The organism is Chryseobacterium sp. TQ-BC-N36, from assembly GCF_058382295.1.
The window spans coordinates 4,177,547-4,227,500 of record NZ_CM178175.1 but is presented as its reverse complement, the minus strand read 5'-3'; the positions used below and the strand labels follow the sequence as shown (position 1 = coordinate 4,227,500).

The window sequence follows — 49,954 nt, the reverse complement described above, 5'->3', positions numbered from 1 at the left end:
ATATCTGCGGATCAATTCGTGTGTGCCAATCCCCGCAGCTTTTCGCAGCTTACCACGTCCTTCGTCGCCTCTGAAAGCCTAGGCATCCGCCATACGCCCTTAACGATTTCTTTCCTATTGGTTACTCAAGCGCTTTATGCGCTCGGTTTTCTCTTTGTGATGTCTTTACCGTTAATGTCAATGATCTTAATGTCTTCTTTTCCTACTGATGAACAAATGTTGTTGTTGGCTCCATTCGTAACTTTTAAATCAGTATTCCAAAACTGTGGAGAATAAGGGAGTCGAACCCTTGACCTCCTGCGTGCAAGGCAGGCGCTCTAGCCAGCTGAGCTAATTCCCCCTCTAGGTTGATTTGAGATTTCAGGTTTGTGATTTGATATTCATACATAACGAATTTCAAATTTCAAATATCTAATTTCAAATCACTTAATTAGTAGTCTCGGGCAGGCTCGAACTGCCGACCTCTACATTATCAGTGTAGCGCTCTAACCAGCTGAGCTACGAGACTCTGTTAGATTTGAGATTCATTATTTGATATTTGATATCCTAAACTTTAAATCTCGAACTTCAAATTTCAAATTCTATAATCTCTTGTCTCTCTATCCCTTTACTAATTTCTAGTGGGTGTTTTATTTTTATATAACCAACCAAACAAAAAACTAAAGCTATACTTTAAGTAAGTATTATGTATCTTACGATACTGATTTTGTTTAACGTCCAAAGACGCTCTAAAATGAGATGTTCCAGCCGCACCTTCCGGTACGGCTACCTTGTTACGACTTAGCCCTAGTTACCTGTTTTACCCTAGGCAGCTCCTGTTACGGTCACCGACTTCAGGTACCCCAGACTTCCATGGCTTGACGGGCGGTGTGTACAAGGCCCGGGAACGTATTCACCGCGCCATGGCTGATGCGCGATTACTAGCGATTCCAGCTTCATAGAGTCGAGTTGCAGACTCCAATCCGAACTGAGACCGGCTTTCGAGATTTGCATCACTTCGCAGTGTAGCTGCCCTCTGTACCGGCCATTGTATTACGTGTGTGGCCCAAGGCGTAAGGGCCGTGATGATTTGACGTCATCCCCACCTTCCTCTCTACTTGCGTAGGCAGTCTCACTAGAGTCCCCAACTTAATGATGGCAACTAGTGACAGGGGTTGCGCTCGTTGCAGGACTTAACCTAACACCTCACGGCACGAGCTGACGACAACCATGCAGCACCTTGAAAAATGTCCGAAGAAAAGTCTATTTCTAAACCTGTCATTTCCCATTTAAGCCTTGGTAAGGTTCCTCGCGTATCATCGAATTAAACCACATAATCCACCGCTTGTGCGGGCCCCCGTCAATTCCTTTGAGTTTCAAACTTGCGTTCGTACTCCCCAGGTGGCTAACTTATCACTTTCGCTTAGTCTCTGAAGCTTGCGCTCCAAAAACGAGTTAGCATCGTTTACGGCGTGGACTACCAGGGTATCTAATCCTGTTCGCTCCCCACGCTTTCGTCCATCAGCGTCAGTTGTTGCTTAGTAACCTGCCTTCGCAATTGGTGTTCTAAGTAATATCTATGCATTTCACCGCTACACTACTTATTCCAGCTACTTCAACAACACTCAAGACCTGCAGTATCAATGGCAGTTTCACAGTTAAGCTGTGAGATTTCACCACTGACTTACAGATCCGCCTACGGACCCTTTAAACCCAATAAATCCGGATAACGCTTGCACCCTCCGTATTACCGCGGCTGCTGGCACGGAGTTAGCCGGTGCTTATTCGTATAGTACCTTCAGCTAGATACACGTATCTAGGTTTATCCCTATACAAAAGAAGTTTACAACCCATAGGGCCGTCGTCCTTCACGCGGGATGGCTGGATCAGGCTCGCACCCATTGTCCAATATTCCTCACTGCTGCCTCCCGTAGGAGTCTGGTCCGTGTCTCAGTACCAGTGTGGGGGATCACCCTCTCAGGCCCCCTAAAGATCGCAGACTTGGTGAGCCGTTACCTCACCAACTATCTAATCTTGCGCGTGCCCATCTCTATCCACCGGAGTTTTCAATATCCATCGATGCCGACAAATATATTATGGGGTATTAATCTTCCTTTCGAAAGGCTATCCCCCTGATAAAGGCAGGTTGCACACGTGTTCCGCACCCGTACGCCGCTCTCAAGATCCCGAAAGATCTCTACCGCTCGGCTTGCATGTGTTAGGCCTCCCGCTAGCGTTCATCCTGAGCCAGGATCAAACTCTCCATTGTATGTTTGTCTGACTCACTCAAAGTTTTTAACGCTTTAGTTTTTCCTTACTTGGTTGTTATATTGTATGTCAATGATCTTTATATCTTTCGCTTTTTACGAGGCAATCTATCTGTCAGTGTCGCTCCGTATTTGCGAGTGCAAAAGTAAAACTTTATTTCTTAATGACCAAATGTTTCTAAAGAAAATTTTAAAGTTTTTTAAGTAACCTTAATTCCTTTACTAACCCTTAATCATCCTACTCCTGCGCTCCCTTAATTGGGACTGCAAAGATACAAACTCTTTTTTATCTCGCAACTCTTTTTTTAAAAAAAGTTTAAAGTTTTTTTTCGCCTGTCTCTTGTGAAGTAAATAATGTTTTTGCCCATCTAAAGGCTCTCCTGCGCTACTGATCTACTCTCGTTTTCAGTGGGGCAAAGATAGTAACTTCTCATAACGCAAAACAAGTTTATTGAACTTAAATTTTACATTACGGTGATATTTGTTCCTAAAGGACTGGGTAGCAGGGGGAAAAATTTTAAACATTTGTTTAGGGTATTGGGTGGGAGGGTATGAGAGTTTGAGCGTGGGAGGGTTTGAGGGTGGGAGAAAGAGAGAATGGTGATGCGGGATGCGGGGGTACGGGGTGTGGGGTTGACCATTGATCAAAATAGTGTATATATTATATAATAGAGAACAGACTATATAAGAAAACAGGATTTCTTCGAAAAATTAAGAATTATGCCTGATTCCTATTGAATTGATGATACACCATATTATATATCAAACACAGCATTCTCACTCCGCAGAAGTCCGGACAAAACTTTTCCGTAGCATGACACGGTTAATACCAACTGTTAAAAAGATTTTGGACATTATCCTGCCAACTTACATCCTTTAAGAACTCTGGTCTAAAAGTTTGGATTCCTGCAGAATGACACAAGGGGAATAAAGGCTTGTACCCACTAACCCGAAGCTCGCAACACAATAACCCGAACACTATATTCTCCTACCACGAAATTCATCATTCATCATTAACGACTCCTTCCCTAGCCCTGATAGAAATGGTTACCCCGCAGCAGGAGCTGGAGCGCAGGAGGGTTTGAGCGTGGAATAGCGCTGGCGCGAGGAGTATGAATGGATAGCAGGATTAAGCTCCGAAATAAAGTGGGAATGTGGGAGTGTTGGAGAGTGAGAGAGTTTGAGTGTGAAAAAGGTTTAAGAATATTGGTGAAGAGAGATATAAAAAAGAGGAATATGAAATTCTTATGGATTTTCTGCAGTATCTAAAAAAACATTCCGTAAGAATCTTAGTAATAGTAATTCTTACGGAATGGGGATAAAACGAAGTTATATTTTTATTAGTTCAAGACGTATGATGTACCATCTCTTCCATCTTTTAATTCTATTCCTTCTGCAAGCAGTTTATCTCTGATTTGATCTGAAAGCTCGAAGTTTTTGGATTTTCTTGCCTGATTTCTCAATTCGATCAAAACTTTCAGGGTCTGATCCAGTTTTTCATTGTTATTCTCTTCTACGGTTTGCAATCCCAGAACGTCAAAGATAAAAGCATTGAGTGTAGTTTTCAAATCTTCAAGGTCATCTGTTGAGATCGTTTCCTTACCATCATTTAAAGCAAAGATGTATTTCACCGCTTCAAACAGGTGAGCGATCAGGATTGGAGAATTGAAGTCATCAGTTAAAGCTTCATATGCTTTATTTTTCCATTCCTGCAGATTGAATCCGGATTGTTTTGTATCATCCGGAGTAATAGAATTCAATACTTTCACTGCTTCCATTAATCTGATGAATCCTTTTTCACTGGCTATCATGGCATCGTTTGAAATATCCAGAACGCTTCTGTAGTGCGCCTGCAGGAAGCAGAAACGTACAATTGAAGGGTGGAAAGGTTTTTCAAAGAAGTCATTATCTCCTGTAACCAGCTGCATCGGCAGGATATAGTTTCCTGTAGATTTGCTCATACGCTGAGAATTCATCGTCAGCATATTGGCATGCATCCAGTAATTCACCGGCGCAGCATCATTGCAGGCTTTTCCTTGTGCAATTTCACATTCGTGGTGTGGGAATTTAAGATCCATTCCTCCTCCATGGATATCGAATGTTTCACCTAAATATTTAGTACTCATTGCAGTACATTCAAGATGCCATCCAGGAAAACCTTCTCCCCAAGGGGAATTCCATCTCATGATGTGAGCTGGGGATGCTTTTTTCCACAAGGCAAAATCCTGTGGATTTTTCTTTTCCCCCTGCCCGTCAAGGTCTCTGGTATTGGCAAAAAGTTCTTCTATATTACGTTTTGAAAGTTCGCCATAATTCAAACCTCTCCTATTGTATTCCAATACATCAAAGTACACTGACCCGTTGCTTTCATAAGCAAAACCTCTTTCAATCAGTTTTTGAGTCAATTCGATCTGTTCTACAATATGTCCTGTTGCTGTAGGTTCGATATTCGGTGGTAAAAGATTGAACATATCCAATACCTTGTGGAAATCTACGGTATATTTCTGTACAATTTCCATAGGTTCCAGTTTCTCAAGTCTGGTCTGTTTCACGAACCTGTCGTTATCTACATTCCCATCATCGGTAAGGTGACCCGCATCAGTAATATTTCTTACATATCTTACTTTATACCCCAAATGCATCAGGGTACGATAAATAAAATCGAAAGAAAGAAAAGTCCTTACATTTCCTAAATGCACATTACTGTACACTGTAGGTCCGCATACATACATACCGACATTTCCTTCTAAGATAGGTTTGAATATTTCTTTTTCCGCAGTAAGGGAGTTATATATTTTTAATTGCATTTATTTTAAGTTAAAAAGATTTAATGATTTTAAAGATTCAAAAATGAGTTAAATTACTTCTGTCACAACAGATAATTGTTGTGATAAAAATTTTATCTGAAACTTTTTTAAATTTTATCATAATTAAATCGCTTTTAAATGATGCTGCAGATGATCTACATAATCATTGATAATAAACTCCAATGTAAAAACCTGAGGTTTTGTTTTGGTAGTATCACAGGTTCTTTGTAGTGCTTCATCCGGAATATTTTCAACTACATGAACGATCTGATAGTTCAAAGATTTCCACAGATCGATAAGGTCTGTAGTAGGAACATTCTGATAGTTCTGAGCTTTCACCCAAAAGTTCTGATCATAAACAATATTCTCGTTCTCTTTGTATTGGGTAACAACAAATCTACGGATATTTGTTAAAGCACTGTCACAAAGATGGCCAATAATTTCTTTTTTGGACCATTTTTCCGGAGAACTTTTATACGACCATTCCTGTTCAGAGATATTTTGGAATCTCTGAAGCTCGGCATCAATAATATTTTTAAGGAATTGGTAGTTCATTTTTTATTAATCTAGTTTTGCATGGCTTCCAACATAATGTAAGAACTCCTGTCTTGTAATAGGGTTTGTTCTGAAAATACCACTTAATTCTGCTGTAATTGTAGAACTTGCCGTATCTTTTATTCCTCTGCAGTTGACACAAAGATGCTTGGCATCAATGATACAGGCTACATCTTTTGTTCCTAAAGCTTCTTTCAAAGCGTCTACAATCTGCATGGTAAGCCTCTCCTGAACCTGAGGCCTTTTTGCATAGTAATCAACAATTCTGTTAATTTTTGAAAGACCGATTACTTCTCCATTGGATATATAAGCAACATGAGCTCTTCCTATAATGGGCAAAAAGTGGTGTTCACAGAAAGAATATACGGTGATATCTTTTTCCACCAACATCTGGCGGTATTTATATTTATTGGAGAAAGTGGAGATTCCTGGTTTATTTTCGGGAAGAAGTCCTCCGAAAATCTCATTTACATACATTTTAGCAACACGTCTTGGAGAGTCTTTCAGAGAATCATCTGTCATATCTAACCCTAACGTTTCCATAATTTCGCCAAAAAGCTCAGTAATTTTTTCAACTTTTTCCTGTGGCGATTTATCAAAAGCATCTTTCCTTATAGGCGTATGTTCTTTTCCAGTGAAAATATCATCGTCGTTATCAGTAAAATCAACCATTTTTATTTAATTTGCAGCAAAAATACGGATAATATCGGTTCATCTATATTCAATTGAGATGAAAAACATTATCTTTTGTAACCCGTCCTTATTAACAACCTATGATTATTGTCGAAGAAGTACAAAACCGACTCCATAAAAGGGAATTTCTTGAATTCCCGGCCCGTCTTTATCGGGATGACAAAAATTATATCCGCCCTTTAGACAAGCACATTGAAGAAATTTTTGATCCTGAGAAAAATAAATTCTTTAAAAACGGAGAATGCAAAAGATTTCTGTTCAAAAAGAATAACAAAACGGTTGGTAAAGTAGCTGTTTTTATCAATGGCTGCTATGAGCAAAAACAGTCTACCGGAGGAATCGGTTTTTTCGACTGTATTAATGATCAGGAAACGGCCAATTTTATTTTTGACCATTGTAAAAACTGGCTTCACAAAAAGAGAATGGAGGCAATGGACGGACCTATCAATTTTGGAGAAAGAGACAAATTTTGGGGTCTTTTAACTGAAGGTTTTATTGAACCCCTGTTTGGGATGAATTACAATTTCCCTTATTATAAAGATCTTTTTGAGAATTATGGTTTTCAGATTTATTTTGAGCAGCTTTGTTTTACCCGACCTGTGTTTGCAGAAGTATCCCGGATTTTCAAGATTGCTCATGAAAAAAACAGAAGAAATCCTGCTATTTCTGCCCAACCTATGAAGAAGAATAACCTGCCCAAGTTTGCCAAAGACTTTACAGAGATTTATAATAAAGCATGGGCTTCGCATGGGGAAGGAAAGCATCTGGAAGAAGCAAAAGTTCTGAAAATGTTCAACACCATGAAACCTATCATCAATGAGCATATTTCATGGTTTGTCTATGAAAACGAGACACCTATTGCTATGTGGATCAATATTCCGGACCTCAACCAGTGGTTTAAATATCTGAACGGGAAATTCGGATTTTTTGAAAAACTTAAATTTTTGCTGTTGAAACACCTTAAAAAGAATGAAAAAATGGTGGGACTTGTTTTTGGGGTAGTCCCTGACTGGCAGAAGAAAGGCATTGACGGGTATATGATATGGGAAGGAACCCAGCATTTGAGGAAGCATACAGATTTTACAATTACAGAACTACAGTGGATTGGTGATTTTAATCCGAAAATGATTAAGATTGCAGAAACGCTTGATACGACTGTGACTAGAAAACTGGCTACTTATCGGTATTTATTTGACAGAAATAAGGAATTTGAGAGGCATCCGAAATTATAATTACGAATATTTCAGATTTATTTCAGCATTGCAACAAAATTCATGAACCATTAGTTTTTTATTTGTAAATTTGAATGCTAAAATTTAAAAACTATAAACAAAACATGAAGAAGATTATTATTTGTGCTTTATTTACATCTTCAATATTGGCACATGCTCAGTTTTCCTTATCTAACAACGGGTTGGGGCTCCCTCAAGATAATACCATTTTCAATAAAGTGAATTCTCCAAATGGAGGAAAAACTCTTTCTTATGATGATATCATCGGTACACCATACTATGGAAAAGAGTTTTCACCTGCTAAATTCTCAGGTACAGACGAAACAGCTCCGGCCAGATATAACTCTTTTAAAGATGAAGTAGAGTTTCAAAAAGATGATAAAATTTTTGTTCTTCCTAAAAATGATACTTTCTCAAAGATTACATTTACAAACTCGAAAGATATTTTAGTAAGGTTAGATTCAGGAGATGATCTATCAGGATATTTTTTTGAATTAGTTGATGGTAAATACAGTCTTTATAAAAAGGTTAAAACAAAATTTATTGATGCTGCTCCTGCTGTAAATTCATACGCTACGGACAGACCTGCTTCATTTAAAAGTTTAGATCCTGTATATTATATCAAAACACCTAATGGTTTTGTAAAAAAGACCAAAACAGCAAAGGATATCATTAAAGAACTTCCAGATAGAAAAGATGATTTGGAATCTTACTTCAAATCAAACAAAACAAAATTTGATAAACAAGAAGACTTAGTCAAACTAGTTAATTTCTTAGATGGAAAATTATAGCCTAAAATTCAGGCTTAAAAAATAAAAAGAGGCTGTCTCAAAAGTGAGGCAGTCTTTTTTGTTTGGATAAAAAAAGGAAAGCTTTTGCTTTCCTAATAGTTGCAAATTGATTAATTTGTTGTGTGTTAAGTAATTCAAAGGTAGTCTTTAAAGATTATAATCCCAAGCAAAATTTTCTTTTTCCTCCTAATTTGTCAGAGCTGATAGAAAATAATCACCCTGTACGAACTGTCTCAGCTGTTATAGATGGTTTGGACATCAGTAATTTACTTCGTAATTATAAACCCGGGGGCACATCCGCTATTTGTGTAATATTTATTCGAGTAGAAAGCTGGAACAGGCACTCAAAGAGAATGTTCATTTTATGTGGCTAAGCGCCATAAACCGTCCTGATCATAATACTTTGAGCCGTTTCAGAAGTGAGAGGTTAAAAGGAGAACTCAAAGAGATCTTCGCGCAAATTGTATTATATCTGGAGAAAGAAGGTCTGGTAAGCCTGCAAACCATCTTTACAGACGGGACTAAAATAGAAGCCAATGCCAATCGTTACACATTTGTATGGGGAAAGGTTATCAAAAGAATAAAGAACGTATAGAGTCCCAACTTGAAGATTTGTGGAACTACACTCAGGATAAAGTCGAAATAGAAACCGGCTTGATTACTATTGCGCATAATCTTAGAAAATTGGATCTGACAGGATAAAAAAATCCTTCCTTTGCTTTATTCTGCAATAATAACTCAAAAATATGATCTAAAAAAAATAAATTCATTGAAAAATATGAGTTATAAAAAAATACGGCCATAAAAAAGGCTGTCATTTTGAGACAGCCTCATTTCATTTTTGGTACTTTTATTAGAATAGCTCACCGGCTACTTTTTTAATATTGTCACTTTTCCCCATGGAGTAAAAGTGCAAAACCGGAACTCCGAAGTCCAGCAATTCTTTACATTGAGCAATGGCCCATTCTATTCCGATTTGTTTTACTGCTTCATTATTTTTTGCATTTTCCACTTCATTGATCAGTTCTTCGGGAAGGTCTATTTTAAACACTTGTGGCAGAATTTTCAAATGCTTCTTGGTGGCAATAGGTTTGATGCCCGGAATAATCGGAACGGTAATTCCCATTTCTCTTGCTTTCTGAACGAATTCTATATACTTTTTATTGTCAAAGAACATCTGGGTAACAATATAATCTGCTCCGGCATCTACTTTTTGCTTCAGCCATTTGAGATCATAATTCATGGAAGGAGCTTCCATATGTTTTTCCGGGTAGCCGGCAACACCAATGCAGAATTTATTTAATTCATCACTAACCTGCTCTTCATTATGAAGATATTTTCCTCTTCCGAGGTCATTAATCTGATTGACCAGATCCATTGCACTTGCATGTCCTCCCTGAGTAGGTTCGAAATACTGATGTCCTTTCATAGCATCTCCTCTTAAAGCCATCACATTATCTATCCCCAGATACATACAGTCTACCAATAAATATTCTGTTTCTTCTTTCGTGAATCCTCCACAAAGAAGATGTGGAACCGTATCTACATTGTATTTATGCTGAATGGCCGCACAAATTCCTAAGGTTCCCGGGCGCATTCTTGTAATACGGCGTTCCATAAGGCCATTTCCTTTATCGATGTAAATATACTCCTCTCTGGATGTTGTAACATCAATAAAAGGTGGTTTGAATTCCATTAACGGATCGATATTCGTGTAAAGGTCTTCAATCCCGATTCCTTTCTGTGGCGGAACAACTTCTAAAGAGAATAAAGTTTTTCCATTTGCATTTTTAATGTGTTCTGTTATCTTCATGTCAATGTTAATCTGCTAAATTTGGTGACAACCATTTTTTTGCTTCCTGGATGCTACAGCCTCTTCTTGCTGCATAATCTTCAAGCTGGTCTTCTGTAATTTTTCCTAATCCGAAATATTTGGCATGTGGACTTCCAAAATAGTATCCGGAAACAGATGCTGTTGGGAACATGGCAAGGCTTTCTGTAAGGAAAACCCCAGTATTCTCTTCTACTTTTAAAAGATCCCAGATAGTTTTCTTTTCCAGATGGTCCGGACAAGCCGGATATCCCGGTGCCGGACGGATTCCTTTATATTTTTCGGCAATAAGCTCTTCGTTGCTTAAGTTTTCCTGATTGGCATATCCCCAGTATTCTGTTCGGACTTTTTTATGTAAGAATTCGGCATATGCCTCTGCAAAACGGTCAGCTAAAGCTTTTACCATAATGGAATTGTAATCATCATTTGCTTTTTCATATTCGGCAGACAGTTCATCAGTTCCAAAACCTGTTGTTACACAGAATGCTCCCATATAATCAGTTTTTCCTGAGCTTTGAGGAGCAATGAAATCACTCAAGGCCAGATATTCTTTTCCTTTTGATCTTTGAGCCTGCTGTCTGAGAGTTAAAAACCTGGCTTTTTCATTATTATTTTCATCAAAAATCAGGATATCATCAGATTCATTGGAGTTGGCTTTAAAGATTCCGAAGATGGCTTTTGCCGTCAACAATTTCTCATCCAGAATTCTTTTCAGAATCACCTGAGCATCTTTAAATAATTCTTTTGCCTGAACGCCCACAACCTCATCTTCCAGAATATTCGGATACTTCCCATGGAGATCCCAGCTCCTGAAAAACGGAGACCAGTCGATAAAAGGAACCAACTCATTCAGATCCTGGTTTTCGATCACTTTTATTCCTAAATTATTCGGGGTGAAGATTTCTTCGTTTTCCCAGTCGATCTTAAAATGATTTTCTCTGGCTTCTTTGATGGAAACATAATCTTTGTCTACCTGTCTGTTCAGAAATTTTTCCCTGAAATCGGAATAGTCATTCTTTAAATCCGAAACGTATTCTTTATTTCTATCTCCCAACAAAGCGCTTACCACATTTACAGCTCTTGAGGCATCATTTACGTGAACAACAGCATTTTTATATTTTAAATCGATTTTCACTGCGGTATGTGCTTTTGAAGTGGTAGCACCACCGATCAATAAAGGAAAATCTAAATTCTGTCTTTCCAATTCTGATGCGATATACACCATTTCATCCAGACTTGGGGTAATCAGTCCACTTAATCCTATAACATCTACTTTTTCTTCAATAGCAGTCTGTATAATTTTTTCCGCAGGCACCATTACTCCAAGGTCGACAATTTCATAGTTGTTACAGCCAAGAACAACACTTACGATATTTTTACCGATATCATGAACGTCACCTTTTACGGTTGCCATTAATATTTTTCCATTGGCGGGTTTTGTTCCGTCTTTTTCTGCTTCAATAAAAGGCTGTAAATAAGCCACCGCTTTTTTCATTACTCTTGCTGACTTTACCACCTGTGGAAGAAACATTTTTCCGCTTCCGAATAAATCTCCTACCACTCCCATTCCTGTCATCAGATTCACTTCAATAACATGAAGGGGTCTTTCTGCCAATAGTCTTGCTTCTTCTACATCTTCTTCAATAAAACGGTCGATTCCTTTGACCAAGGCATGGGTAATTCTTTCCTGCAAAGGATTATTTCTCCATTCCAGGTCCTCAGTTTTTTCTTTTTTTACGGATTTATGCTTCTCAGAATAGTCCAGAAGTCTTTCTGTTGCATCATCTCTTCTATCCAGAATCACATCTTCAACGAGTTCCAGCAATTCTTTATTGATTTCATCATATACTTCCAGCATAGCCGGGTTTACAATACCGATGTTCATTCCCGCCTGAATGGCGTGATAAAGGAACACAGAGTGCATTGCTTCTCTTACGGTATCATTTCCACGGAAAGAGAAAGAAACATTGCTCACTCCCCCGCTTACAGAAGCATAAGGAAGGTTTTGCCTTACCCAGCGTGTGGCTTCAATAAAGTCGATAGCGTTTCGTCTGTGTTCTTCCATTCCGGTTGCCACCGGAAATATATTTAGGTCAAAAATGATATCTTCAGCAGGAAAACCAATCTGATTTACCAGAATATCATAGGATCTTTTTGAAATTTCAATTCTCCGTTCAAGATTGTCGGCTTGCCCCACCTCATCAAATGCCATTACAATAACTGCCGCTCCATACCTTTTAATGGCTTTGGCATGTTTGATAAATTCTTCTTCTCCTTCTTTCAAACTGATAGAATTTACTACACATTTTCCCTGAGCAACCTGAAGACCTGCTTCAAGAATTTCCCATTTGGAGGAATCTACCATAATCGGAATTCTTGCGATATCCGGTTCAGAGGCTATTAAGTTCAGGAATTTGATCATGGAAGCTTTTCCATCAATCAATCCATCATCAAAGTTCACGTCCAGAATCTGGGCGCCTCCTTCTACCTGATGGCGGGCAATATCTAATGCTTCGGAGAATTTCTCCTCTTTGATCAGTCGTAAAAACTTTTTGGATCCGGCAACATTCGTCCTTTCACCAACATTGATGAAATTACTCTCCGGTGTTATGATAAGAGGCTCAAGGCCTGATAATCTTAAATACTTCATTTTATTCTTCTAAAATATAGTAGGCATTATTGGCATTCTGCCTCAATAAATCCCTATGCTTACTTAAAGCTGTAATCAACGGAAATCTTTTGTAAGCTAAATTGTGCTCTTTAGCAAATTCTTCGATTTCCTCAGTAATTTCGTTGTAATACATATAACTGTAGTTTGGAAACAGATGATGGGCTACATGAAAATTAAAGTTTCCCAATACATTTCTTACAAACCAGTTATTTTCTGTTAAATCATTGGTCACCTCCAATTGGTGACGAAGCCAGCTGAACGGAAGGCCGTTCTCTTTATTTAACCTTGGAAAGGCATTATCAGGAAGCGGATGCAAAGGCAGTAACACAAACAATGCAAAAATACTTGCTGAAATTACCTGTAAAAACCACGCTCCTAAAGCTAATCCTATTGATACTTTAAAGAACACAACGGGAACCACAATCTGATAAAAGAAATAGAACAGCTTATAACTCACCATTTTCACTTTTTCAACAACAGGTATTCTTCCCTGGGTTTTTAAAATCACTCTTTCCTTATCAAAGAAATCCCGAAAGTCTCTTATAAACATCCAGTTGAACAAATACAGCGGATATACTAAGAAAAAGAACTTATGCTGATACTTCTGAATTCCTTTCGCTTTAATCCATGGAACGATCAGGAGTAATCCGCTCTGTTCGATATCTGTATCCCATCCATCTACATTTGGGTAAGCATGGTGACTTGCGATATGTCTTTTTTTCCAGATATAGGAATTGGCTCCTATAAAATCAAAAATGTGGAGAACCAGAGCATTCAGCTTTTTACTTTTATAGATGTTGTTATGGGCTGCTTCATGGATTAAGTTTAAATAAATTAAAACCAGAGAAATTCCCATTAAAACAAAACTCAGAATATAGGCCCAATGCTTTTCAGCATTCAAAACAGCCAGAAAATATAAGCCAATATAAACCAGTGGGAGTATTACCGCTTTGATCTGAATATAGATATCCCTGTTTTCAGAAATGGCTTCTACTCTTTTGTTCACTTTCTTTCTAAGCTCATTAAATAATCTGACATCTTCCGAATCTTTTAAATAAATTGGCTTTTCCATATATTTAACTTTGTGGTTTACTTAAAGTTAACATTTATAATCCAGCCTTCATTCTTGATTTTAATTAAAAAAATCTATCAAATCACACAAATTCCTTCAATTTCCTCGGTGGGTAATCTTTCACCAGCTCCGCAATTGCTTTAATATGTTCGGGCGTTGTTCCGCAGCATCCTCCGATAATATTGATCAAGCCTTTTTCCACATATTCTCTGATCTGTCTTGCCATATCTTCGGGTGTTTCATCATATTTTCCGAAAGCATTCGGTAAGCCGGCATTCGGATATGCTGAAACATAGAATTCTGAATTATGGGCCAGTGTTTCAAGATAAGGAGTAAGCTGATCTGCTCCCAATGCACAGTTAAAACCTACGCTTAGTAAATTCAGGTGTGAGACAGAAATCAGAAAAGCTTCTGCCGTCTGTCCGCTCAATGTTCTTCCTGAAGCATCGGTAATGGTTCCTGAAACCATGATCGGAATTTTAATTCCTCTTTCATCCTGCAATTCATCAATGGCAAACAAAGCTGCTTTTGCATTTAAGGTATCAAAGATGGTTTCTACCAGAAGGATATCTGAACCTCCATCCAGTAACGCTTCACATTGCTGCTTGTATGCTACTCTTAATTCTTCAAAAGTAATAGCTCTGTATCCGGGATCATTAACATCAGGACTCAAACTTGCCGTTCTGTTCGTAGGGCCGATAGATCCTGCCACAAATCTCGGTTTGTCCGGATTTTTTGCTGTGTATTCATCACAGGCCTTTCTGGCAATTTTTGCCGATTCATAGTTCAGTTCATATACCAGATCTTCCATATGATAATCTGCCATGGCAATGGTAGTTCCTGAAAACGTATTGGTCTCAATAATGTCTGCCCCTGCTTCAAGATATTTCTTGTGAACTTCTTCAATGGCCTGAGGCTGTGTCAGAGAAAGCAGGTCATTGTTTCCTTTTACCGGATGTTCCCAATCCTTGAAACGCTCTCCGCGGTAATCTTCTTCTTCAAACTTATACCTCTGAAGCATCGTTCCCATGGCACCGTCAAGAATTAAAATTCTTTCGGATAGAGCTTTATATAATTGTTCTGAATTTTTCATTTTTAAATGTTTGATTAAATTCTGTTTCTATTGAATTAATCCAACGCCTGCTTAAGGTCCGCAATGATATCCTCTACATTTTCCAAACCTACTGAGCAGCGCACCAATCCTGCTGTAATCCCTACTTCATTTCTTTCTTCGTCTGAAAGCTTGGAGTGTGTAGTGGATGCCGGATGCGTAACGATCGTTCTTGTATCACCTAAGTTGGCAGACAGTGAACACATCTGTATCTTATCTAAAAAGGCTCTTCCGCCTTCTATTCCGCCTTTTATTTCAAAGGCTACGATATTTCCTCCAAGCTTCATCTGCTTTTTGGCGACTTCATAACTTGGGTGGGATTTAAGAAATGGATATTTTACGAGCTCTACATTCGGATGACTTTCTAAGAACTCAGCTACCTTCAATGCATTTTCGCAGTGTTTTTCTACACGGATAGCCAGTGTTTCAAAACTTTTTGATAATACCCATGCATTAAAAGGAGACAATGCAGGTCCTGTATTTCTTGCAAAAAGATAAATTTCTCTGATCAGATCTTCTTTTCCTACAGCTATTCCTCCTAATACCCTTCCCTGACCGTCAATCAGCTTTGTTGCTGAGTGTACAACAATATCTGCACCATATTTGATTGGCTGCTGAAGATAAGGTGTTGCAAAACAGTTATCTACAACAAATATAAGATTATGTTTTTTGGCGATCTGACCGAAAAACTCAAGATCCAGAATTTCAATAGCCGGATTGGTAGGGGTTTCAAGGTATAAGATCTTTGTATTAGGTTTGATATATTGTTCAACATTCGCTGCATCTTCTGCTTTGAAATAAGAAGTTTCAATATTCCATTTTGGGAAATATTTGGTGAACAAGGTGTGTGTCGACCCGAATACAGACTGACAGCTTACGATATGATCACCCGCATTTAACAAAGCTGCAAATGTAGAATAGATGGCTGCCATTCCTGTCGCAAAGGCATATCCTGCTTCTGCCCCTTCCATTTTAGCGATCTTATCTGTAAATTCTGTTACATTTGGATTGGAGAAACGGCTGTATAAATTTTTAGGTTTTTCTTCTGCAAAGCTTGCTCTCATATCTTCCGCATCCTGAAATATAAAACTGGAGGTAAGATATAGCGGCGTAGAATGCTCGTCAAACTGAGTTCTTTCAGTCTGGGTTCTTATTGCTGATGTTTCAAAATTTTCCATATAGTTTTAATTTGTCAATTTACCAATGTATCAATCTAACAGTTTAACAATAATATTCTTTCCATGCCAAGAATGACAATTACAGTAATTGTTACGCTGCTAAATTGGTAGATTGTTACATTAAATATTATTTCGTTTCACTTACTCTTAAAATATCCCCAAATACTCCTCTGGCCGTTACCTTTGCTCCGGCTCCGGCTCCCATAATCACGATCGGATTTTCTCCGTAGCTTTCTGTATAGATTTCAAAGATTGAATCTGAACCTTTCAGCTGTCCTAATGCAGAAGTTGCAGGAACAGAAACCAATTTTACATCCAGTTCCCCTTTATCCTTCTGCAGATCACCATGTAAATCACCCACGTATCTCAATACATGGTCAGGTTCCTGATTTTCTTTTATTTTCTGGTATTCTTCGTCCAGTTCTTCCAGTCTGGAAAGGAATTCTGATTTTGAAACCTCCAATAAGGTTTCCGGAACCAGATTCTGAATATTGATATCTCCGAACTCGTTGATCAAGTCTAATTCTCTCGCCAGGATCAGTAATTTTCTTGCAACATCATTTCCTGATAAATCTTCTCTCGGATCTGGTTCTGTGTATCCTTTTTCCAGAGCTTCATTAATGATGGTTGAAAATTTATCGTTCCTTAAAGAAAAATTATTGAAAACATAACTTAGCGTTCCGGAGAATACGCCTTTAATTCTGGTTATATTTTCTCCTGAAAGATGTAATAATTTGATGGTGTCAATTAATGGTAATCCTGCACCTACATTGGTTTCATACAGATAACGTCTGTTATTTTTGTTCAACGTATATCTTAGTTTTCTGTACTCCTCTATCGGAAGAGTATTGAAAATCTTGTTGGAAGAAACAAGATCGAATCCGTTTTCTGCTAAAGCATGATAGTTTTTTACAAAATCCTTGCTTGCCGTATTATCCACAACGATTAGATTCTCAAGTTGGTTTTCGTTGGAGAAATTGATTAATTCTTCAACGTTGGACGGATGTTGCGCTGTCAAAACCTCATCCCCCCAATTGGCATCAAACCCCTTTTTGTTGAAGGCAATTTTCTTTGAATTGGCTACCGCAACTACTTTAAGGTCTATTTTTTTACGTTTTTTAATTTCTTCAGCAGATTCAAGTACTTGCTCTATCAGGGTTTTTCCTACATTTCCGTGACCAATGATGGCCAGATGAACCGTCTTGGGCTTTTTGAAAATTTCAGATTCTATAATATTTCTTGTTTTCTCATCCTGCGAAGAAGTCACTACGATATTAACTCTGTTTTCGCCTGCTATCTGGTTTAACAGCAACGGAAAAACATTATTTCTTGCCAGTTCAGCAAAGACTTTATTAAAATCTTCTGCTACAAAACCGATCACAGAAACATTATTGATACTATAGATCTGGGAAACTTTTCCTGACTTTCTTTCTGCTTCAAATTCATCAATAAGACAAGCCACTGCCTTTTCGGCATCGTTTTCGTGAACCAGAATAGAAATTCCGTTTTCGATGGCCTGTTGAGAAATTACTCCTACACTGATACGCGCTAAGGTAAGCGCTTTAAAAATTCGTCCGTCAATCCCTATTTCTCCCAGGAAATCTTCTCCTTCAAATTTGACGATTGATCTGTTCTTCAAAAATTTTATTTCGTTAGCATTTTTCATTTTTCCTGTAAAATGTTTTTTATGATATTATTTAATTGTTGATATTCCATTAGGAAGGCATCATGCCCGTGTATAGATTGGATCTCGTGATAAGAAACATCCTTATTTTTCTCTTTTAAGTTTTCAAAACACATCCGGATTTCAGAAGCCGGGAAAAATAAGTCTGAATCTACGGAGATCATGCGCATTCGTGCCTGTATGTTCTCCAGTGCTGTTTCATCAGCATTTATATTCATCAGGAGATGATTCATCAGTTTATAAGCTTTTAAACTAAACCTTTCGTTTAGAGCATTACCATGATAAATCAGCCAGTCTTCTGATTCCAGGCGCTGTTTTTCCTGGTTATATTGGTTTTGAAATCTGTCATTGAGTGACTGCGGTGTTCTGTAACACAACATGGCATGAATTCTCGCTTTCTGTAATGGTTCTTCTTTATCATTTAATAAGAATTTCTGAACCAGACATTGTGAGTGAAGCCAATCGTGCGTTCTGTAATCGCAGGCAATGGGAATAAATATCTCTGCGAGATCCGGCTGCTGGGCAAGCATTTCCCAGGCAATTCCTCCTCCCAGAGAGCCTCCGATAATGGCATATAGTTTTTTGATCTGTAAAGCTTCAAGCCCTTTCAGGAATATCGCAGCGATATCTGAAGGGGTAAAGTCTTCATAGTCTTCAATTAAAAAATTGTCATAACCGTTTCCGGGTATGTTGAAACACAGAACAGTATATTGATCGGTATCAACAATCTGATTTTCTCCTACCAGCTGCTTCCACCAGCCTTTTTCTCCGGACACATTTGAGTTTCCGGTAAGAGCATGATTGATTAAAATGACGGGCGCTGTAAACAGATCTTTCCCAAAAAGCTGATAGCTTAATGAGATATTGTATTCCTTTTGGGAATAAGTTTGATACGTAAGATTAATATAGTTTAGTTCTGTTTTCAATTCTATTATGTTTAATACAATTGAAAATGCCACAGGAAATGGCTGAAAAGAACTTCAGTGAGTTATCTGTCCAAAATTATTTTTGGTAGAACGTAGCACCTTCTTTGCTTGCGCAAAGGGTTGCTAAGGTTTCATAGGGTCTAATCCCTCAACCTTTCTTGATAACATTTTCAATATTTGAATGAACGAATGGTGCAAAGGTAATTCTTTTCTTTCAATTTCAAAAAAAAATTATTTTAATATTTAAAAAAGCCCTTAAATACAAGTATTTCAAGCCCATATTAATAATTATTCAGATGAAAAAAATTGGAATTACCTGTCAAAAAAACTAACTTCGTATGGAAAAATGATGAGATATGACCGCCGAAAAAGAAAGATTACAAGATACCAAATGGAAAAACTGGGGACCTTATGTAAGCAACCGGCAGTGGGGAAATGTACGCGAAGATTATAGCCCGAACGGGAATGCCTGGAATTTTACCAATCATAATAATGCTGAAAGCTATGCTTACCGCTGGGGTGAAGAAGGTATTGCCGGAATTTCTGATGTAAAGCAGCTTTTATGTTTTGCCTTTTCGTTCTGGAACAAGAAAGATAAAATGGTAAAAGAACGATTCTTTGGTTTGAGCAATCCTCAGGGAAATCATGGGGAAGACATCAAAGAAATCTTTTATTATCTGGATAATACACCTACTCATAGCTATATGAAGATGGTTTACAAATATCCGATCAATGAGTTTCCGTATGATGATATTCTTATTGAGAATGGAAAACGCGGCAAAAAAGAACCTGAATATGAGCTTTTCGATACCGGTATTTTTGATAATGATGAGTATTTCGATATTTTCATTGAATACTGTAAGGCCGATCACAATGATATTCTGGCCAGAGTAACGATCTGCAACCGAAGCCAGCATGATGCCCCTATAGTGGTGGCTCCTACTGTATGGTTCAGAAATAACTGGAAATGGGGATATAATACCTACAAGGCAGAGCTGAGTGCTTCCCATGACGGAAGCATTACTATAGTCCATGACAGTATTTCAATCAAAAAGCTTTATTCCAGAAATACAAATGCAGAAACTGCATTTTGTGATAATGAGACGAATACTTCAAAGCTTTATGGAGCTCCCGTTGTTGAAAACACCTATTTCAAAGATGGGATAAATAATTTTATTACCCATCAAACGAACACCATAAATCCTGAAAAAAAAGGAACAAAAGCCTCTTTCCTTATAGATGAAACTGTGGGTTCAGGGGAATCAAAAGTTTTTGAATTCAGACTATGTCCTGAGGAAAAAGATGAACCTTTTGAAAATTTTGATACTATTTTTAGTGTAAGGCAAGCCGAAGCTGAAGAGTTTTATAGCGAAATTCAGAATGATACCGTCAGTGAAGATGAAAGAAATGTTCAGAGACAGGCTTTTGCCGGGCTTCTCTGGAATAAACAATTCTATCATTACAATATTGGAAAATGGCTAAAAGGAGATCCTAACTTTGAAGCTCCAAGAAACTTCAACGAATATGTAAGAAATACGGAATGGAATCATCTCCACAACAAGGATATTATTTCCATGCCTGACAAATGGGAATATCCATGGTATGCGACGTGGGATCTGGCATTTCACTGTGTTCCTTTTTCTATCATTGATGCTGAATTTGCTAAGGGACAGCTTTTATTGCTTACCAAAGAATGGTATATGCATCCTAACGGACAGCTTCCTGCCTATGAGTGGAATATGAGTGATGTAAATCCGCCTGTGCATGCCTGGTCATGCTTCCGTGTTTTTAAAATTGATGAAAAAAATAATGGAAAACCGGATTTATTATTCTTAGAGAAAGTATTCCAGAAACTGCTTCTTAATTTCACATGGTGGGTAAACCGAAAAGACAAAAACGGCAAAAATATCTTTGGCGGGGGCTTCCTTGGCCTTGATAATATCGGTGCTTTTGACCGAAATATAGAATTAAAGGATGGCCAACATCTTGAACAGGCTGACGGAACAAGCTGGATGGCCATGTATGCATTGAATATGATGCGCATTGCAATGGAACTTGCTCAATATTATCAGGTATATGAAGATATGGCGATCAAGTTTTTTGAGCATTATCTTTACATCGCTGAAGCTATGGAAAATCTCGGTGAAGGAACAAAGGGTCTTTGGAATGAGGAGGACGGATTTTTCTATGATGTGCTTCAGCTTGGAAACGGAGACAGCGTTTCTTTGAGATTAAGAAGTATTGTAGGTTTGATCCCCATGTTTGCCGTTGAGATTGTAGACCACCGTTTATTGGAAAAGATGCCTAATTTCAGAAGCAGAATGGAATGGATCTTAAAAAATAAACCGGAGCTCACGAAACTTGTTTCCCACTGGGATGAGGAAGGCCACGGAAGAAAACATCTGATGAGTATCCTCCGCAAAAACAGGCTTACTAAAGTTCTGACCAGAATGCTTGACGAAAAAGAATTTTTAAGTACTTACGGAATCCGGGCCATGTCTAAGGTATATGAGGAAAATCCCTTTATATTCTCAGTACATGGAACTGAAAATATAGTGTACTATACGCCAGCAGAAAGTGACAGCCGGATGTTTGGCGGAAACAGCAACTGGCGAGGCCCTATCTGGTTTCCTATTAACTTTCTGATTGTAGAAAGCTTGCAGCGTTTCCACTATTATTATGGAAACAGCCTGAAAGTAGAACTTCCAACGGGAAGCGGTGATAAAAAAAATCTTGATGAAGTGGCTCAGAATATCAGCAAAAGACTCTGTTCGATATTCTTAAAAGATGAGCATGGGCAGCGGGCCTTCAATGGAGGTAATCCGAAGTTCAATTATGATAAACATTTCAGGGATTATATCACATTCTTTGAATATTTTCATGGAGATAACGGCCGGGGTGTAGGGGCTTCTCACCAGACAGGATGGACTGCCACTGTGGCGAAACTTATAAAACCAAGACTTACCTTCTAGATGAGAATGAGTAATTAGTAATAGGCAATAGAAAAGCCGGATGAATCATCCGGCTTTTCTATTTTTTTTAATGAGAGATTAAATTTTTTCTCCGTTCACATATACCTCATATCCGATTTCTACATTCGGTTCTAAAGTTTTTGATACAGAACAGTATTTTTCAAAAGAAAGCTCCGCAGCTTTTAGTGCCTTTTTAGGATCAATTTCTCCTTCCAAAAGAAATTTAACATTAATGGATTTAAAAGGTTTCGCATCTTCTACCTGTACTCTTTCTCCTTCTACCTCTGCCTGAAAACTTTTGATTTCCTGACGCTGCTTCTTTAAAATAGAAACTACATCAATTCCGCTGCATCCAGCCACTGCCATCAGTACACTTTCCATTGGAGAAACTCCTTTTGCTCCCGGCTGGGAAGTATTATCCAAAAGAATTGAATTTCCTTGAGCATTGGTACATTCAAATAAAAAATCGTCGTTTATTCTGTTAAGTGTAATTTTCATTTTGTATTGCTTATTGCTTCTGCAAAGTTATAAAATTCCTCTCGCTTTTATCTCCAGATATTTATTGATAACATCGATATTCAAATTCTCAGGAAGTGTATATACGGTATAGATCCCATATTTACGAAGTTCCTGGATGATCAGTTTCTTTTCAAATTCGAATTTTTCACTAATAATCTCATCATAGATTTCCTGCATATTTTCAGGATTTTTGTTGATCAGCGTCTGCAGTTCAGAATTTTTGAAGAATACAACTACCAGCAAATGGTTTTTCGCAATTCCGCGAAGATACTTCAGCTGGCGGTTCAGTCCGTCCAGGGTTTCAAAATTCGTGAAAAGCAAAATTAAACTTCTTTGATTGATAGAATATTTTACATCCTGGTACAAGCGGTTGAAGTCGCTTTCAAAGAAATCAGTTTTAATATTATAGAGTGCTTCTGAGATTTTTTTCAATTGTCCGGATTTATTATCAGCAGCAATTTTATTTTCAGCTTTTTTAGAAAAAGTCATCATTCCGGCTCTGTCTCCTTTTCTCAAAATGATATGAGACAATGCCATGGTTGCATTAATGGAATAATCCAGCAGGCTTAATCCATTGAAAGGCATTTTCATCGTCCTTCCTTTGTCTATCAGCATAAAGATGCGCTGTGATTTTTCATCCTGAAACTGATTAACCATCAGGCGGTTTGTTTTTGATGTTGCTTTCCAGTTGATCGTTCTGATATCATCTCCGGGAACATATTCTTTGATCTGCTCAAACTCCATGGTGTGTCCCAGTTTTCTGACTCTCTTGATTCCACCTAATAAAAACTCACTCTGAATGGCCATCAGCTCATATTTTCTGAGATGAATGAAAGACGGATAAGAAGGCAGCATGGCATCTTTCTGGAAAATAAATCTTTTTGAGATGAATCCCAATGGTGATGATGCGTAAACATTCAAACCTCCAAAATGATATTCTCCCCTTTCTTTAGGCTCTAATGAATACTGAAAAAATGTATTTGCTCCTGAAGCAATCTGTTTTTTAATCAGAAAATCTCTTTTCTGAAACTGGAACGGAATTTCATCAATAATCCTAGTAGATAGGGTAAAGCTGTAATTATTTTTGATGTCAATTTTTACAAAATTCTCATCCCCATTGGACAATTTTTCCGGCAAAATTCTTTGCACCTGTAAGGCATTCTTTTGATTAAAAAGCAACAGAAAATCTACCATTGCTGCCAGAAAAGAAATCAACAGCGCAATATGGGCTACCCACATCAGCACCGGAAAGAAAAATGCCAGAACATACAGTATCCCTACTCCGATGAGCGTAAAAAAGAAACGGGTATTGATGTATAAGTTTTTCATTGGTTAGGTTGCAGGTTGCAGATGAAAGGTTTTAGGTGGTCGTTTATTAGCTTTTTTATATTCATTATTATTGTAGAGAATAAATGAGTCCATTCAACATTTTAGATATATCTATAATCTCCTGATTTAGTTTCAAATAATCATCTTCATTAAAAAACCGAGATTTTTTGAAATAATTAATTGTGTTTCTACTTCTGCACAACTACCTCTTGATATTTTTAAAAATTGCAGATAATCAGGTTTACTTCTTCTTGAGTTTTCTTCTGCAATATTGGAGGGTATAGAAATGGCGGCTCGTTTGATTTGTGATATTAATCCATAGATTTCGGTTTTGGGAAATGCTTCAGTAATTCTATAGATTTCAGTAACAAAGTCAATCGATTTCTGCCAAACTAAAAGCTCTTTAAAATTTGCCATATATGATAATTTTGTAACTATTAAACATTCACCACTATCACCTGCTACCTGCCAACTATTATCTACCTGGGAATCTCTATTCCTTCTAAAATCTGACGGATAATTTCATCTGCAGTAAGACCTTCCATTTCTCTTTCAGGAGATACAATTACTCTGTGTCTCAACACAGCATAACTTGCCTCTTTAATATCTTCAGGAGTCACAAAATCTCTTCCTCTGATAGCTGCAAATGCCTTTGCGGCAGTAAGAAGTGCCAGGGAAGCCCGCGGGGAAGCTCCCAAATATAAAAACTGGTTTTCTCTTGTATTGATGATAATTTTAGCAATATATTCCATCAGCTGGGCTTCCACTATAATCTCTTTAACCAGATGTTGATAGTTTTTCAATTGTTCAGCTGTGATAACGCGGCTGATCCCTTCCGTTTTATCTTCTTTTTTACTTTCATGCTGATTTTTAATAATCTCTATTTCCTGTTCAAGATTAGGATATCCTACATTGATCTTAAATAGAAAACGGTCTAGCTGTGCCTCCGGAAGCCTGTACGTACCTTCATGTTCTATAGGGTTCTGTGTTGCTATAACAAGAAAAGGTTCTTCCATAGTATACCGTATCCCATCCATTGTGATCTGCCTTTCTTCCATCACCTCAAACAATGCAGACTGCGTTTTTGCAGGCGATCGGTTGATCTCATCAATCAGGATGAAATTGGAGAAGACAGGTCCTTTTTTAAATTCAAATTCTGAGTTTTTCACATTAAATACAGATGTTCCAAGGATATCAGAAGGCATAAGATCCGGTGTAAACTGAATTCTGCTGAAACCAACATCAATGGTTTTAGCCAATAATTTTGCTGTTATCGTTTTGGCCACACCGGGAACTCCCTCGATAAGAACATGTCCGTTTGAAAGTAATGCTGCCAAAAGATGTTCTATCATTTTCTCCTGTCCTACGATCACTTTTCCAATTTCTGATTTTACTTTCTCCAAACTTGTACGGAGCTCAATCATATCGATTCTCGAATGAAACGGCTCTTCTTGTTTATTCAGATTTATAGAGCTTGGGTTTTCTATATTTGGGTTATCAAAGTTTTCCATAATACATTTTATTTTACCAATCTAGCGACGTACCAAATTAACGATTATCCTTTGCATGAATAATTATCATTATCACAGGGACTGCTATATCGTCATATTATTATTTTTGTTATTTAATTATTTCATCAAGAAGCTTATTAATCCTTGTAAGGTCTTCCTTCATTACACTGGCATAAGGGTCCTGAGCTTTTTTGATAAGCCCTATCGCTTCATTGATCATCTCCATGGTTTTCCCTGTTTTAAGATGCAGTTTTTTAGCAAATTCCTCATCCAGATTCTGAGTATCTATTAACAGATCCATTCTTACTTTATTCAGAAAATACTGAGCTTTCTTTGCCATCATATCATGGAAATCACCTTCCTGAAGATACAGATTTCCAATACTTTTTACAAAATCCAGGGACGTATTTCTCAATGGCTCTATTACAGGGACTATTCTCTGCTTTCTTTTGGCATTAAAGAAAATAAAAAGAATAAGGCCTCCTAAAAATATCCACCACGCATATTTCAAAGCAGGTTTTGACAATATAAACCGCATAAAGAAACGTGACGCTGAACTTTTACCGGCGACGAACCAAAGGGTTTCCCTATCCTGAAGATAGGAAAATACATCCTGTGCATATTTTACATTTCCTGGTTTAAGAAGATAGTAGTTGGTCAGAAAAAGAGGTTCTGTATGGGCATAAATATATCCTTTCCCAAATTTAACTTTAATAAAATTGGCCTGATCTGTATTCTTTTTCTCAACCGTTTTCCCAAGTACTTCAACTTTAGGTTTGATGAATGAAAACCCTCTTCCTGATGGAAATTTATCTAATCTGATAAAATCATTCTGGTATTTTTTATCGGTAAGCTTCAAAACATTTTGCTCTTCAAAAGATATTTCCGAATCGTAATATCCGATACTGTCTGAAATTTCTTTAGGCATACGGGTCACCATCAGAAATGCATCTGAACCTTCAGATACCTGGCCCAGTATTTTCTTCCAGGACTCATTGTCCAGGGTGTTTTCAATAACAATAATATTATGAGCTCCTTTTTTGTGCTGACTGTAATATTCATAAGGAACCTGCTCCACCTTCTTCAGCTTATTTTTAAAAAGATCTTTCGCTTCATTATTAAAAACAAACAGCCCAAACGGAGATTTTTCATTGATATCAAAGTTCTTTCGCCAGTCTGTAGTTTCTTTTTTGTTAACCTCAAGCAATGCCAGAATAACCATCACAATGATGAAAATTACAGCATATGTTTTGAAAGTTTTATTCATGGTTAATATTGTTATGGTTTAAATCCCTGATACTGATTTTTAAATTTCTGGTAGCTTTGTTCCTCAATACTGAATTCTCCATACCAGACATAATCAAAAATATAAGACAAATTAGAGAACTCATTTTTCAGATGTGGAGCTTTCAGCTCCATGGCATAATCTTTATTTGTTTTTTCAGGATTCCAGTTAATCAGTTTTTTATCACTCAGTTTTTTAAGAATAAACAGGAACTGGTAACGAATGGCAGAACGGTAATCTCCTGCCAGTTCAAATTTTGATATACTTTCAGGAAAATTAATTTCGTGGATATTCTCATGCAGTTCTTCAACATTAAGGTCAAGTTTCTTATTCTTTTTACCAAAAATAAAATTTCCGTCTTTTCCCATAATGTACTTAACAATGAAATACAGCAGAAATCCTACAAGGATAATTGCAAAAAGACGGATAAGGACAGTGGTAAGTTCTGCCGACTTCGTTAGTGCCGTTTCTCCAAAAATTCCCTGTATAATCTGATTAATCTTTCTCATCAGCTTTTGAAAGAAAGACTCTCTTGGCTTTGAAACAGAATAGTTGAACTCATTTCCTTTATATCTGGATGGAATATCTTCTTTGAATGTTTTGGGGTAGATAACATTATCTGATACCGGATTTTTCATCAGCACAGAATCCGCACGCAACATATTCCTGTAATGTCCGGTTGTATATAATGAATCTACTGCATCATCAGGAGCAGGATTGCCATCCTGAGCGTAAATCCGTCCAAGAGAGAAAAAAAGCAGTATGAAAAAAAGAATTTTATTCATTGATTCCTATCGTGTCTATTTCTGCCAATTCTACTTTCTGGTGAAGATCTGTCCGGCTGTCGTAATACATTAATCCTGCGTTCACATACATCAGATTTGAAAGAAAAAATGAAAGGAGCATGGATATTCCATAGAATACAAAAAACAAAACTCCGAAAGTCCCGGTAAAAGGATTTTGTTCAAAATTTCCATCCGGTGTAGTGGTAAGAAGTGATCCGTAAAAGAATATCATCGGAATAAATGTGAAAACAGATGTTACCATGTAAATAATAATAAACATCACAAAGGCAGCTCCCCAATACTTCCAATACGGAGATTTTTCACTTCCGTTCGGGTAAGAAAACTGGGATCTCAAAGCATAGCTTAAACTTCCCCAAAAGCCTCTTTCTGAATTAAAATAATCATACATCAGAAATGTAGTGAAATTAAATATCGTTGGATAAACCAGCAGGATAAGGAATAACCCGATAATAATAAAGATCAGGATGTAAGAAAATCCTACCACAAAAAGGATCATAGGTATAACGATAAAGATCATTCCAATGCACAACTTAGCTATTCTCCCTGCATTACTCTTAAAATCACTCAGGATCTCATCAGCTTTTATCTTTTCTGCTCCCTGTGCTATTCTTTTTAAATAAAAAACCGGATAGAGGTAATTCACGATCATTAAAACCATGAAAAGAAGGAACGTCAATAATCCCACCGTAATCAACATTCCAGCATTATCCGAAAAATACTGTTCAAAGTAATACGTCTCTCCTCCCAGATTGGAACCGAATATCTGCGAAAAAAGTTCTTTATATCCGAAAATTAAAACAGCAGTCATTAAGATCAGAAGCAAACCGTTGATCAGAATATAATTTTTAAAATAATTCTTTCCGTATAATTTGAAAAAATTAAAACTGTCGCTGATAAAGTTCCCGAAGTCTCTTTTTTTATAAAATTGTATCATTGATGTGTTTATTAGTTTTTTTGTTGACTACAGATGGGTATACAAAATAATAAAATCCTATAATCACCAATGAGCCCAGAATAATTATCAGGTTAAGTACCAAAGGCATCTTTAATGCATGTCTTGTAACATAACCTTCTATAATCCCTGCACAAATAGTGAAAGGAACTGTACTTAAAAATATCTTGAAGGAATCTTTAAATCCTTTTTTAAAAGAGTTAAATCTTGAAAATGTCCTTGGAAACAAAATAGAAGCCCCCAGGATCAATCCACACATAGCTTCCACCACCATAGCGAAAATTTCAAAAACTCCATGAAGCCATATTCCTCTTGCACTGTCTTTCAAGGCTCCGTAATCATAAAAAAAGTATTGAAAAGCACCCAGCATAACACTGTTGGAAAGCAGAGCAAATAATGTCCCTACTCCGCCGGCAATGCCATAAATATAAAGTTTAGCCCCTACCTGGATGTTATTAAAAATAATTCCTATCGTACTTCCCCATGTGCTTCCACTCTGATAAACTCCTACGGCATTATTGTTTTTAATATTTTCAATGGTTTCATTCACATATCCTTCACCCAAAATAATATTGACAAAGTCTTTATCATAAATTGCAGACAGTACTCCTATCAGGGTAAACAAAATGAAAAAGAGAAAAGCATACATCAGATATCTCCGGTACTGATACATCAGCAGTGGGACTTCCGTTTTGAAAAAATAAACCAGTCTGTTCTCCTCTACCCTTTTTGTTTTATAGATCTTCTGAAATATCTGGGCAGATAGATGATTCAGGTACACTGTCGTGTTACTTTTGGGATAATAGGTCTGGGCAAAAGAAAGATCATTGATCAGATTTATATACAGCGAAGACAGGTCATCAGGATTTTTTTTAATTTTCCCTTGAATAACCTGTTCTATTCCCAACCATTTTTCTTTATTTTGTTTAATGAAATAAACTTCTCTCATAATTGTTAAGGCTAAAATAATAAAAAATATGTCTCAAATTGCGATAAATACCTCACAAAATGTAAATATTAATTTTAATATTGCAGGTGTAGGAGAAAGGATGCTCGCTTTCATTATTGATCTGCTGATCAGGATTGCCTATGTAATGATTATCCTGTATCTGTTCTTCAATATTTTTGATTTGGGATACCTTTTAGACGGCCTCGATGGCTGGTCTGTAAGAGCCGTTTATCTCATTCTCACATTTCCTGTTTACATCTACCCACTTGTGCTGGAAAGCCTTATGGAAGGCCAGACTCCCGGTAAAAAACTTATGAAAATCAAAGTAGTGAAGATTGACGGTTACCAGGCAAGCTTTGCAGATTACATGATCCGTTGGGTTTTCAGAATTGTTGATATATCATTTGCCGGGGTTGTAGGACTTATCTCTATGATTGTTTCCAAAAACAATCAGCGCCTGGGTGACATTGCATCCGGAACAGCTGTCATTTCTCTGAAAAACAATATCAATATCTCACACACCATCCTTGAAAATATTCATCAGGATTACATTCCATCTTTTCCACAGGTTATTGCTCTGAGTGACAACGATATGAGGATCATCAAAGATAACTATACCAAGGCTTTAAAAGTAGATGACCGTCAGATCATCAGCAAGCTGTCTGATAAGATCAAGAGCATTCTGAAACTGGAAATAGACCCCACTAAAATGACAGAAAGACAGTTTATCAATGTAATTATTAAAGATTATAACTATTATACGGGGAAAGATAATTAGTTGAGTCAATGGTCAATTTTGCTTCATTGGTGAATGGTCAATTAAGAAATTCACAGCATTGCTTATTGCTTATGCAACGGCCGGTTCAATTTTTGTATATTTAACAATAAAGTTCAGAATCATGAAATTTGAAAATAATAAATCCGGAAACGGTGGAGTTCTTACTTTAAATAATGAAATAAAAGAAGTCGGGAGGCTTACCTATACTATTTTTCCGGAAGACCATAAACTGATCATTTCTTTTGTATTGGTACATCCTGAATTTGAGGGTAGAGGAATGGGAAAATTCTTAGTGGAAGAAGCCATCAGATTTGCCAGAGAAAATGACTGGAAAGTGTATCCTCATTGCTCCTATGCAAGATCCGTGATGATGAGAATGAATGACGTGGATGATCTGTTTTTAAAAAATTAAAACTTCATTCAAAAGAATATCTTCAATATCATTAGGATAATCCACTTTAAGATGGTGGTCTGAAGCAACCCACTCCATAATTTCCTGAAGGTTTAAAACTTTAGAATTGGGTATTCCCATTTTATCAAGGGCACATGCATTACATTCCTGTTCATACTGATTGTGAATAGGGATTACGAATAATTTCTTATCCATAAACAATGCTTCTGCAGGGGTTTCAAAACCTGCGTTGCACAAAATTCCTTCACAACCTTCAAAATATCTCAGATACTGGCTTTCATCTATAGGAAATACTTCCACATTTTTTACCTTAACCTGTACTTTGCTGTATTTTGAAAACACTTTCCATTCAACAGGAATTTTTCTTAAAACCTTTATAATATTTTCATCTGCAAAACTAGGTAGATATACAAGATAATATCCCTGTTTAGAAGGATTAAGATTTCTGATTTTCCTTCTGATAACAGGTTTTTTGATCTGTGGATGATAATTTTCAAAGTGGAAACCGATTTTTCTTTCGCTGGGAACATAATATTTTAGAATCATCTCCCCCAGGAAGTCTTTTTTCTTTGGTTTTGGGGTTTCCGGAAAGCTCATTGACGCCTGATGGCTCAATTCTATCATCGGGAATTTTTTCAGCCTGGAAGCCCAACCCGTCAAAGGTTCATAATCATTGATGATTAAATCATATTTCGAAAGGTCCAGTTGTCTGATGACTTTGGCTGCTTCAAGAAATTTATTTTCACTAAATGTTTTTCGGTAGGATAAACCTCCTGTTTTATTATAGAGAAGGGAAATTCCCCTGTATTGAAAGTTAATGTCAAAATCAGCCTTTAATTGAGACTGATGGCCACTGATCAAAGTATCAACAGATGCATGTTTTTTGAGAAGAGGAATAATTTCCTGTGCTCTGGCAACATGTCCGTTCCCTGTCCCCTGGAATGCATACAAAATCTTCATTTAGGAAAAATTGGTTACGATTTTTAAAAGGGCTGAATTATCCATTTCCGGGATTTCTTCTGCTTCATCATCTTTCAGCAGATGTTTATGCTCGTCATAATAAAAAATCTGCCATTCTTTATCATGATATTCCAAGGCAGAGAGGTTTTCAATCCAGTCACCTGAATTCAGATAGGTACATGAGCCTTTTTTAGTAACAACTTCACGAATTTGCGGCTGATGGATATGCCCGCATACCACATAATCATACTGATTATCGATCGCCAGCTCAGAAGCGGTAAGCTCAAAATCGCCGATATATTTTACAGCCTTTTTCACATTGTTCTTGATTTTTTTAGAAAACGAGTATTTTTCTTTACCCATTTTTTCTAAAAACCAATTTACAACATTATTGATAATAATAAGAAGATCATATCCTTTTCCGCCAAGTTTGGCGATCCATTTTGAATGCTGAACGGATGCATCGAAAACATCCCCATGAAAAATCCATGTTTTTTTCTGATCTATATTAAGACAGATTTTATTACAGACCTTGAGTTTTCCCAATTCAAAATCTGTGAACTTTCGAAACATTTCGTCGTGATTACCTGTAATGTAATAGACATCTGTATTCCTGGTCGCAAATGAAAGTATCTTTCTGATTACTTTCAAATGAGGTTTAGGGAAGTAAGACTTTTTAAACTGCCAGATATCAATAATATCACCGTTTAAAACTAAAGTTTTAGGCTGGATAGAATTAAGATATCTCAACAATTCTTTAGCCTTACATCCATAAGTTCCCAAATGAACATCCGATATAACAACTAATTCAACGTTTCTTTTCATAGTTTTATACAAAGAAACTAATTGAAAGTTAACTGTATATGAATGCTATATTATTTTTTATAAAGAGTCCATCAGCTCTTCTGTAATTTCCATGTTATGGTAAACGTTTTGCACATCATCGTCCTCCTCGAAACGCTCAAGCATTTTCATATTTGCTTTGAACTGTTCCTCGTTTACTTCTTTTGTATTGTTTGGAATTCTCTGCAGCTCTGCACTTTTAGCTTCAATTCCAAGCTCATCCAATTTATGAGATAAAGAACCGAAATCTTCAAAAGCAGTTGTAATCATCACTTCTTCTTCGTCTTTTTCTACGTCTTCAGCTCCTCCGTCAATCATTTCCATTTCAAAGTCATCCCAATCCATTTTGACCTGTGCCAAATCAATTGTGAAAATTCCTTTTCTATCGAAGATAAATGCCAATTCTCCATTTTTACCAAGGTTGCCGTCAAACTTATTGAAAACAGCTCTTACGTTGGCTACAGTTCTTGTTGTATTGTTTGTAGTACATTCTACAAAAAAAGCAACACCTCCTTGTCCATATCCTTCATAAGTAATTTCCTCATAGTTTTCTGCATCTGCACCACTTGCTTTCTTAATGGCTCTTTCTACATTATCCTTAGGCATGTTTGCCCCTTTGGCATTCTGGATGCATCTTCTCAATGCAGGATTAGATTCTGGATCAGGACCGCCTGCCTTTACTGCAAGGGCAATGTCTTTTCCTATTTTAGAGAATGTTTTGGCCATCTTATCCCATCTGGCCATTTTAGAAGCTTTTCTATATTCAAATGCTCTTCCCATTTTAATTTTTAAATTTCCAACAAAATTACTTAAAAGTCAACAAAAAAAAAATACCTCCAAAAAAATTGGAGGTATTCATTATTTAGAAAAATTAATTATTTTTTCTTTTTAGCTGGAGCTTTTTTCTTTTTAGCCGGAGCTTTAGCTTTTTTCACTACAGTCTTCTTCTCTACAACTTCTAGATCAGATTTCTTAAGTGCATCCCAAGCAGCACCGTTGATAGCCTCAACAACTACTTTTCTGTCAGCCATTCTTTCAGCGTCAGAAGCTTTAGCCGGGATTTGAGCATCTCTAGATCCAACACCTACAGATTTCAATTGGTTTCCACTAACTCCTCTAGCCTCTAGAGCACCTACAACAGAAGCAGCTCTTTCTCTTGAAAGTTTCAAGTTGTAAGCAGCAGCACCTTTAGCATCTGTATGACCAGTTACCAAGAAGGTACCATCGTTAGATTGCTTAATGATTGTTGCAGCTTGATCTAATTTACCACTAGATTCAGGTCTGATTGTAGCCTTATTGAAATCAAATAAGATATCTTTAAGAGCTCCTGTAGCTTCCTTAGCGATAACATCTTTTGGTTTAGGACATCCGTTGTATTCAGGAAGACCTGGAACAGTAGGACAAGCATCATCTTTATCTAAGATACCGTCACCGTCTGTATCTGGCCAAGGACAACCGTTGTTTTCAGCAGGACCTGCTACAGTAGGACAAGCATCATCTTTATCGATTACACCGTCACCGTCTGTATCTGGCCAAGGACAACCGTTATTTTCAACTGGACCAGCTACATCTGGACATTGATCGTCTTTATCTGGAACTCCATCACCGTCTGTATCAGGACATCCTTGGAATTCTGGTAAACCTGGTGTATCTGGACAAAGGTCATCTTTATCTAGGATACCATCCTTATCTCTATCTCTGTTTCCAAATCTGAATAAGATAGAAGCAGAAGCTTGCCAGAAGTTAGCCACTGTAGATTTATCACCTGGAGTTGATACATAATCACCCTGTACACCAAGACCGAAGTTCTTAGTTACCCAGAAGTTAGCACCAGCACCTGTAGCTACAGTAAAGTGATTAGCTTTACCGTTTTCGTTACCATCCTTACCGTTAGTTACGTTTTCGATTGGGTTACCATTAGCATCAACAGATGTTCTAGGGAAAGTAAGAGCTGTATAGTCATGTCTTAAGTAGTTAGCACCAACTCTTAAATATGGATCAAACCAAGATTCTTCGTTCCATAAAAGACCTGCCCCATGAGCCTGGAAACCAAGACCTGTCATTAGGAAAAATTCTTTCCCCATGTTGAATCTTTTGTTTTCAACATTTCCAACAGAAGTTTGCCAGTCAATTACTAAACCTTTTCCAATGTTTCTAGCAACTGTCAACTTAGATAATGGAGGTGTAATAGAAAAGTTGTTCACATTGAACATACTTTTTGTCAAATTGTTAGCAGAGAACGTATTACCGAAGCTTGTACGTGCTGCTACGTGGTTTTCTGCATGAGCACCAACTCCGATCAACCACGGATTGTTGGTAGTCTGCGCGAAAACAGTAGAGGCAACAGTAAGCGCCAATGCTGAAATTCCTAATTTTAGATTTTTCATAGAATTAAATGATTAAATAATTGATAATGCAAAATAAATATAATTTTTCTTTATATACAAAGTTTTTCAAATGATTTTTAACTTTTCTTTAATATTCTGTCCAGGTTCCGTTTATTTTCTCTATCTTTTATCGCCTCTCTTTTATCGAAAAGCTTTTTACCTCTACCAAGCGCTATCAGCACCTTTGCTTTACCCCGATCGGTGATATACAATTTTAAAGGTATTATGGTGTTCCCTGCATCCTTTAACTTTTTTTCAAGTTTTTGCAATTCTTTTTTGTGCAAGAGCAATTTCCGTTCCCTTTTTGTTTTATGATTGTAAAAAGTTCCCAATTTATACTCATCAATCATCATGTTGATGATGTATAATTCCCCATCAATAAACTGACAGAACGATTCTGTGATGGACGCTTTGGATGAGCGTAAAGATTTTATTTCGGTACCCGTCAAAACCATTCCGGCTTCATATTCTTCAAGAATTTCATATTCAAAACGGGCTCTTCTGTTCAATATATTAACTGTTTTCTCAATCTTCATCATTTTAAAATTTCGTTAATGAAATATATAAAAAATACCGTACATTTAAAAACTTGACTATTATAATATTACAAAATACCCAAATTCTTTTCGTATTTTTGCGCCAAATTTACAAAACTATATGTTAACAGTATCTAACTTATCTTTACAATTCGGGAAAAGAGTTCTTTTTGACGAGGTAAATATTATGTTTACCAAAGGAAACTGCTACGGAATCATCGGAGCAAACGGTGCGGGAAAGTCTACATTCCTGAAAATATTAACAGGAAAGCAGGATCCTACAACAGGACATGTATCTCTGGAACCAGGGAAAAGAATGTCAGTTTTGGAACAGGATCACTTTGCTTACGACCAGTTTACTGTTCTTGAAGCGGTTTTAAGAGGTAACAAGAAATTATTTGAGATAAAAGAGGAAATGGATGCGTTATACGCAAAAGAAGATTTCTCTGACGAAGACGGAATTAAAGCCGGCGAATTAGGCGTAATTTATGATGAAATGGGCGGATGGACTGCAGAATCTGATGCACAGACCATGCTGTCTAACGTAGGAATCACTGAAGATATGCACTGGCAGCTGATGGGTGAACTTGAGAATAAAGACAAAGTAAAAGTTCTTTTGGCTCAGGCACTTTTCGGTAATCCTGATGTATTGATTCTGGATGAGCCTACCAATGACCTTGACATTGATACTATTTCATGGCTTGAAGACTTCCTTGCTGACTATGAAAACACAGTAATCGTTGTTTCTCACGACCGTCACTTCCTGGATACCGTTTGTACACACATCGGTGACCTTGATTACTCTAAACTTAACCTTTACACAGGTAACTACTCTTTCTGGTATCAGGCTTCTCAGCTGGCAACTAAACAAAGAGCCCAGGCAAACAAAAAAGCTGAAGAAAAGAAAAAAGAACTTCAGGATTTCATTGCCAGATTCAGTTCTAACGTAGCAAAAGCTAAACAGGCTACTGCAAGAAAGAAGATGATCGATAAATTAAACATCGATGACATCAAGCCAACTTCAAGAAGATATCCGGCGATCATTTTTGAAATGGAAAGAGAGGCAGGAGATCAGATTCTTGATGTAAAAGGTCTTGAAAAAACCAAAGACGGAGAATTATTATTCTCCAATATTGATTTAAACCTTAAAAAAGGAGATAAAGTAGCGGTACTTTCTAAGAACTCTTTGGCAATCACAGAATTCTTCGAGATCCTTGCTGGAAATGTGGAAGCTGATAAAGGAACAGTTGCATGGGGAGTTACTACAACTCAATCTCACATGCCTTTGGATAATACCAAATTTTTCCAGGAAGATTTAAGCCTGGTTGATTGGCTGAGACAATTTACAAAGAATGATGAAGAGCGCCATGAAGAGTTTGTAAGAGGATTTTTGGGAAGAATGTTATTCTCCGGAGATGAAGCTTTGAAATCATGTAAAGTACTTTCGGGAGGTGAAAAAATGAGATGTATGTTCAGCAGAATGATGCTTCAGAAAGCCAATGTTCTTTTACTGGATGAGCCTACCAACCACTTAGACCTTGAAAGTATTACAACCTTGAACAACTCTTTATCAAACTTCAAAGGAAACATCCTGTTGGCATCACATGACCACGAAATGCTTTCAACTGTCTGTAACAGAATCATTGAACTGACTCCTAAAGGAATCATCGACAGAGAAATGAATTACGATGAATACCTAGCTGATAAAAAGGTAAAAGAATTAAGAGAAAAAATGTATTCTTAAATCAGAATAACATTAAAATCTATATAAAAAACACCTCAAAGCAAAGCTTTGAGGTGTTTTCGTTTAAATAAACAAATAATAATTATTTTGTCAGTTTTGCAGCCGGCAAAGAAACGGTTCCCGGATCTTTCCACAGCCCATCTTTCTCAGCCCTCTTTTTAATAGATTCTGCCCTCTTATTACTGTCCGGATGGGAGTTGAACATTTTTTCAAAATTAGTTTGTGTACTTCCCTGAGAAAGCAAGGCAAGCTTTTTAAAGGCCGTATAGGCACCCACCACATCATATTTATTAGCTTTCATGAAGTCATACGAATAAGTATCTGCTTCAGACTCCTGTTTTTTGCTGTGTGAAGCATCTAGAAATGCATTCGCCATCTTTCCTACCTGGCTGTCATTAAGGGTAGCTACTGCAGATGAGGCTGAGGAAGCTGCATCTAATGCTGCGGCTTTCAGATAAGCTGACTTCATGGCGTCTTTTGTATCCTGATTTTTAACGTGACCGATCTCATGCCCGATTACAGCAAGCAATTCGTTATCTGTCATGATATCCATCAATGATGAAAATACACGAACACTTCCATCTGCGCAGGCAAATGCGTTGATATCTTTTACTTTATAAACTTTATAATTCAGGTTCAGACCATCCTGAGACTTGTGTTTTCCGAACAGTTTGTTCAATCTCACAGTATATGGGTCTTTCGCTCCTGCAACAGGATTGTTTTTATCCATCCACTCTACGGATTCTTTGGATAGTTTGACAGCATCTTCGTTGGTAAATGTTAATCCTTTTGCACCATTTGAAACCATTCCGGCAGCTTTTCCGAGGTTAATTTTCTGTGCATTGATCGAATACGCAGCCCCCAATACAAGAAGGCATACACTGATTTTTTTCATACCTATTTAAAAATTTGGAGCACGAAGATAGCATTTTTTTAACAATGATTAAGTCGAAACTTCACTCCGGTTCATTTCAGAATGCTATTTTTTTTCCTTATTTTTGTGAAATGAGTCAAAAATGGATTTACAAGCCCGAACCCGATGAGGAAGTTGTGGACAGACTAAGTTCGTCACTTGGTTTTGGTACTTTTGAATCTAAAATCCTCGTTCTAAGGGGAATTGACAATTATCAAAAGGCCAGAGAATTCTTCAAACCGAATCTTAACGATATCCACAATCCGTTTTTAATGGCAGATATGCAAAAAGCTGTAGAGCGTATTGCCACCGCCATTGAAAATGGTGAAAAAATACTGGTATATGGTGACTATGATGTGGACGGAACCACAGCAGTTGCGCTGATGTATCTTTATCTCAGCAAGATTGTTGAGAAAAGATATCTGGACTACTATATTCCGGATAGGAATTCTGAAGGCTACGGAATTTCCACAGAAGGAATTGATTTTGCCAAAGAGAATGGTTTTTCATTAATCATTGCCCTGGACTGTGGAATCAAAGCCCTTGATATGATCAACTATGCCACCCATCTCGGCATAGACTTTATTATCTGTGATCATCACCTTCCCGGTGAGGAAATTCCCAATGCTGCAGCTGTACTTGACCCTAAAAGGAGTGACTGCCGATATCCTTTCAAAGAGCTTTCTGGATGTGGCGTTGGTTTCAAGCTTTGCCAGGGACTTAATACCATTTATAAGTTACCGGAAGCCGAACTGTTTGAGCTTACAGATCTTCTGGCTATTTCTATTGCTGCGGACATCGTATCTATGACAGGAGAAAACAGGGTTCTGGCTAAGATGGGCTTAAAAACGCTTAGAAAGACCCGCAATCTAGGTTTGAGACTGTTGATTCCTGAAGATAAGCTTTCTCATTTTGAAATTTCCAATATTGTTTTTGAAATAGCGCCTAAAATTAATGCCGCGGGAAGGATTTCTCATGGTAAAGCTGCTGTGGAACTTATGGTTTCCGATAACCTGAAACATGCCAACCAGATTGTAAATGACATCATGAATCTCAATGATGAGAGACGTGAACTGGATATGAATTCCACACTTTCTGCCCTGAATCAGATTATAGAATCCCAGCAGGAAACCAAACATACGACTATCGTTTACCATCCTGAATGGAATAAAGGAGTCATTGGTATTGTAGCCTCAAGGCTTATTGAAACCTATTATAAACCTACACTGGTATTTACCGATGGGAATAATGGTGAAATGGTTGCTTCTGCAAGATCAGTTTCTGATTTTGATGTACATGAAGCTCTTGATATGTGTTCTGAATATTTCCTTAAATTCGGGGGCCATCATGCGGCTGCCGGCTTGTCAATGGAGAAAGATAAATTTGCTGCTTTTAAGGAAAAATTTGAAAGAATTGTTTCTGAGAAAATCCAGGAACATCAAAAAGAACCTTCCATTACCATTGATACAGAAATTAAAATTGATGAGATCAACAGAGAGTTTATCAATTTTCACAGAAAACTGGCTCCATTCGGGCCTCATAACATGAAACCTATTTTTACACTGACCAATCAGAAGCTTTCAGGATATGTAAAAACCATGGGAAAAGATAACAATCACCTGAAGTTTTATATCAAGCAGGAGTCTACGGGCAGGAATATTGAATGTGTAGGGTTCAAGCTTGGTCAGTTTGTAGAAGATTTTAAAAATAAAAATTTTGATCTTGCTTTCACCCTGGAAGAAAATCACTGGAAAGGCAATGTAACTCATTATCTTAATATTAAGGATGTGAAATTTAGGGAGTAAGAAGGTTGCATGATTTAGGTTGCAGGTAATAAAAGCCTGCACAAAGATAAAATTCTGATCAAAATATTGATATTTCAAACTACTATAACCTGCTACCCGCCATCTATTACTACCTATTACTTAACAAAAAATGAAAAAAATCGGTTTATTTTTCGGATCATTCAATCCTATTCATATCGGACATCTTATTCTGGCCAATTATATTCTGGAAAATTCTGATATGGATGAGCTTTGGTTTGTGGTAAGCCCGCAAAACCCATTCAAGGACAAAAAATCTTTACTGAATGACCATAACAGGCTTGATATGGTACAGCTGGCAGTAAAGAATTATCCCAATATGAGGGCTTCCAATGTGGAATTTTCTCTTCCAAAGCCAAGTTATACTATTGATACTTTAACGTATCTTCATGAAAAATATCCAAATTATTCTTTCAGCCTAATCATGGGAGAAGATAATCTGAAAAGTCTTCACAAATGGAAAAATTCTGATATTCTGATCAACAATCATCATATTATTGTTTATCCCAGAGTGTTTGAAGGAGAAAAGAAAGACTCAGAATATTTACAACATGACAATATCTCTATGATAAAAGCACCTGTAATAGAACTTTCTGCCACAGAAATCCGCAATATGATAAGGGATGGTAAAAATGTAAGACCTATGCTTCCTCCTGAAGTTTTTGAATATTTGGATGGTAGCAGTTTTTATAAGTAATTTTGCAGTTCAGAAATGAGAACATACAGGAAGAAATACCCTTCTTTTAACACACAGCTCATAATAAAGAAATGAATTTTATCGAAAAAATATTCTCAAAATATCCTCAGGAAAAAATCATCAGATGGTTTAAGCAAATTTGTCTTGCAGAAGCTGTTTCCTGTCTTTTACTATATTGCGTGGCGATGATCTGGATCCGGTATGATGAAAATGTATATTCTATCATCTTTATCAGTGTTATTGGTAGTTTACATGGATTATTTTTTACCCTTTACCTTTTACTCTGCCTTCCTGCCAGAAAAATTTATAACTGGGATGATGAAGATTTTGTTTTTGCCTTATTATCAGCATTTTTCCCTTTTGCAACGGTTTGGGTAGATAAAAAACTGGCACGATTCGATAGAGAATAAATAATATAATAAGAATAATCAAAGGACCTTTAGGTCCTTTTTATTTTTATAGTCATTACAAACCTCGTTTAGCAAGTGTTTTTAATTCCTAAACTATATGAATAAGCTCAAGTGTCGGTTATCTTTTTTCAAAAAATTCTTCAATATTTTTTCATTTGATGTAACATTTAACATCTTTCATTTGTCTTATTACACAGAAAGGTCAAACAATCAATATTTTTAACTAAATTTTTATTAACTGATAATCAATTGATTATAATAAATTGAAAATATTTTTAAGTACTTTGTATTGCATAATACTTAATTTATTATATATCTTTGTAATGTTAAATAACAAACCATACAAGCTATTAATTAAAAAATAATATCATGAAAACTCAAATACTTATTGCAACACTATTTTTCGGCGGACTTGTAACCGCCCAGCAGAAAAAAGACAGTTTGAAAGTAAATGCTATTGATGCAGTGAATATCAAGAAGCAGGTTTTCAAAAAACAAGGTGACCGTCTGGTATATGATGTGGCCTCTTCATCTATTGCTAAAGGAACCAATACCTTTAATCTTTTGAAGCAAACGCCTATGATTTCCAGCATTGACGGAAAAACACTGAAGATTTTGGGAAAAAATGATGCCATAATTTATATTAACAATAAGAAAACCAATATGGATTCTGAGGCATTGATCGAAATGCTGAAATCCACTCCATCCGAGGATATTCAGAAAATTGAGGTGATTACCGTTCCCGGAAGCGAATTCCAGGTTGAATCTAAAGAAGGGGTAATCAATATTGTGATGAAAAAAAGCAAAAACAATGGCTACAATGGAACACTGAAAATGCAGAACGAGCAGGCTTATTACAATAACCCTAATGCAGGTGCCTCTTTTAATTTCAGACAAGGTAAATGGTCCGGTAACTCTAATTTCAGAACAGGAAGCTGGACAGACAGACAAAGATATACATTGTCTAACGGAGATCCAACGTTCAGAAATGAATCTTATGGATTTAATGATGATCCTAATAAAACTCTAGGTGGCGGCTTCAATATTGATTATGAGATCAATAAAAAGCACAGTCTTGGATTATCCTACAACATGAGATACAATAAAAGTTTTAATTCTGTACTGGATATTACCAACTGGCAGAATGGAGTTTTAAATAACAGAACCGTCAATCATGAGGATGCACAAACGAGAAACCATTCATTTAACCTGAATTATGAGATGAAAACAGATTCTCTGGGAAGTAAGCTTACCTCGAATGTTTCTTACTTGTGGTTTAACAGAGATAAGGTGAGTTTCAATGAAAGTTTTCCATTGGATAATAATCCGGAAAATAATTATTCAGCTCTTCATCAATCTGTACCCCAAATCATCAACAACTACGCTGCCAATATTGACTATCTGAAAAAAACAGCGAAAGGTGCCACATGGCTGATGGGAGTAAGTTATAATCATACCAATACAGACAATGACACCCAGCAGGACAAATTGAAAAACGGAGAATTTGTAATAGATCCCAATCAAACCAATCATTTCATTTACAAAGAAAATATTCTGGGGATTTATCTGAACTATGAAAGAAAGCTTACTGAGAAGTTATCCGGAAAAATAGGAGCCCGTTATGAAATGACGAGAAGTACAGGAGATATTCTTGGAAAGACAGGATTCGAAAGAAATTATAATAATATTCTGCCTTATCTGAATTTAAATTATGCAATCAATTCAGATCATAATCTAAGCTATACTTTTTCCAGCAGAATCAGAAGACCAAGATTCTGGGAACTGAACCCTTCGAGAACATATTTTACTCCTACCAATTATACACAAAACAATCCTTTTATACTGGCAGCCAAGTTTTACAATCAGGAGCTGAACTATATGTATAAAAATGCATTTTATGCCAATCTTAGTTTTAATATGGTAGAAGACGCAGCAGCTTCAGATCTCATTCCGTTACAGGGAACTGTTACAGCTCCGAAAAGAGATGCCAACGGTAATATTATATACGACGGTAGTGGTAATGCCATTACAGAAACAACCCGGTTTTTAAGATACATCAGAACCAATTACGGAAAAAACAGGGAGCTTGCATTAACACTTGGAATGAACAAATCATGGTTTAAAGACATCTGGACAACTAATTATTCGGTGAACTTAGGATACGTTACGTATACTGGAGGGGTGTGGGAAGATCCAACGTCTATGCCAGCACCCGGAGAAACTGAAGTAGTAGAGCCTTATATCATCAATGTCAAAAATTATAATATGTCCGCTACCATCAATAATGTTATCAGGCTTTCATCCAAAAAAGACTGGTTCCTGGGAGTGAATTACTTTTTTGCCAGCCAGACGGCCATGGAAGGTGGCATGATAGCAGCCAGACAAAGCTTTGATTTCAATGTGAAAAAAATCATTGGCGACTGGACTATTGTAGCGGAAGTAAGTGATTTATTTAACCAAAGCTTTTACAGCATTAAAGGGGTGCAGCCCAATGGAAAATATAACAATATCACCAACTTCAACTATCCAAGACTTATGAGTATAGGGGTTACCTACAATTTCGGAAATCAGAAACTGAAAAAAGCAAGGGAAATGAAATCAGCTAATGATGCTGTAAAATCAAGAACCTAATTTATAAAAACTTATTTCACTAAATCCACTCTTAAATAAACAAACATGAAACGTATAATTTTGTCAATGGCTATCGTATTTGGTACTTGCGCATTAGCACAGGAGAAGAAATCTGATACGGCAAAAACAAAAAATATAGAAGGGGTAACCATCACAAAACAGGTTTTTAAAAAGCAAAGCGACCGTTTTGTATATGATGTAGCAGCATCTCCTGTTGCTAAAGGAAATACTACTTTTGACCTTCTGAAGCAAACCCCTTTATTATCTTCTACGGATGATAAAACATTGAAAATCGCAGGAAAAAATAATGCGCTGATCTATATCAACGGAAGAAAAAGCAATATGGATTCCGAGTCTCTGGCTCAGTTCCTGAAAAATACTCCAGCAGAAAATATCCAGAAAATTGAGGTGATTACCGTACCGGGAAGCGAATATCAGGTAGAATCATCAGACGGGATCATCAATATCATTTTAAAGAAAAAAATGAGCGACGGTCTCAACGGAAACATGAGAATGTCTAATACCACCAACAAATATAACGGAAGTCAGGCGAGTTTCTCAGCCAATTACAGAAAAGGCAAACTTGGAGTAAGTGCAAGTCTTAGCGGCGGTGAGAATATTGAAGCACAAACGTATACTTTAAGAAACGGTACTGCCAAAACATCCAATGAATCTACAGGTGATATTGATGATCCGAACAAAAATATCGGAGGTTATCTGAATATCGATTATCAGCTTAACGATAAAAGCAACCTTGCCCTATCATGGAACACCTGGGCCAATAAAAGCTATAATTCAACGGTAGATTTATTTAATACCATAAAAAAAACAGATACGGAATATACATGGTCCAAAAACAAAGAAGATTCAAGGTCCTACAACAATTCCGTCAATTTGAATTATGAATTAAAAACAGACTCACTTGGCAGTAAACTGAATGTAAATGCCGCTTACCTTAATTATAGGAGATTCCAGTTTACTGATAATCAGACCTTCACTTCGGACATCAACAGAACTGTAGGAGCAAGAACTACACAGGTACTTCAGAATCTTCCTCAAATCATTAATAACTTCTCCGGAATGGTAGATTATATTCAGAAGTTTAAAAATGATTTTACAGTTTCTATAGGAGGAAACTATAACAAAACCAAAACAGACAACGATTCTAAAAACATTACTTATTCCTTTAATCCCCTAACAGCTCCGGATTCAAGACCCAATCATTTTATTTATGATGAAAATATCTATGGAATGTATGTTACCGTAGAGAAAAAGATTTCTGATAAACTTTCCGGAAAAGTAGGTACCAGATACGAGATCACAAACAGTTTGGGAACTTCAGACAATGCACCTACGGACGCACTTAAAAGGATTGAACGAAACTATAACAACATTCTTCCTTATCTGAGCCTGAATTATGCGATTAATGATAAAAACAATATTTCATACTCTTTCTCAAGCAGAATGAGAAGACCGAGCTTCTGGGAACTTAATCCTGTAAGAAACATCCTGACAGAAGATAATTACACTCAGAATGACCCGTTTGTAAAGGCTTCCTCTACCTACAATCAGGAACTTACATACATGTACAGAAATTCCTATTTTTTGATTTTAAACCATTCTTACATTCAGGACGTCATTACACAGGTTCCGTTACAGGGTTATCCGGTATCGCCGGATGGTAAGATCGGAGATAATCCTGCATTGAGATACATCAGAACCAATTTTGGGAACAAGCAGGAAATGTCTGCCATGGTAGGTATTCAGAAGTCGTTTTTCAAACAATACTGGACGACCAACTTTAATATCGGGGTGCAGCATAACATCAACAATGGAAGTCTTGATACTGATCCTACTACCGGAGACCGGTTTAAGAATGATAAAGGACCTAACGGAAATTTTATTACCTACACCAATAAAACGAATTCTACCAGCCTTTTGATTCAGACCAACAACACCATCCGTCTTGATAAAAAGAAAACATGGTTCTTCGGCGTTAATTACTTCTTTGTCGACAAGCAGCAGATTGAGCTTGGCTCTTTGAAAAACTTAATGAGCTTAGACCTCAGCCTTAAGAAAATGTGGAACGACTGGACTTTTGCTGTCAATGTAAATGATATTCTGAATACCAACATCGTTAAAATTGAAGATTTCCAGGAAAACGGAAATTACAATTACATCCACCAAAACCGCTACAACAGAAGCTTAACGGTAAGCCTTACCTACAATTTCGGAAACCAGAAAGTGAAAAAGGTAAGAGATATTGAAGGCGCTTCTGATGCTATTAAAAGCAGAACCAGATAAAGATTATCTTTCTTCATATTCAATTATTCTTACGGTATCCGCTGATTCTTTTCAGCGGATTTTTTTATATTTAATCACTATGAAAAAAAATATAAGGATTATTGTACTTTTCCCTACCCTGCTCTTTTTATGGATAAGCTGTGCAGAAAAAAAGGTCAAACTGGGTAAAGATATCGGCTTTGATAAGGAGGAAAATATCCATTATGGAAACAGCTCTGGGCAGGTTATGGATCTCTATATTCCCGATACAAAAACGAGTAAAGAAAAGGATGTTTTTATTATGATTCATGGTGGAGGCTGGCGCAGCGGAAATAAATCACAGCTGACATTCTTTACTCTATCCATGATGAAGAGATTTCCTGATCATGTTTTCGTTAACATGAATTACAGACTGGCTTCTGAAACAAACTACGGACTGCCTAATCAGATGAATGACATCAAAGCAGTTACAGCCTTTTTAAAGAAGAAACTCAGATACAACCCCAAGCTCATCATATTAGGAAATAGTGCCGGAGCCCATTTATCGATGCTGTATGCCTACAAGTTTGATGCAGATAAAAAAGTAAAAGCTGTAATTAATATTGTTGGCCCGGCAGACCTCTCTGATCCGGGTTTCAAAAATTATCAGGAGTATTCTTTTGTGGAAAGCAGACTTGTGGATCCTGAAACAATTAAAACCGGAATATCAAAGATCGATTTTGCCAGCCCTGTGAAATGGATAAAAAGTGATTCCCCTCCTACTTTGTCTTACTATGGAAGTTCGGATCGTGTAGTTCCTTCTACACAGGAAAAAAGACTGGATTCAGCCTTGATAGCCAATCATATCATCCATGAATCTTATCAATTCAATGGAGGACATCTGGATTGGGATAAACATCCAAATAATCTATTTCTTATTGATAAAATTAAAACCTTCATTAAAGAAATTGACAAAAAATAACACGTTCTGATTCTTCAAAACGTGTCATTCTTTTATAATTTAATTGTATTTATTCAGATTTTGCAACGGCTGTTCTTTCTGAAACTCCATTGGCATTGAAAGCTTCAATCTGGAAATAGTAGGCGTCCGTTCTGTCTGCTCCTGTAAAGAAATATTCATTTTTCCCGTATACCATAATGCTTCCGTACAATTTATCAGGAGATTTTCCAAAATAGATTACATAGCCGTCTGCATCAGGATTCTGCTGCCATTTCATCCAGATACTCCTTCTTTCACCATATTTCTTAGGGTCAGCTCTTAAAGGCACAAATCCCTCAACCTTTGAAGGCTGTTTCCCTGCTCCTTTTCCAAACACTCTGAAACCGCTTAATGCAAATTTTCCGGTAGGCATTTTCAGATTTTCCATTTTAAGGAAACGGGCTTTTGCCGGATTTTCCAACTCAACATAGTCGTGAGGAACATCTTTAGTGTTTTTGCTTTTATCCACAATCACATTCCATTTCTTACCATCATTAGAACCGTAGATTTTATACTGATGCATTTTTCCAAGGGTTTTCCCCATGAACTCAGCATCCTGATCCGCGTAATTGATCTGAATGGCATTGATCGTAGAAACTTCACCAAGATCTGTCTGGAACCATTCCCCGGCATTTCCTGTTTTAGCACTCCAATACGTTTTGATATCCTCATCTACCGCATAGTTAGGCTGATATCCACCTAAAGTAGATGAAACCTGAACCGGTTTATTGTAATTCAGCAGCATCCATCCGACAAAAAGGCCTTTCGTAAAATCTTTGCCTTGTGCATACTGCGGAAGGTATGTAGGATAATCACCATACGCCGTATTACAGTACATCACATCATCTTTATCGAAACCTGCCGGCCAGATTCCCAGTCTTCTTTCAAAATTATTTTTAGTAGAAATAAAAATTGTGGAAACATGCCACCAGTTCTTGTAATTGTCTTCAAACGTTGCTCCGTGCCCTGCTCCTCTTGCAAAACCACCCGGTTTATAAGAGAACGGATTATGCTGCTGATATTCGAAGCCTTCCAAAGGATTTTTACTCACATATACTCCATCGGAATACCCACTGAATTCTGTTGCCGGAGCGCCATACTGCATATAATATTTCCCGTTATGCTTCGTCATCCATGCTCCTTCTACAAAAGGCTGAAGAAAAACATTATCATTGTATTCCCCAAACCTTTCCCAACCATGATCTTCAGGTTTTAGCTTAATAATAGGTTTTACGAAACCTTCGGACTGAAGGTCTTTCACTTTTACTTCTGTTCCCAGCAACGGCCATTCGTTGCTTGAGCCCCAGTACAAGTACAGTTTATTCTTGTCTTCATCATAATGGAATGCCGGATCCCATGCTCCTACTTTTAAAGTATCCACTGCAATTTTCCAGTCATCTTTGGTTGGGTTGGTACTTTTCCAGATCGGAAAATCCTGTTCCCAGGTTGAGCCATACACATATAAAGTATCTTTCATGGCCCAAACTGCCGGAGCATTAAGATCGTGGATATATTTGTTGTCTCTGAGAAATTTCCTTTTTACAAACTTCCAGTCCAGCATATCATCACTGTACCAGTACCCTTCCTGGTTGGTAGAGAAAAGGAAAAGTTTATTTTTAAAATTGACAATTACCGGATCCGCTGTAGCACGGTGCTTTCCCTGTTTTGAAAAAACTTCGAAGGGTGTATAACCATAATCAATATTGATAGGATTACAGAATGTTTTCTGCTGAGCCCCTGCAATCATTCCAAGAAAGATTGCTAATGACAGAAAATATTGTCTCATTTTCAGATTTTAAACGTTCCGGACAAAGTTAATTAACTTTTTTCGGTTTTCTCCAAATAAAGCCATCCAGAAGATAATGAGTAAGCTGCGGAACAACCAATAAAGGAACCAGAAACTGAAAGAGATTTTCTGAGACCATCATATTCAGGGAAAAGTGCTCATTCCAGATAAGCGTTTCCCACAAAAATTCTTCGAGAAAGGCAAACGATAAAATGACTCCAACAAATAGGAATATTCCTGAAAAGGATTTAAAAATCTGCATCCGGTTCAGCTGCTGATTTTCTTTTTGCTTTATTTCCCGGATATAAATCAATGCTATATAGGGAATCCCGTGAGAAACTACATTCAGAAAAGTAAACAGAAGATCATTGTTGAAGTAAATAATTCCAAAATACCAGGAAAGAAAAGTTCCGGCGATCAACACTGTTTTAGGAATATTAATCCGTTTGGATTTAAAAGCTTCAAAAGCAGTTTTAAAAAGCCAAATGATCAGGATTGCAAAGTAGATTGCAGTAAGTAAAGGAATGTAATCCGGAAGATTCTGAAGCCAGTCAAACTCATTGTTTACAAACCATGTAAAGGCTCGGGGTGTTTTAAACCAATACAACATCGGATAAACAGTCGCGGAGTAAACAGCAATCTCATCTATTTTTTTACTCCAGTTGTTCGGTTCAAAACGGGCATAGATCCTCATAAAGCCGTACTGCTGCCTTATAAAATGAAAAACGGCAATCAATGCCAGTACTGACCAGAAGATCAGACTACCCAACTGGAACAGGATCATTCCCAAGATCAAGCTCAAAACAGGAATTCCCAGATACAGCAGCTTATTTCTCTGTACCTCTCCTTTTACAAAATAGGTTTTAAACAGAGTGGAATAAACGTGGGCAACATCAACAAAAACAATCAGGAAAAGCCATGTGTAAAAGGAATAATGATTTTCCAGTGTCTGAATCTGTTTCTGAAAAAGAAAGATAATCAGCAGCACCAGAAAAGGTGGTGATAAAATAAACCACCAGTCTGTTTTTGCATTATGTATCCACGGCTGTTTCATAGTATTATTTTACATCATTTGTTCTGCAGTCCGGAGCCCCTGATAGAAAGCTTCTTCAAAAATAGAGATTCCTGAAAGATCGGAATGGGCAAAGAAAATTTTACTTTCTATCGGTTCTTTTGCTTTTCTGGTTTCTTCTCCAAAAATCTGGTTAGGAACAGGAGCGATCATCGCATGCCCTATTTTATGAAACTGCATTTCCAGAATGAAATCTTCTATCAGCGGATGTGCTTTCTTCAGATCATCCAAAACTAAATCTTTCAGTTCAGATTCCTTCATGCCATAGAGCTTTTTCCTTGCTTTTCTACAGTCTGAAGTTGAAAAACTTTTATAATGAGTAATCACCTTTTCACCGATAATCTGGTTGAGATTCTGATGCTGATCAAAAATATACCCCAATCCTGAAGAACCGTAGATCACATTATCCCAGGCCAGCTCTTCATCTCCTCCGAATTCATTTTTCAGCGTAATGGTGGTTAAAAGCCAGGGCACATAATGAAAGGAAGATGCTTTTTTATGATTAAAAATTCTCTCATTCACAAACTGCGGTGTGGCAAACAGTACTTTATCGGCAATGATCTTCTTGGTTTTCTTTTGG

Annotated in this window: 39 protein-coding genes, 2 tRNA genes, 2 rRNA genes, 1 pseudogene and 1 riboswitch (2 of these 45 cut by a window edge); of the genes and pseudogenes, 13 read left to right on the top strand and 31 right to left on the bottom strand. The window is 37.0% G+C overall.

Annotated features, from left to right (window positions below; all coding sequences use genetic code 11):
• The 7 genes from AC3FI7_RS19030 to folE form a co-directional block, all read right to left on the bottom strand.
• Positions 1–113, bottom strand: a 23S ribosomal RNA gene (locus AC3FI7_RS19030); it reaches 2,640 nt to the left of the window's first position.
• A gap of 153 nt (positions 114–266) precedes the next feature.
• Positions 267–340, bottom strand: a tRNA-Ala gene (locus AC3FI7_RS19025).
• A 94-nt stretch (positions 341–434) separates the two neighbouring features.
• A tRNA-Ile gene (locus AC3FI7_RS19020) sits at positions 435–508 on the bottom strand.
• A gap of 223 nt (positions 509–731) precedes the next feature.
• Positions 732–2,248: ribosomal RNA gene (locus tag AC3FI7_RS19015) — 16S ribosomal RNA — on the bottom strand.
• The 16S and 23S rRNA genes sit together here with 2 tRNA genes alongside, the layout of an rRNA operon.
• A gap of 1,338 nt (positions 2,249–3,586) precedes the next feature.
• Positions 3,587–5,053, bottom strand: coding sequence for a cysteine--tRNA ligase (cysS, locus tag AC3FI7_RS19010; protein ID WP_491460692.1), 1,467 nt, complete (start codon positions 5,051–5,053; stop codon positions 3,587–3,589).
• 123 nt (positions 5,054–5,176) lie between these two features.
• Positions 5,177–5,608: a DinB family protein gene (locus AC3FI7_RS19005; protein WP_491460691.1), complete on the bottom strand. Its 432-nt coding sequence runs from the start codon at positions 5,606–5,608 to the stop codon at positions 5,177–5,179.
• A gap of 6 nt (positions 5,609–5,614) precedes the next feature.
• Entirely contained in the window at positions 5,615–6,280 is a 666-nt protein-coding gene (folE, locus tag AC3FI7_RS19000) for a GTP cyclohydrolase I FolE (protein WP_142725394.1), read from the bottom strand.
• A 101-nt stretch (positions 6,281–6,381) separates the two neighbouring features.
• On the opposite strand from folE, the gene AC3FI7_RS18995 reads away from it, so the two are divergent.
• The 3 genes and pseudogenes from AC3FI7_RS18995 to AC3FI7_RS18985 all read left to right on the top strand — a co-directional run.
• Positions 6,382–7,533, top strand: a complete 1,152-nt coding sequence (locus AC3FI7_RS18995; RefSeq protein ID WP_491460690.1) for a hypothetical protein — start codon at positions 6,382–6,384, stop codon at positions 7,531–7,533.
• Positions 7,534–7,637: 104 nt separating this feature from the next.
• Positions 7,638–8,324, top strand: coding sequence for a hypothetical protein (locus tag AC3FI7_RS18990; protein ID WP_491460689.1), 687 nt, complete (start codon positions 7,638–7,640; stop codon positions 8,322–8,324).
• A gap of 122 nt (positions 8,325–8,446) precedes the next feature.
• Positions 8,447–8,972: pseudogene (locus AC3FI7_RS18985) on the top strand (transposase); the annotation flags it as partial.
• Positions 8,973–9,177: 205 nt separating this feature from the next.
• Here the strand turns inward: AC3FI7_RS18985 and metF are convergent.
• From metF to AC3FI7_RS18950, 7 genes are all read right to left on the bottom strand, one after another.
• Complete coding sequence (gene metF, locus AC3FI7_RS18980) at positions 9,178–10,137, bottom strand: methylenetetrahydrofolate reductase [NAD(P)H] (protein WP_142725392.1); 960 nt, start codon at positions 10,135–10,137, stop codon at positions 9,178–9,180.
• 7 nt (positions 10,138–10,144) lie between these two features.
• A complete protein-coding gene (metH, locus tag AC3FI7_RS18975) occupies positions 10,145–12,805 on the bottom strand; it encodes a methionine synthase (RefSeq protein WP_343660078.1) in 2,661 nt (886 codons plus the stop codon).
• A 1-nt stretch (position 12,806) separates the two neighbouring features.
• The gene (locus AC3FI7_RS18970; RefSeq protein WP_491460688.1) at positions 12,807–13,898 is read right to left on the bottom strand and encodes a fatty acid desaturase family protein; all 1,092 of its coding nucleotides are present in this window, start codon (positions 13,896–13,898) and stop codon (positions 12,807–12,809) included.
• An 82-nt stretch (positions 13,899–13,980) separates the two neighbouring features.
• Entirely contained in the window at positions 13,981–14,991 is a 1,011-nt protein-coding gene (locus tag AC3FI7_RS18965; protein WP_278351485.1) for a homocysteine S-methyltransferase family protein, read from the bottom strand.
• Positions 14,992–15,026: 35 nt separating this feature from the next.
• Positions 15,027–16,187, bottom strand: a complete 1,161-nt coding sequence (locus AC3FI7_RS18960; protein WP_491460687.1) for an O-succinylhomoserine sulfhydrylase — start codon at positions 16,185–16,187, stop codon at positions 15,027–15,029.
• 127 nt (positions 16,188–16,314) lie between these two features.
• Positions 16,315–17,853 (bottom strand): ACT domain-containing protein, encoded by a 1,539-nt coding sequence (locus AC3FI7_RS18955; RefSeq protein ID WP_491460686.1) that lies wholly within the window; start codon positions 17,851–17,853, stop codon positions 16,315–16,317.
• The gene (locus AC3FI7_RS18950; protein WP_343660083.1) at positions 17,850–18,797 is read right to left on the bottom strand and encodes an alpha/beta fold hydrolase; all 948 of its coding nucleotides are present in this window, start codon (positions 18,795–18,797) and stop codon (positions 17,850–17,852) included. Before AC3FI7_RS18950 ends, AC3FI7_RS18955 begins: the two co-directional genes overlap by 4 nt.
• A 59-nt stretch (positions 18,798–18,856) precedes the next feature.
• A riboswitch (SAM riboswitch) is annotated at positions 18,857–18,965 on the bottom strand.
• Positions 18,966–19,153: 188 nt separating this feature from the next.
• Here AC3FI7_RS18950 and AC3FI7_RS18945 point away from each other — a divergent pair.
• The gene (locus tag AC3FI7_RS18945) at positions 19,154–21,769 is read left to right on the top strand and encodes an MGH1-like glycoside hydrolase domain-containing protein (RefSeq protein WP_343660085.1); all 2,616 of its coding nucleotides are present in this window, start codon (positions 19,154–19,156) and stop codon (positions 21,767–21,769) included.
• Positions 21,770–21,847: 78 nt separating this feature from the next.
• Here the strand turns inward: AC3FI7_RS18945 and AC3FI7_RS18940 are convergent, their stop codons facing one another.
• From AC3FI7_RS18940 to AC3FI7_RS18905, 8 genes are all read right to left on the bottom strand, one after another.
• The gene (locus AC3FI7_RS18940) at positions 21,848–22,267 is read right to left on the bottom strand and encodes an OsmC family protein (RefSeq protein ID WP_002983375.1); all 420 of its coding nucleotides are present in this window, start codon (positions 22,265–22,267) and stop codon (positions 21,848–21,850) included.
• 27 nt (positions 22,268–22,294) lie between these two features.
• Positions 22,295–23,617 carry a DUF58 domain-containing protein gene (locus AC3FI7_RS18935; RefSeq protein WP_142725384.1) on the bottom strand — a complete coding sequence of 441 codons (1,323 nt, stop codon included), beginning with the start codon at positions 23,615–23,617 and terminating at the stop codon, positions 22,295–22,297.
• 132 nt (positions 23,618–23,749) lie between these two features.
• Complete coding sequence (locus AC3FI7_RS18930) at positions 23,750–24,034, bottom strand: four helix bundle protein (protein WP_343660087.1); 285 nt, start codon at positions 24,032–24,034, stop codon at positions 23,750–23,752.
• Between the two features lie 62 nt (positions 24,035–24,096).
• Positions 24,097–25,128 (bottom strand): AAA family ATPase, encoded by a 1,032-nt coding sequence (locus tag AC3FI7_RS18925; RefSeq protein ID WP_343660088.1) that lies wholly within the window; start codon positions 25,126–25,128, stop codon positions 24,097–24,099.
• 109 nt (positions 25,129–25,237) lie between these two features.
• On the bottom strand, positions 25,238–26,395 hold the full coding sequence (locus AC3FI7_RS18920; RefSeq protein WP_142725382.1) for a DUF4350 family protein: 1,158 nt from the start codon (positions 26,393–26,395) through the stop codon (positions 25,238–25,240).
• 11 nt (positions 26,396–26,406) lie between these two features.
• Positions 26,407–27,198 carry a DUF4129 domain-containing protein gene (locus tag AC3FI7_RS18915; RefSeq protein WP_142725381.1) on the bottom strand — a complete coding sequence of 264 codons (792 nt, stop codon included), beginning with the start codon at positions 27,196–27,198 and terminating at the stop codon, positions 26,407–26,409.
• Positions 27,191–28,153: a DUF4013 domain-containing protein gene (locus AC3FI7_RS18910; protein WP_491460685.1), complete on the bottom strand. Its 963-nt coding sequence runs from the start codon at positions 28,151–28,153 to the stop codon at positions 27,191–27,193. Before AC3FI7_RS18910 ends, AC3FI7_RS18915 begins: the two co-directional genes overlap by 8 nt.
• Positions 28,137–29,120, bottom strand: coding sequence for a stage II sporulation protein M (locus AC3FI7_RS18905; RefSeq protein WP_142725379.1), 984 nt, complete (start codon positions 29,118–29,120; stop codon positions 28,137–28,139). Before AC3FI7_RS18905 ends, AC3FI7_RS18910 begins: the two co-directional genes overlap by 17 nt.
• A 28-nt stretch (positions 29,121–29,148) precedes the next feature.
• Here AC3FI7_RS18905 and AC3FI7_RS18900 point away from each other — a divergent pair, with 28 nt between their 5' ends.
• Together AC3FI7_RS18900 and AC3FI7_RS18895 are read left to right on the top strand one after the other, a co-directional pair.
• A complete protein-coding gene (locus tag AC3FI7_RS18900) occupies positions 29,149–29,898 on the top strand; it encodes an RDD family protein (RefSeq protein ID WP_291904435.1) in 750 nt (249 codons plus the stop codon).
• A gap of 121 nt (positions 29,899–30,019) precedes the next feature.
• Positions 30,020–30,310 (top strand): GNAT family N-acetyltransferase, encoded by a 291-nt coding sequence (locus AC3FI7_RS18895; protein ID WP_142725373.1) that lies wholly within the window; start codon positions 30,020–30,022, stop codon positions 30,308–30,310.
• Here AC3FI7_RS18895 and AC3FI7_RS18890 read toward each other — a convergent pair.
• The 5 genes from AC3FI7_RS18890 to smpB form a co-directional block, all read right to left on the bottom strand.
• Positions 30,299–31,270 (bottom strand): glycosyltransferase family protein, encoded by a 972-nt coding sequence (locus AC3FI7_RS18890; protein ID WP_142725372.1) that lies wholly within the window; start codon positions 31,268–31,270, stop codon positions 30,299–30,301. The genes AC3FI7_RS18895 and AC3FI7_RS18890 overlap by 12 nt on opposite strands.
• Positions 31,271–32,095: a UDP-2,3-diacylglucosamine diphosphatase gene (locus tag AC3FI7_RS18885; protein WP_491460684.1), complete on the bottom strand. Its 825-nt coding sequence runs from the start codon at positions 32,093–32,095 to the stop codon at positions 31,271–31,273.
• A gap of 57 nt (positions 32,096–32,152) precedes the next feature.
• Positions 32,153–32,893: a YebC/PmpR family DNA-binding transcriptional regulator gene (locus AC3FI7_RS18880; protein WP_291904441.1), complete on the bottom strand. Its 741-nt coding sequence runs from the start codon at positions 32,891–32,893 to the stop codon at positions 32,153–32,155.
• 95 nt (positions 32,894–32,988) lie between these two features.
• On the bottom strand, positions 32,989–34,500 hold the full coding sequence (locus AC3FI7_RS18875; RefSeq protein WP_142725369.1) for an OmpA family protein: 1,512 nt from the start codon (positions 34,498–34,500) through the stop codon (positions 32,989–32,991).
• A gap of 77 nt (positions 34,501–34,577) precedes the next feature.
• Positions 34,578–35,036 carry an SsrA-binding protein SmpB gene (gene smpB / locus AC3FI7_RS18870; protein ID WP_041462062.1) on the bottom strand — a complete coding sequence of 153 codons (459 nt, stop codon included), beginning with the start codon at positions 35,034–35,036 and terminating at the stop codon, positions 34,578–34,580.
• Between the two features lie 121 nt (positions 35,037–35,157).
• Between smpB and AC3FI7_RS18865 the strand changes: the two genes are divergently transcribed.
• On the top strand, positions 35,158–36,780 hold the full coding sequence (locus tag AC3FI7_RS18865; protein ID WP_291904443.1) for an ABC-F family ATP-binding cassette domain-containing protein: 1,623 nt from the start codon (positions 35,158–35,160) through the stop codon (positions 36,778–36,780).
• Positions 36,781–36,862: 82 nt separating this feature from the next.
• Here the strand turns inward: AC3FI7_RS18865 and AC3FI7_RS18860 are convergent, their stop codons facing one another.
• Positions 36,863–37,675: a M48 family metalloprotease gene (locus AC3FI7_RS18860; RefSeq protein ID WP_491460683.1), complete on the bottom strand. Its 813-nt coding sequence runs from the start codon at positions 37,673–37,675 to the stop codon at positions 36,863–36,865.
• A 110-nt stretch (positions 37,676–37,785) separates the two neighbouring features.
• Between AC3FI7_RS18860 and recJ the strand changes: the two genes are divergently transcribed.
• The 6 genes from recJ to AC3FI7_RS18830 all read left to right on the top strand — a co-directional run bounded on the left by recJ (position 37,786) and on the right by AC3FI7_RS18830 (position 46,498).
• Positions 37,786–39,498 carry a single-stranded-DNA-specific exonuclease RecJ gene (gene recJ, locus AC3FI7_RS18855; RefSeq protein ID WP_343660094.1) on the top strand — a complete coding sequence of 571 codons (1,713 nt, stop codon included), beginning with the start codon at positions 37,786–37,788 and terminating at the stop codon, positions 39,496–39,498.
• 130 nt (positions 39,499–39,628) lie between these two features.
• Positions 39,629–40,213: a nicotinate (nicotinamide) nucleotide adenylyltransferase gene (gene nadD / locus AC3FI7_RS18850; RefSeq protein ID WP_491460682.1), complete on the top strand. Its 585-nt coding sequence runs from the start codon at positions 39,629–39,631 to the stop codon at positions 40,211–40,213.
• A gap of 71 nt (positions 40,214–40,284) precedes the next feature.
• On the top strand, positions 40,285–40,623 hold the full coding sequence (locus tag AC3FI7_RS18845) for a DUF3817 domain-containing protein (protein ID WP_491460681.1): 339 nt from the start codon (positions 40,285–40,287) through the stop codon (positions 40,621–40,623).
• A 369-nt stretch (positions 40,624–40,992) separates the two neighbouring features.
• Positions 40,993–43,254 (top strand): TonB-dependent receptor domain-containing protein, encoded by a 2,262-nt coding sequence (locus AC3FI7_RS18840; protein WP_343660100.1) that lies wholly within the window; start codon positions 40,993–40,995, stop codon positions 43,252–43,254.
• A 45-nt stretch (positions 43,255–43,299) separates the two neighbouring features.
• On the top strand, positions 43,300–45,558 hold the full coding sequence (locus AC3FI7_RS18835) for a TonB-dependent receptor domain-containing protein (RefSeq protein WP_142725362.1): 2,259 nt from the start codon (positions 43,300–43,302) through the stop codon (positions 45,556–45,558).
• Positions 45,559–45,637: 79 nt separating this feature from the next.
• A complete protein-coding gene (locus AC3FI7_RS18830; protein WP_491460680.1) occupies positions 45,638–46,498 on the top strand; it encodes an alpha/beta hydrolase fold domain-containing protein in 861 nt (286 codons plus the stop codon).
• A 49-nt stretch (positions 46,499–46,547) separates the two neighbouring features.
• On the opposite strand, the gene AC3FI7_RS18825 is transcribed toward AC3FI7_RS18830, so the two are convergent.
• The 3 genes in view from AC3FI7_RS18825 to AC3FI7_RS18815 are tightly spaced (at most 28 nt apart) and all read right to left on the bottom strand, a layout consistent with a single transcriptional unit that may run on beyond the window.
• Positions 46,548–48,302: a discoidin domain-containing protein gene (locus AC3FI7_RS18825; RefSeq protein WP_343660103.1), complete on the bottom strand. Its 1,755-nt coding sequence runs from the start codon at positions 48,300–48,302 to the stop codon at positions 46,548–46,550.
• Between the two features lie 28 nt (positions 48,303–48,330).
• Entirely contained in the window at positions 48,331–49,356 is a 1,026-nt protein-coding gene (locus tag AC3FI7_RS18820; RefSeq protein WP_142725359.1) for a hypothetical protein, read from the bottom strand.
• Positions 49,357–49,365: 9 nt separating this feature from the next.
• Positions 49,366–49,954, bottom strand: the 3' end of a protein-coding gene (locus AC3FI7_RS18815) for an NAD(P)/FAD-dependent oxidoreductase (protein ID WP_491460679.1). Its footprint extends 938 nt past the window's final position; 589 of the gene's 1,527 nt are visible here — the last part of the coding sequence; its start codon lies beyond the right edge, outside the window; its stop codon occupies positions 49,366–49,368.

Excerpts from the sequence above, each read along its gene's own strand:
- cysS (WP_491460692.1), bottom strand. The coding sequence starts at position 5,053 with ATGCAATTAAAAATATATAACTCCCTTACTGCGGAAAAAGAAATATTC.
- AC3FI7_RS19005 (WP_491460691.1), bottom strand. The coding sequence starts at position 5,608 with ATGAACTACCAATTCCTTAAAAATATTATTGATGCCGAGCTTCAGAGA.
- folE (WP_142725394.1), bottom strand. The coding sequence starts at position 6,280 with ATGGTTGATTTTACTGATAACGACGATGATATTTTCACTGGAAAAGAA.
- AC3FI7_RS18995 (WP_491460690.1), top strand. The coding sequence starts at position 6,382 with ATGATTATTGTCGAAGAAGTACAAAACCGACTCCATAAAAGGGAATTT.
- AC3FI7_RS18990 (WP_491460689.1), top strand. The coding sequence starts at position 7,638 with ATGAAGAAGATTATTATTTGTGCTTTATTTACATCTTCAATATTGGCA.
- metF (WP_142725392.1), bottom strand. The coding sequence starts at position 10,137 with ATGAAGATAACAGAACACATTAAAAATGCAAATGGAAAAACTTTATTC.
- metH (WP_343660078.1), bottom strand. The coding sequence starts at position 12,805 with ATGAAGTATTTAAGATTATCAGGCCTTGAGCCTCTTATCATAACACCG.
- AC3FI7_RS18970 (WP_491460688.1), bottom strand. The coding sequence starts at position 13,898 with ATGGAAAAGCCAATTTATTTAAAAGATTCGGAAGATGTCAGATTATTT.
- AC3FI7_RS18965 (WP_278351485.1), bottom strand. The coding sequence starts at position 14,991 with ATGAAAAATTCAGAACAATTATATAAAGCTCTATCCGAAAGAATTTTA.
- AC3FI7_RS18960 (WP_491460687.1), bottom strand. The coding sequence starts at position 16,187 with ATGGAAAATTTTGAAACATCAGCAATAAGAACCCAGACTGAAAGAACT.
- AC3FI7_RS18955 (WP_491460686.1), bottom strand. The coding sequence starts at position 17,853 with ATGAAAAATGCTAACGAAATAAAATTTTTGAAGAACAGATCAATCGTC.
- AC3FI7_RS18945 (WP_343660085.1), top strand. The coding sequence starts at position 19,154 with ATGACCGCCGAAAAAGAAAGATTACAAGATACCAAATGGAAAAACTGG.
- AC3FI7_RS18940 (WP_002983375.1), bottom strand. The coding sequence starts at position 22,267 with ATGAAAATTACACTTAACAGAATAAACGACGATTTTTTATTTGAATGT.
- AC3FI7_RS18935 (WP_142725384.1), bottom strand. The coding sequence starts at position 23,617 with ATGAAAAACTTATACATCAATACCCGTTTCTTTTTTACGCTCATCGGA.
- AC3FI7_RS18930 (WP_343660087.1), bottom strand. The coding sequence starts at position 24,034 with ATGGCAAATTTTAAAGAGCTTTTAGTTTGGCAGAAATCGATTGACTTT.
- AC3FI7_RS18925 (WP_343660088.1), bottom strand. The coding sequence starts at position 25,128 with ATGGAAAACTTTGATAACCCAAATATAGAAAACCCAAGCTCTATAAAT.
- AC3FI7_RS18920 (WP_142725382.1), bottom strand. The coding sequence starts at position 26,395 with ATGAATAAAACTTTCAAAACATATGCTGTAATTTTCATCATTGTGATG.
- AC3FI7_RS18915 (WP_142725381.1), bottom strand. The coding sequence starts at position 27,198 with ATGAATAAAATTCTTTTTTTCATACTGCTTTTTTTCTCTCTTGGACGG.
- AC3FI7_RS18910 (WP_491460685.1), bottom strand. The coding sequence starts at position 28,153 with ATGATACAATTTTATAAAAAAAGAGACTTCGGGAACTTTATCAGCGAC.
- AC3FI7_RS18905 (WP_142725379.1), bottom strand. The coding sequence starts at position 29,120 with ATGAGAGAAGTTTATTTCATTAAACAAAATAAAGAAAAATGGTTGGGA.
- AC3FI7_RS18900 (WP_291904435.1), top strand. The coding sequence starts at position 29,149 with ATGTCTCAAATTGCGATAAATACCTCACAAAATGTAAATATTAATTTT.
- AC3FI7_RS18895 (WP_142725373.1), top strand. The coding sequence starts at position 30,020 with ATGAAATTTGAAAATAATAAATCCGGAAACGGTGGAGTTCTTACTTTA.
- AC3FI7_RS18890 (WP_142725372.1), bottom strand. The coding sequence starts at position 31,270 with ATGAAGATTTTGTATGCATTCCAGGGGACAGGGAACGGACATGTTGCC.
- AC3FI7_RS18885 (WP_491460684.1), bottom strand. The coding sequence starts at position 32,095 with ATGAAAAGAAACGTTGAATTAGTTGTTATATCGGATGTTCATTTGGGA.
- AC3FI7_RS18880 (WP_291904441.1), bottom strand. The coding sequence starts at position 32,893 with ATGGGAAGAGCATTTGAATATAGAAAAGCTTCTAAAATGGCCAGATGG.
- AC3FI7_RS18875 (WP_142725369.1), bottom strand. The coding sequence starts at position 34,500 with ATGAAAAATCTAAAATTAGGAATTTCAGCATTGGCGCTTACTGTTGCC.
- smpB (WP_041462062.1), bottom strand. The coding sequence starts at position 35,036 with ATGAAGATTGAGAAAACAGTTAATATATTGAACAGAAGAGCCCGTTTT.
- AC3FI7_RS18865 (WP_291904443.1), top strand. The coding sequence starts at position 35,158 with ATGTTAACAGTATCTAACTTATCTTTACAATTCGGGAAAAGAGTTCTT.
- AC3FI7_RS18860 (WP_491460683.1), bottom strand. The coding sequence starts at position 37,675 with ATGAAAAAAATCAGTGTATGCCTTCTTGTATTGGGGGCTGCGTATTCG.
- recJ (WP_343660094.1), top strand. The coding sequence starts at position 37,786 with ATGAGTCAAAAATGGATTTACAAGCCCGAACCCGATGAGGAAGTTGTG.
- nadD (WP_491460682.1), top strand. The coding sequence starts at position 39,629 with ATGAAAAAAATCGGTTTATTTTTCGGATCATTCAATCCTATTCATATC.
- AC3FI7_RS18845 (WP_491460681.1), top strand. The coding sequence starts at position 40,285 with ATGAATTTTATCGAAAAAATATTCTCAAAATATCCTCAGGAAAAAATC.
- AC3FI7_RS18840 (WP_343660100.1), top strand. The coding sequence starts at position 40,993 with ATGAAAACTCAAATACTTATTGCAACACTATTTTTCGGCGGACTTGTA.
- AC3FI7_RS18835 (WP_142725362.1), top strand. The coding sequence starts at position 43,300 with ATGAAACGTATAATTTTGTCAATGGCTATCGTATTTGGTACTTGCGCA.
- AC3FI7_RS18830 (WP_491460680.1), top strand. The coding sequence starts at position 45,638 with ATGAAAAAAAATATAAGGATTATTGTACTTTTCCCTACCCTGCTCTTT.
- AC3FI7_RS18825 (WP_343660103.1), bottom strand. The coding sequence starts at position 48,302 with ATGAGACAATATTTTCTGTCATTAGCAATCTTTCTTGGAATGATTGCA.
- AC3FI7_RS18820 (WP_142725359.1), bottom strand. The coding sequence starts at position 49,356 with ATGAAACAGCCGTGGATACATAATGCAAAAACAGACTGGTGGTTTATT.